Here is a 52,545-nt window from a genome sequence, read left to right as displayed (position 1 = left end):
CGCGGCCTCTCCACCGAGGGGTGCCGCCCGGGCGAGGCGCGGGTGGCGCGCGAGAAGGCCGCGGTGATCGCCGCGGCGGCGTTCGGGCCCGAGGCCCTGGCGCAGGACCGGTAGGCATGCGGGCGTCGCGGCGCCTGCCGCGCCGCGCACCCATCCAGCGGACCGGTCTCTAGCCGTCGAGCGCGCCGCGCACGCGCGAGAGAAGCTCCGCGCGGCGATAGGGCTTGCCGAGAATCTCGAACTCGCCCGCCAGCGCGCCGTCACGCTCGATCACCTCGGCGGCGAAGCCCGTGGCGAGAAGCACGCGAAGCTTCGGGAAGCGCTTGCGGGCGGCGCGCGCAAGCATCACGCCGTTCATCGCGCCGGGCATGATCAGGTCGGAGAACAGCAGGTCGATCGTCGCCCCGCCCTCGAGCATGGCGAGCGCGGCGTCGCCATTGGGTGCCGCGATCACCCGGTAGCCGTGCTCGACGAGGATCGCGGTCGCGAGCGCGGCGATGTCTGGCTGATCCTCGACCACGAGAACCGTCTCCGAGCCCCGCAGGTCGCGGTCACGCGCCGGGGAAGCCGCGGGCGGGAGCACCTGGTCCTGCCCCGCGGCAGGAAAATGGAGCGCCACGGTCGTCCCGACCCCCTCCTGCGAGGCGATGTCGAGCCCGCCGTTGCACTGGCGCATGAACCCATATGCCATCGACAATCCGAGGCCCGTTCCGCGCCCCGCCTCCTTGGTTGTGAAGAACGGATCGAGCGCGCGTCGCAACACGGATTGCGACATGCCCAGTCCGGTATCGGCGATGCTGAGCACCGCATAGTCCCCCGCGAGGAGGTCAGGCGGGGCGGAAGCCAGGCCGGGCACAAGGGTCCGGTTCTCGGTTCCGATCGTGAGCGTGCCGCCATCGGGCATCGCGTCGCGCGCGTTCACGAGCAGGTTCAGGATTGCCATCTCCGCCTGCACGGGGTGGACCCGCACCTCCCAGAGGCCTGGCGCGAGGCGCGTCTCGACCGTGACGGCGGGGCCGAGCACCTTCGCCGCCATCGGCAGAAGCGTCTCCACCAGCGCGTTGAGGCTGACAGCGCGGCCCTCGAGGCGCTGCTTGCGCGCGAACCCCAGAAGCTGGCGGGTGAGCGTGGTTCCGCGCCCCGTCGCTGCCGCGATCGTCTCGAGCGCGCCGATGATCTCGCGGTCGCCATGCACCTCGAGCCGCTCCTTCAGCGTGTCGAGATAGCCGTCGATGACCTGCAGGAGGTTGTTGAAGTCATGGGCGATGGCGCCGGTGAAATGGCCGAGCGCCTCCATCTTCTGCGCGTGGCGCAGCGCCTCCTCCGCGTCGTGCCGGCGGGAGACGTCGAGCTGGCTCGAGAAGAAGTAGCGGAGCCTGCCGGTGCGGTCGACGAGCGGCGAGATGAAGAGCGCATTCCAGAAGGCCGTGCCGTCCTTGCGGTAGTTCAGGATCTCGGCAGAGACGACGCGGCGCTCGGACACGGCGGCGCGCAGGCGCGCGATGGCCTCGGGCGCCGTCTCAACGCCCTGGAGGAAGCGGCAGTTGCGGCCGAGAACCTCCGGCCGGGAATAGCCGGTGAGGTCGAGGAAGGCCTGATTCGCGAAGATGATCGGGTTGTCCTCGGCCCAGGGATCGGTCAAGCCATGGGCATGCGGGTCACGGAGACGGCCTCGAAGAACAGTTCCTCGTCGAACTCCACGAGGCCGATGCGGTCGGGGGCATCAGGGGAGGGAAGGTGATTCTCAGGGTCGGCCAAGGACACGGCAAAATCCCATAGCGAGAGGTTTCGACGCCGGGACCCCCGGAACCCTGCCGTCTGATCGTAGGTAGAAAGTCCTACGTATAGGTAACCAACGCAGGTCGCTGCGTCAAGCGCGATGCGCGCCATGGTTGTACTAAGGACGGGGTTCCGGACTCAGTCCCGCAGGGCGCCGTGCTGGCGGAGAAAGCCCAGAAGGGGCAGCAAAGGCAGGCCCAGTATGGCCGCATGCTCGCCTTCGATCGAGGAAAACAGTCTTACCCCCAGCCCTTCCGCCTGATAGGCGCCGACGGAACCGAGCACGGCCTCGCCGGCGGCCTCGAGGTAGGCGGCGATGGTCGCCTCGGCGAGCGGCCGCATGCCGAGACGCGGGGAGGCGACATGGCGCCACAGCACAACGCCCCCGCGCATGCAGAGCACGGCGGTGACGAGGCGGTGGGTCCGTCCTGCGAGCGCGGCGAGCTGGGCCGCCGCCGCCGCCCTGCTCTCGGGCTTGTCGAACCACTGCCCCTCGCAGACGAGGATCTGGTCCGCCCCGATCACAACGGCAGACGGCAGGCGGTCGCTGATGCGGCGCGCCTTGAGCTCGGCGAGAAGCAGCGCGGCGTCCTCGGGCGACAGCCCATCCACCTTCGCCGCCTCCTTTATGCTCGTCTCGTCGACGCCGGGTGCGGCCGTCTCGAACGCGACCCCGGCGGAGCGGAGCAAGCCCGCCCGCGTCGCGCTCGTGGAGGCGAGAACCAGGGGAATGTCGGGGTTCTGGAGAAGGCCCGTCACGGCGCGGGGAGTCCTGCTCCGCTCACAGCGCGGGGACTCTTGGTCCGCTCACGGCGCGGGGCCGGCCGGCTTCGCGGTACGTTGCCGCACGTGCCAGGCCTCCATGAGCTGGATCACCGTCGTCGCCGTCTCCTCGATCGAGCGGCGCGTGACATCCACCACCGGCCAGCCGCGCGCCGCGCAGAGACGGCGCGCGGCGAGCAGCTCGGCCTTCACGAGCTCGGGGTCGATATAGGCGGTCTCCGACGTCGCCACGCCTTCGCCGCCGATCACCTTCAGCCGATGGCGGCGGATCTCGATCAGCGCGTTGACCTCGATGGTCAGCCCCACCACGGGTACGGGCGGCGCGTCGAGGAGCCGCGGCGGCTCGATGCCCGGAACGAGCGGGATGTTGGCCGCCTTCACGCCGCGATTGGCGAGGTAGAAGCAGGTCGGCGTCTTCGAGCTCCGCGACACGCCGACGAGGATCACGTCCGCCTCCGTGATGCCTGCCTCGCCCTGCCCGTCGTCATGGGCGAGAACGAAATGCATCGCATCGATGCGGCGGAAATAGTCGGCATCCATCACGTATTGGCGGCCAGGTTTTCCTGCCACGCGCGCCCCGACATACTCGGTGAGCATGTCGAGCGCGGGGTCGAGCACGGACACCTGCGGCACGCCGAGGCGCGAGCAGAACGCCTCGAGCTCCCCGCGCAGCGAGCGGTCCGTCAACGTGAACAGGACCGGGCCGGGCTCCTGCTCGATGCCGGCGAGAACGCGGTCGAGCTGGAAGCGGCTGCGGATCAGCGGCCAGCGATGCTGCACGGCGAGCAGCCCCTCGAACTGCGAGAGGCACGCGCGGGCGAGCGAGTTCAGCGTCTCGCCGGTCGCATCGGAGACGAGGTGGAGATCGAGCCTGTCGCGCATCGCCGCCAAGGAAGCCCAACGGCGCGGCAGCGGCAAGGGGCTGTGGAAGGCTGTGGATATCGGGGGAAAACCCAGGCGCTGAGGCCGCTGTGCCGAAACCGGCCCCGGGCGGCGGCGTTACGGCCACCCTCGCCGGACCGGCGGATGATTTCCCCGCGTCCCACACCCGCTTGTGGACAATGCCGGCGGAGGCCATGGCGCCAGATGCTTGCCGCCCGTCCTTCGCGTGGAGAAGCCGGGGCAAAGCGCGGGGTGAACCGTGATCCCCTCGATCCACACCCCCTACAACCGCCTTCACCTTTTCTTTTGAATCTCTTCAAGGGAAAGTGGCGCGTGGACAAAGGCGGGGCAGGATGGACGGCACGACACGGATGACGGGTACACGAACGAAGCCGTTCCTCGATGCGCTGAACGGCGTGGCGGTCCGCCCCGCGCCGCTCTGGCTGATGCGCCAGGCCGGGCGGTACCTTCCAGAGTATCGCGCGCTGCGGGCGACGGCGCCGGATTTCCTCGGCTTCTGCCTGAACCCCGAGCTCGCCGCCGAGGCGACGCTGCAGCCCATACGCCGCTACCGCCCCGATGCGGCGATCCTTTTCGCCGACATCCTCGTGCTTCCCTACGCGCTCGGCCATGGCGTGCGCTTCGAGGCGGGCGAAGGCCCCGTGCTCGAGAAGCTCACCACCGCGGCGCAGGTCGCCAGCCTCGATCTCTCCCGCGCGGCCGAGGTGGCCGCGCCGGTGAACGAGACGGTCCGCCGCGTGCGCGCGGGCCTGCCCGAGGATGTCGCGCTGATCGGCTTCGCAGGCAGCCCCTTCACGGTCGCCGCCTACATGGTGGAGGGCCGCGGCTCGCGCGACTTCGCCGCAGCGAAGCGGCTCATGTACGGCGAGCCTGCCGTGTTCGATGCGCTGATGGATCGTCTCGTCGAGGCGACGATCGCCTATCTCTCCGCGCAGGCCGAGGCAGGCGCGGAGGCGCTCATGCTGTTCGACAGCTGGGCGGGCGTGCTCTCGCCGATGATGTTCGACCGGCACGTCATCGTGCCGACGGCGCGGATCGCCGCGGCCCTGAAGGCGAAGCACCCGGAGGTTCGGCTGATCGGCTTCCCACGCCAGGCAGGGGGTAGCCTGATCGCCTACGCGGAGGGGGCCGGCGTGCATGGCGTCGGGCTCGACACCGCCGTGCCTCCCGCCTGGGCGGCGATGGCGTTGCCGCATTCGGTGACGCTGCAGGGCAATCTCGACCCGCTTGCCGTCGTCGCGGGCGGCGAGGCGCTGCGCGAGGAGACCGAGGCGGTGCTCGAGGCGATGGGCAACCGGCCGTGGATCTTCAATCTCGGCCACGGCGTCGTGCCCGAGACGCCGCCGGAGCATGTCGCAGAGCTGGTCGCGCTCGTGCGCGGGCGGCGATGACGCCCGTCGAACCGCGCGTCCTTTCCGGAACCTCGAAGCTCGCCGGCATCATCGGCTGGCCGGTGAAGCAGTCGCGCTCGCCGCGGCTGCACGGGTTCTGGCTCGCCCGGCATGGCATCGACGGCGCCTATGTTCCGCTTCCCGTCGCGCCCGAGAATCTCGCCACCGCCGTCCGCGCGTTGCGCGATCTCGGCTTCCGCGGCGGCAACGTCACGATCCCGCACAAGGAGAGCGTGGTGTCGGTGTGCGACAGGCTCGAGCCGCCCGCCCGCCGGGCAGGCGCGGTCAACACGCTGGTCTTCGAGGACGACGGGACGATCGTCGGCACGAACACCGACGGTCTCGGCTTCGTCTCCGGCCTGGCACAGGCGGTTCCGGACTATGCGCCCGCGGACGGCCCCGCCGTGCTTCTCGGCGCGGGCGGCGGGGCGCGCGCCGTGGCCGCGGCGCTCCTCGATGCCGGCTGCCCGGAAGTGATCCTCTACAACCGCACGAAGGCGCGCGCCGAGGCGCTTGCCGCCGCCCTCGGCAAGGGGGCCACGGTCGGCGAGTGCGGCAGCAACGAGGGGCTTGCCCGCGCGGCGCTGGTCGTGAATACGACGAGCCTCGGCATGAGCGGCCAGCCGCCACTCGAGCTGCCGCTCGAGGCGTTGCCGCCGAGCGCCGTCGTCGCCGACATCGTCTATGTGCCGCGAACCACCCGCCTGCTCGCTGCGGCCGCCGCGCGCGGGCACCGCACCATGGGCGGCCTCGCGATGCTCCTGCACCAAGCCAAGCTCGGCTTCAGGAGCTGGTTCGGCGTCGAGCCGGTGGTGGACGAGGCGCTCGAACGCTTCGTCGCGGGTGACATTCCCGAACGCTGAGCGAGATGCGCGTGATCGGGCTGACGGGTGGCATCGGCATGGGGAAATCGACCGCCGCGAAGGTGTTCCGCCGCGCCGGAATCCCGGTGCATGACGCCGATGCCGCCGTCCACCGCCTGTATGCGCGCGGCGGCGAGGCCGTTCCCGCCATCGCGGCGCTCGTGCCCGAGGCGGTGAAGCACGGCGCGGTGGACCGCGCGGTTCTCGGGGCCGCCGTTCTCGGCAAGCCCGACCTTCTCGCACGGCTCGAGCGCGCGGTGCATCCTCTGGTGCGACGCGCGGAGCAGCGTTTCCTCGCCCGCTGCCGCCGTGCCGGGGCGCGCGCGGCCGTGCTCGACATCCCGCTTCTCTTCGAAACAGGGGGCGAGAGCCGCGTCGATGCCGTGGTCGTCGTTTCCGCGCCGGCTTCGGTGCAGCGTGCGCGGGTGCTTCGCAGGCAGGGCATGACGGAAGCGCGGCTTGCCGCGATCCTTGCCCGCCAGATGCCGGATGCGGAGAAGCGCCGCCGCGCCGACCTCGTGGTGCCGACCGGCCTCTCCCGACACCACGCGCAGGCCGTGCTTCGCCGCGCGCTGCCGTCGCTGATCGGGGAGCGGTGATGCGCGAGATCCTTCTCGACACCGAGACGACGGGGCTCGAGACCGCACTCGGCCACCGCATCATCGAGGTGTGCTGCATCGAGCTGCGCAACCACATGCCGACGGGGCGGCACTTCCACGCGTTCGTCGATCCCGGCCGCGACATCGACCCCGATGCGGAACGGGTGCACGGCATCAGCCGCGCGAGCCTGATCGGCAAGCCCGTCTTCGCCGACATCGCCGATGCGCTTCTCGCCTTCCTCGGCGACGACCCGATCGTCGCGCACAACGCCCCGTTCGATTTCGGCTTCCTCGATGCCGAGTTCGCGCGCCTCTCGCTTCCCCCGCTCAGCCGCGCGCGGATGGTGGACACGGTGGCGATCGCGCGGAAGAAGTATCCGGGCCTCCCCGCGAGCCTCGATGCGCTCTGCCGCCGCTTCGACATCGACCTGAGCCAGCGCACCACCCACAACGCGCTGCTCGATTGCCGTCTTCTCGCCCAGGTCTATGTCGAGCTTCTGGGCGGGCGGCAGCCCGGGCTCGGCCTGGTGGCGAGCCGCTCCTCCCGCGCCGCCGGCCTTGCCGCGCCTGTCGCGCGCACCCAGCGCCTCGTCGTGGTCACCGAGGCGGAGCTGGAGGCGCATGCCGCCTTCCTTGCCCGTTACGTGAAGGACCCGTTCTGGTCTAGCATCGACCATTCGAACGGGGAGCCGGCGGCGAACGCCGGGTAGATCATGCCATCCACACCGGTCCGTGTTGTCCGCCGCTGGGTTCTCGCCCTCGCCCTGCTTCTGCTCGCCTCGCCCGCCCTGGCCCAGACCGGCGCGGTCGAGGACAGCGACGAGCTTCCGCCCGCGACGGGCGAGGAGCTTCTTGCCATCGTCAACGAGCCCTGGACGGGCGACCTCGCCGGCATCCGCGAGCGCGGGCTTCTGCGCGTCATCACCACCTACAACCGGACCAACTTCTTCATCGAGAACGGCCAGGGGCGCGGCCTCGAGTACGAGGCGATGACCCGCTTCGGCGCCTGGTTCGCCGACCGGCGAACCCCTGATGCGGCTCGGGGCGGGCCGGCCCTTGCCATCAAGATCGTCTACGTTCCGGTGCCGAGGGAGGAGCTGATCCCCGCGCTTCTTGCCGGGCGGGGCGACGTGATCGCGGCAGGCATGACCGTCACGGAGGAACGTGCGCGCCGGGTCCTGTTCACCGAACCCTATATCCGCCGGGTGGACGAGGTGCTCGTGCGCCACAGGAATGCCCCGGCGCTCGAGACCATCGACGATCTCTCGGGCAAGACGCTGCTGCTGACACGCGGCACGAGCTATGTCCCGAATGCCCGCGCGCTGTCGGAGCGTCTGGTCGCTGCAGGCCGCGCGCCGATCCGCATCGTCGAGGCCCCGCCCTATCTCGAGACGGAGGATGTGCTCGAGCTCGTCAACGCCGACGCGGCCCACTACACGGTGGCGGACGACCACCTCGCCGAGGTGTGGGACGAGCTGCTGCCCGACCTCGTGGTGCAGCACGGCGTGCATCTCGTCTCGGGCGGGACGATCGCCTGGGCGGTGCACCCGGAAGCCAAGGCGCTGAAGGCCGCCCTCGATGCCTTCGGGCGCATCCTTCTCGCCGACCGGGCGACGGCGATGACGATCTATCGCCGCTATTTCGAGAACGTGAAGTTCATCCAGAACCCGTGGGACGAGACGGCGCGCGGCCGGGTGCGGCAGCTCGCACCGCATTTCCGCACTGCTTCCGAGCGGGTCGGCTTCGAGTGGCTGCTGATGGTGGCGCAGGGGTTCCAGGAGAGCCGCCTTGACCCGGCCGCGCGGAGCGCTGTCGGAGCCCGCGGGGTGATGCAGTTGATGCCGGCGACCGCGCGCGAGGTGGGCGTCCGCAACATCGACGACGCCGGGGACAACATCCATGGCGGCGTGCGCTACATGGAGCGGATTCGCAGCACCTATTTCGACGACGCCGCCATCCCCCCCGAGGTGCAGATCCAGTTCGCGCTCGCCGCCTACAATGCCGGACCGAACCGGATCAACCGGCTTCGGCAGGAGGCGGCGAAGGAGGGGCTCGACCCGAACCAGTGGTTCGGCCATGTCGAGCGCGTCGTGCAGCGGCGCGTCGGGTCCGAGCCTGTGCGCTACGTCGCAAACATCTTCGCCATCTACGCGACCTACGCGATGGCGGCCGACCTTCTGGCGGACAGGGCGGAAGAGTTGCGCGCCTTCCGCGAGGCGCTCGACGCGCAGTAGATCCGACCACGCCTTCCGGCGTGGTCGGATCGATGCTGCAGCCGGTCAGTGGCGGTGGTGGGTATCGCCGCCCGGGCGGGGGCGTGCGCCCGGCACACTCCGCCAGAGGCCGGTATTGCCGAGCAGCATGAAGGCGATGCCGCCGACCATGGTGAAGCCGAACAAGAGGGCAAGCATCTCTACGGTGGACATGGGGTTGCTCTCCTTTCCGTTGGGGGCTCTGCAGCTCTAGCGTCGGGCGCCGAGATAGGCGCCGCCCGTCGCCGCGGCGAGGCCGAGCAGCATCGTCGCGAAGGCCCAGAAGGCGAGGATGGCGGCCGAGGATGCCGCGGCATCGGCGGTGCGGCGCGCAGTTTCCTCCGCCTCGCGTGCGGCGGCCGTGAGCCGCTGCTCGGCCTGCTCGAGCCGCTGGCGTGCTTCGTCGGGCGTGATGCCAGCGGTCGCTGCGATCAGCTGTTCCATCCTGGCGCGGTCCTCGGCGTTCCACTCGCCATCGGTCACGCGGCGCGCTGCGAGATCGGCCATCTCCGCGGTGAGCTCTTCCCGCGACGCGGTGGCAGGATCGGCAGGTGCCGCGAGGCGGCGCTGGAGCGCATCGGCAATCCCCTGGCCGCCGCCCTGGGAAGCCACGGTCGCACCGCCGACAACCGCGGTCGTCGCCGCGCCGGCAGCCACGGTGGTCGCCGCGCCGGTCACGCCACGGATGGCTGCGACCGTGCCGCCGGAGAGGGCGGATCCGACGAGGAAGATCGCGATGAGGAAGCTCAGGGCCCAGACGCCGAGGCCGTGCAGAAGCGCGTCCTTCCGGCTCCAGGTGCCTGCGAGGCGCGCGGCGACGATGCCGCCGACGAGCAGGACGAACGCACCCGAGAGGGCCATCCATACTGCGGCGCCTACGGTGAAGGTCGCTGCATCCGGCGTGTCGCGCGAGACGGTATCGACGGTCGAGGCGCCGATGGCGGCGCCGAGGGTGTTGAGCATGGTACCGAGCACGATGGCCACGATCGCGCCGGCGAAGATGGCACCCCAGCTTACGGTCGGGGCGGCAGCAACCGCGACGACGCGTGTGTCTGGTCCATCGATCGCGGGAGCATATGGGTCATCGATGCGCGCGGAGGGAGAGGCGTTCATGGCACGGGTCCTTTGCACGCAGCCTCCGTGAGGAGGCGGATAGCAGAAGAACCGGTGGCAGGGGTGGAAGTTGCACGCGTGGCCCTAAGCGCCAGCGGCAGTTGATATCACCACAGGCGCGCGAGGCCGAAGTCCGCGCGGGTGCTGGTCAGGGTTCCGGAGGCGGGGGGAGCTTCGCGAGATAGAGCTCGACCCGCGCGAGCATCTGGTCGGCGAGGTCCCTGCCGGTTTCGTCGAGCCGGGCTTCGAGGCTCGAGCGCCGCTCCCGCATGTCCCTGACGATGTGCCTGAGCCTGGCTCCGCAGATCTGGTTCCTCTCGCACATCACCGGCAGGATCGCCTCGATGACGATCTCCATGGCGGCAAGTCGGGAGTTCAGGTCATGCGTGTCCAGCTCACGTGTTTGGCGGAGTTGTGCTTGGTCCATCACGGTCCTCCCGAACACATGCGCGAGAACCGTAGCATCCTCTCCCGGATGAGATGCACGCTGCGAAAAATCATCAACTCGTGAGCAGCGAGCGGCCGCGGCGGGAGGGTTCACCCGCCGCGGCCAAACCAAATCGACTTCAGAATCAACGGCGCATTGCGCTCCGCTGATCCTTGCCCTCGGCCAGCGCCGACGGCATCACTTCTGCTTGCGTGACCTCGGTAAGCTTGCCGTCGGCCGCCTTCTCCTCGGCGAGCGTGGTCTCGAGGAGCTTCGCCGCCTTCGAGGAGCCGAGCGCCTTGGCGAGCGCCGCCGAGGTGCCGTAGGCGGCGATCTCGTAGTGCTCGATCCTCTGCATGCCAGCGACGATCACGAGGTCGAGCACGGGGCCCTTCTTGTGATCGCCCATCTCCTCGACCGCTTCCTCGACGAGCCCGCGCATGGCGAGGCACACCTTGCGCCCTGGCTTCGCCTCGAGCGTGCCGAGCGCCTCCTCGACGCGCTCGATCTGGCCCATGGTTTCCTCGATATGCGCCTCGATCGCGTCCTTGAGCTTCGGCGAGGTCGCCTTGGTCACCGTCCGCTGCATGCAGCGGAGCGCCTGCTTCTCCGCGCTGTAGGCGTCCTTCAACTGCTCGACGAGCAGTTCCTGCAGTTCTGCCTGCATGATGGCCTTCCTCTTTTTCTGGGTTGCACTACCGACGTCAACGCGGCGCATCGGCAAAGTTGCGTCGGCCCTGCGAAGCGTGACGTGCGGCACGCGCATCCGCCGGCGGGCGCCGCTAGGCTCTCCCCGCCCGGCTCCGCGGAGCAGGCCTCGCATCTCTCCGCGGCGGCTGGGCTGCGAGAACGGGAGGGAAGCATGGCGACCAATCCCTGGACGAAGTTCAGCGCGAGCCCCTGGGCCCTGATGGTCGGCTCGGGCTCGCTCGGCGACGACATGGAGGTGTATCGCGGCCGTGCGGGCACCTCGAAGGAGGGCCGCACGGTGCGCGACTTCAATCGCCCGCACGCGGTGTGCCGGCTGAAGATCCTGATGGACCATCTCGTCCGCACGAGCCCGCGCCTCCTTCAACGCAACAGGCTCGGCCTCGAGCTGATCGACAACGGGCCCGACCACGAGATCTTCCTCAGGAGCTCGGGCGACAACATCGACATCACGCGCGACTTCTATTTCGGGTCGGCAACCGCCAACAAGGTCGGCACGTTCCAGCACACCAATGGCCTGGCGGTCGACGGGATCGTCGGCCGCGGCACGATGGAGAGGCTGTGGGAGCTCGGCCGCTCGAACAGGCGCATCCGCTACGGCGAATGGCAGATCCGGACGCTGATGTTCGAGGCGCTGTGGGACAAGTCGAAGTACGACCGGGCTGACCTCGCCATGTCGGGCGGGTAACGGGGCGCTCTGGCGGCCCTCGCGCGGGCTTTCGTCCTCGGCCGGGAAGGGGTTTGTGGATTGCCCCTCGCGCGGGTTTTGGTCCGTTGCCGGGAAGCAGGGTGGGTCGCGCCTCGCGCGGGCTTTCGCCCGCTGCCGGGGCGTGGTAGCGCCTCGCGCAACGCTTCAGGATCACGGCGAAGGACAGATCAGATGACCGATACGCGCGCCAACGGCTCCGGCCTGACAGACGGCCAGGGCGGCAGCGACGCCGCCGCTCCGCCCCCCGGCATGGCGATCAACATCCAGTACGTGAAGGACCTCTCCTTCGAGGTTCCCGGCGCGCCAGACATCTACGTGCAGGTGCGCCAGGCCCCCCAGGTCCAGGTGAACCTCGACGTGAACGCACGCCGGGTCGCAGACGGCGCCTTCGAGGTGGTGCTGTCGATCCGCGCCGAGGCGAAGGTCGAGGACAAGACCTGCTTCATCGTCGAACTCGACTACGCAGGCGTGTTCACGCTGACCTCGATCCCGCAGGACATGCTCGAGCCGGTGCTTCTGGTCGAGGCGCCGCGGCTCCTGTTCCCCTTCGCGCGCTCGATCGTCTCCGACGTGACGCGCGAGAGCGGCTTCCCCGCCGTGCTTCTTCAGCCGATCGACTTCCTCGCGCTGTGGCAGAGCCGCCGCGGCCAGGCCAACGCCGCCGACATCACCCCCCCGCCGGCCGCGAACGCATAAGGGCGCCCACGCCCGCTGCAATCTCGAACCTGCCCGGGCGCTCTCCACGGCGGGTCGCAACCGTCGGGCGGCTGCTCAGGCGCCCAGGCGCGCCAGCACCGTTGCGATATGCGCCCGCATCGCCTCCTCGGCAGCGGCGCCGTCGCGCGCGGTGATGGCGGCGACGAGCGCGCGGTGCTCGGCGAAGGAGTGGTGGTCGCGCGGCGGGGCCTCGGTGCCGGCGCGCGGGCGCGCCCAGGTCACTGCCCGGCGCACGGCGGCGGCCTGGTCGAACAGGTGCAGCAGAAGCGGGTTGCCCGCTGCCTCGGCAATGCCCCGGTGCAGCGCGGCGTCCTGGCTCTCGTAGTGCCGCCAGGTGGGTGCGGCCTCGCAGGCGGTGGCGATCGCGGCCAGCGCGTCGAGCTGCGACCTCCCGGCATTCAGCGCCGCGAGCCGGGCCAGCGGCGGCTCGAGCACTAGCCGCGCCTGCATCACCGCCACGGGGCCGACCCGGGCTGCCACCGCCGCCACATCGCCGATCGCGCCGATCGGCCGGGCGCCGAGGAACGTCCCCTTCCCCACATGCCGCCAGAGCTGACCCTCCGCCTCCAGGGCCGCGAGCGCCTTGCGCAGCCCCGCCCGGGAGGTGCCGAGCTTGTCGGCCAGCACGCGCTCGGGCGGCAGGCGGCCGTCGGGCGGCAGGGGCGCGGTGGCGAGATAGGCCTGGAGCAGGGTGAGGATGGTCGCGTTCCCGCCCGACGCCGTACCATTGGCCTGATTGGTCAACCAATCCGTCATTTCGAACATATAGCCCGTACCCGCAGATATCGGAAGTCCACTTGACCTCTCTCAGCTTGGCGCACTAGAACCAATCGGAAGATTGGTCGCGAAGAGCCGATCGCAGACAGGGAGCGTCGCGTTCGGGAACGGTCCCGCAACCGCGCTCGAGGAGAGGTCCATGGTGTCACGCCGTTCGCTCGTCCTTGGCGCGCTTGCCGCACCCCTTGCCGCGCGCGCGGAGGCGCAGGAGCAGTGGCCCGCCCGCCCCGTGGGCGTGATCCTGCCGCTCCAGGCCGGCTCGGCCTCCGATGCCGCGGCGCGCATCGTCCTCGAGGCGATGGAGGGCGAGCTCGGCCAGCGTTTCGTGGTCGAGAACGTGCTCGGCGCGGCCGGGCAGATCGGCGCCGAGCGTGCGGCCCGGGCGCGGCCGGACGGCTACACCCTCGCTGCGCTGAACAACTCCATCCTCACCATACTTCCGGTGATCCGCCAGGGCCGCGTCGGCTTCGACACCTTCGCCGACTTCATCCCCATCGCCGGCTTCGCGACCATCCCGACCTATCTCGGCGTGCACCCTTCCGTCCCGGCGACGAACGTGCAGGAGCTCATCGCCTGGGCGCGCAGCAGGGGCGGCGAGGTCAACTACGCCTCCGGCGGCGCGGGCTCGCCGCAGCACCTTGCCACCGAGATGTTCATGGCGATGGCCGGCGTGCGCATGACGCATGTTCCCTATCGCGGCGCCACCCAGGCGGCGGCCGACCTTGCCGCCGGCCACGTGCAGGTGATGTTCATCGCCCACACCCTCGCGCTCCCGTTCCTCGACGGCAACAAGGTGCGGCTCATCGCCTTCGCGGGCCCCCGCCGGTCGAAGGCCATGCCGGACATCCCGACGGTCGCCGAGCAGGGCGTTGCGGGGTATGACTACTCGTCCTGGATCGCGCTGTTCGCGCCGAAGGGTACGCCCGAGGCGGTGGTGTCGCGCGCTCGCGCCGCCGCGACCAAGGCGCTGGCGACCCCGGGCATCGAGGAGCGGCTCGCGAAGGCGGGCAACGAGATCTGGCCGCTCGACGCGGATGCGCTCGCGGCCACGATGCGGGCAGACCATGCCCGCTGGGTCGAGGTGGTCAGGACCGCCGACATCAAGGCGGACTGAGACGCGTTCGTAGATGAAAAGGAACGATACGATGCCGAACTACGTCATCCCCCCCGCGCCGCAAGCCGCGATCCCGGTCGCGCCGGCAGCGGGCGAGAGCCCGCGCGAGGCGCAACTCTTTCCCGTCCGCCGCATCTGGTGCGTCGGCCGCAACTACGCCGACCATGCGCGCGAGATGGGGCATGACCCGAACCGCGAGCCGCCCTTCTTCTTCGCCAAGCCCGCCGACACGCTGGTGCCGTCGGGCTCGACCATCGCCTATCCGCCGATGACGAAGGACCTGCACCACGAGATCGAGCTCGTCGTCGCGATCGGCAAGGGCGGGGCGAACATCGCCGAGGACAAGGCGCTCGAGCATGTGTGGGGATACGCCGTCGGCCTCGACATGACGCGGCGCGACCTGCAGGGCGAGGCGAAGAAGCTCCAGCGCCCCTGGGAGATGGGCAAGGGCTTCGACCAGTCCTGCCCGATGGGCGCACTCGTTCCGGCCGCGCGCATCGGCCATCCCGCGAAGGGCACGATCGGGCTGAAGGTGAACGGCCAGGTGCGCCAGCAGGGCGACCTCGCGCAGCAGATCTGGAACGTGCAGGAAACGATCGCCTACCTCTCGCGGCTCGTGGCACTCGCGCCGGGCGACATCATCATGACCGGCACGCCCGCGGGCGTCGCCGCCGTCGGCCCGGGCGACGTGCTCGAGGGCTGGGTGGACGGGATCGGCGAGGTGAAGGTCACCTACGCTCCCGCAGTCAGCGTGGCGAAGGCGGCAGAGTGATGCCAGCGGCGGGAGACGTTCCGGAGGCGATGCAGTCGTCTCCCGCCGCGCCCATCACGGGCCGCCAGTTTCACAACCAGCCAGAGGACAGCCACATCCACGGCTTCCTCGTGCGGCTGTGGGACGGCGTGCGCCGCGACACCGACGGCATGCTCGCCGTCACCGTCCATGCCCGCTGCGGCGACATCCCGGGGTCGGACACCGAGGCGCTGCGGATGGTCCAGGACGGGCGGCTCGAGTTCCACACGCTGATGGGCGGCATCCTCGGCAACGCCGTGAAGGCGACCGAGATGCAGGGCCTTCCCTTCGCTTTCCGCGACCACGCGCATGTCTTCGAGGCGATGGACGGTCCGTTCGGCCGCTACCTCGCCGAGGAATGCGCGCGCGCCGGCATCCTGATGCTTCCCGAGGCGACGTTCGAGAACGGGTTCCGCCATTTCGGCGCCTCGCTCGCGCCGATCCGCACCGCGGCAGACCTGCGCGGGCTGACCGTGCGCGTGCCGGATGGCGAGCTGTTCCGCGACTTCGTCCGCGCCCTCGGCGGCGAGCCGGTGACGGTGAACATCCGCGAGCTCCATTCCGCGCTCGCGTCCGGCCGCGCGAGCGTGCAGGAGAACGCGCTCGTCGTCATGCTGGTGAACCGCCTCTACGAGGTGAGCCGCTTCCTCTCGCTCACCGGGCACATGTGGTCGGGGTTCAACCTGATCGGGCACCTGCCGTTCTGGCAGAGCCTGCCGCCGACGATCCAGGCAGTGGTGCGCAGGCACGCGCGTGCCGCGGCGGAGGCCCAGCGTGCGCATACCGAGGCGATGGCCGAGCGCATGGTGTCGGAGCTGTCGGCGCGCGGGATGATCGTCAACACGGCGGACGCGGACACGTTCCGCGAGGCACTGGCGCGCGACGGGTTCTACGCCCGCTGGCGTGCGCGGTTCGGCGAGGAAGCGTGGGGCGCGCTGGAAGCAGCCGTCGGCCCGCTCGGGTAGGTTTGCCCCTCAGGTTCCGGGCGCCGGCTCCGCAGGCTTGGGGTGATTCTTGCCCTCAGGCGCCGGGCGCCTGCTCCGCAGGCTTGGGGTGATTCTTGCCCTCAGGCGCCGGGCGCCTGCTCCGCAGGCTTGGCTGGCCGCACGAGCCTCACATCTTCAGCCAGGGCACCGCCTCGGGGCCTGGCGCGGTCGGGTCGCAGCGGCGCCATTCGCAGTTCTGCACGCGCTCGCCGGTCATGCAGAGGATGAACCCCCAGTGCGTGACGACCAGCGTGTCCGACCAGTCGGGCAGCGCCGCCATCTCTGCGCGGAACGCTGCGGCGCGCGCCTCCGTCTCTGCCTCGCTCTCCTCGAGCGTCGGCCACCACTGCTCGTCGATGTGCGAGAAATCGAGGTCGGGCCACGCGCGGGCGAGGGCGGAGGTCGGCGTGCCGATGTCGCAATGGAAGGCGCAGCGCTCGCGCACGATCGGGTTGACGACGACCGGAAGCGAAAGCCGTCCGGCGACGATCGCCGCCGTCTGCAACGCGCGGGTGAAGGGCGAGCAGATGATCCGCGCGATGCGTTCGCCAGCGAGCGCCTCCGCAGCAGCCTCCGCCTGCTCGCGCCCGAGCGGGGTTAGCTTCGGATCGGCGATGCCGGGATCGACGCGGGTGACGGAGAAGGCGGCGTTGAATTCGGACTGGCCGTGGCGGAGGAGGATCATGCAGCCCGAGGTAGCGAAGCCCTGGAAACCCGGCAAGGGGGCGCGTGGCAGGGTCACGCCGGCGAAAGCCGCCTCCGGTTCCGCTTGTGCGGGTCCCGCCCCTCCCCTATCTCTTGCATATGGCAGGCGGCTTCCCCGTTGATCTGATCCTGTTCGCGATGGTCGCGGCATTCCTGGTGCTGCGCCTGCGCGGCATCCTCGGCCGTCGCACGGGCTATGAGCGCCCGCCCGCGCCGCTCGACCAGGGCACGGGCGAGGCCCAGCGAACGATCGACACCACGGCGGAGGACGCGGCCGACCAGCGCGCCCTGCCCGGCCCCGCCCGCGCGCTTCCCGCGCCGGCGAGCCCGGCCGGCCAGGCGCTCGCCCGCATCCGGCAGGTCGACCCCTCCTTCGACGCCGCCGCCTTCCTCGATGGCGCGGAGGGTGCCTTCCGCATGATCGTCACCTCCTTCGCGGCGGGTGACCGGGATACGCTGAAGGGCCTGCTGAGCCCCGAGGTCTACGCCGATTTCGAGGCCGCCATCACCGCCCGCGAGCAGGCGGGCGAGAGCCAGCGCACCGAGGTTGCGTCGTTCCGAGAAAGCACGATCGTCGAAGCGGACCTGCGCGGCACCTTCGCGACGATCGGCGTCCGCTTCGTGACCGACCAGATCAACATCACCACCGGCCAGGGCGGCATCCTCGTCGCCGGCTCCGAGGCGGTGGTGGAGACGATCGACATCTGGTCCTTCGCACGCGACCTCAACGCGGCCGATCCGACCTGGCTGCTCGTCGGAACGCGCTCGGAATAGGAATGCCGGGCTTCGAGGACCAGAGGGCGTGACGGGCGCAAGCCCGGTCCTCGCGGGGGCGACATCACGAGAACATTCAGGGGGGCAACCGATGCGGCCAGAACGGCGGCGCACCATCGCGCGCGGGGCAATGGGCCCTGCCGCACGTCTCGGAGCGCTGCTTGGCGCGATCCTGGTTGCAGGCTGCGTCGCCGTTCCCGTGCCGCAGCCGGCCGCCCCGCCTGATCGCCTGTCGATTGCCCCGTCGTCCTTCCAGGTGCTGCCCGGTTGGGGCGAGGAGCGGCACGCAGAGATCATCCCCGCCTTCGCCGAGACGTGCCGCCGTCTTGCCGCCATGCCGCCTGACCGGCCGCTCGGCGGCGCCGATGTCGCCGCTCCGCGCGCCGGGCGGGTGTCCGACTGGATGCCGCTCTGCAACGAGGCAGCCGGGCTTCCGCCTGGCGACAATGCCGCGGCACGCCGCTTCTTCGAGACGCGCTTCCGCCCCTGGCTCGCGACCAATGTCGGCCCCGCCCAGTCCGAGCCCTTCGGCCTCTTCACCGGCTACTACGAGCCGGAGGTGTCGGGCAGCCGCAGGCGCCGCGCCGGCGCTGTGCCGCTGCATGCGCGCCCGAACGACCTGATCCAGGTCGAGCTCGGCGAGTTCCTCGAGGAGCTGCGCGGCCGGCGGACCGCGGGCCGCGTCGAGCAGGGGCGCCTCGTTCCCTACGCCTCGCGGGCGGAGATCGTGCGCGGCGCGCTCGATGGCCGCAGGCTCGAGATGATGTGGGTCGACGACCCCGTGGATGCCTTCTTCCTGCAGGTGCAGGGCAGCGGCCGCGTGCGCCTCGCCGAGGGGGGCGTCGCGCGCGTCGGCTATGCCGCGCAGAACGGCCACGCCTACGTGCCGATCGGCCGCATCCTGGTCGAGCGTGGGGTGATGACGCAGGAGCAGGTGTCGATGCAGTCGATCCGCGCCTGGCTTGCGGCGAACCCCGCCGAGGCCCAGGCGCTGATGGACCAGAACCCCTCCTACGTGTTCTTCCGCGAGATCCGCGGCCTGAACCCGGACGAAGGCCCGCCCGGCGCATTCGGCGTGCCGCTGACGCCGGAGCGGTCGATCGCGGTTGATCGCAGCTTCATTCCGCTCGGCATCCCCGTGTTCGTCGACATCACCCACCCGCTGACGAACGCGCCCTATCGACGCGTGCTGATGGCGCAGGACATCGGCGGCGCCATCCGCGGCCCGGTGCGGGGCGACGTGTTCTGGGGCTGGGGCGACCAGGCGGGCGAGCCGGCGGGGCGGATGCGCTCGCGCGGCGCGTGGTGGCTGCTCCTGCCGGCGTCGCTGTCGAACTAGCTTTTCGCGCGCACCCGCACCCGCCGCCGCGGCGTGGCAGCGTTCAGCGCCTCGAGCATCGTGCGCACCGTCTCGTCCGGCAGGCGGGCGATGTCGCGCGCGAGGCGGTTGGCGAGTTCCGTCCGCGCCGCGTCGAGCCCCGCGGTGTCGACGACGATGCGGGGGTGCGAGATCCGCGCGAGCCGCGAAAGCTCCTCGGCATCGTCCCAGATGAGGCCGAACAGGTCGCAGATCTGGTGGATCAGCCCGGCCGTCGGCCTGCCACGGCGGCCGTGCTCGAGCGCGGAGAGATAGGCGGCGGAGACCTGCAGCGCGTCTGCCATCGCGGCCTGGGTCATGCCGCGCGAGGCGCGGAGCGCGCGGAGGCGCTGGCCGAAGGGGGTCATGGACGGGTGGGGGACCACAGCGCGGCCCCCCACACCCCCCGGCATGAGGGTCGCCCTCCTGCTGGTCGGGCGACGGCCCGCGGGCGTTCCCGGCCTCTACTTCTTGCGCCTGAGCAGCACATGCACCGCCCCCGTGTTCGCGCTGTGCGGATGCGCGAGCGCGAGGATCATGCCACGCAGCCCTGGCGCGTTGAGCCAGTGCGGCAGCTCCCGCCGCAGGACCCCGCCCGTCTCGCCCGAGCCCTTGCCCGTGACGATCGCGACGCAGCGCCGCCCCTCGGCCCAGCTCGCGGCGATGAAGCCCGTCACTGCCCGGTGCGCCTCCTCCGCCCGCCGCCCGTGCAGGTCGAGCGTGCGCTCCGGCACCAGCCGGCCGCGACGCAGCTGATCCCATCGCTTTCGGTCGAGCCCGCCAGGCGCGATGCCGACAGCGAGCTCCGCCATCGGCGCGGCACGCGGTGGCGAAGCGGCCGGTGCCGGAACGCTCGCCGGAGACGCGGCAGGCTCGGGCTCCGGCATGCGCGGCTCGGGCAACGCTTCGGGGCGCAGCGGCACGATGCCGCTCGCGGCGACGAAGCCCCGCCAGAGCGAGGCCTCGTCCTCCGTCAGCGTGCGTCGGCGCCTCGCGGGAGGAACGCGCCCGCGCGGCGGGCGCGCGGCCTTCACGCCGCCTCGTCCTTCAGAAGGATCACATGAACCCTGCGCGGGCCGTGCCGCGGAGCGGCAAGAGGCATGATGACGGCCTGCGCGGGGTTCATGGCTGTTCATCCTTGAGCAGGATGACATGAACCCTGCGCGGGCCGTGCGCGCCGAGCTCGATCGTCTGCTCGATGTCCGCCGTGCGGCTCGGGCCGGTCACCAGCATGACGTTGCGCGGCATGAAGCGCGTGCCGGTCGGCCCGTCCCACACGCTCCCCTGCTCGCGGCGCAGCAGGTCCCACACCTCCTCGTACGCGCCGACGATCCGGCTCTGGCGCAGGACGACGATCTGCGTCTCCGGCATGATGTTGAGCGTCGTCGGATGATGCGGCCCGGAGGGGAAGAACATCGTTCCCGTCTCGGCGACGGCGGCGAAGCAGGGCGTGACGGAGACCGTGTCCTGCGCCTCGGCCCGGCCGACGGCGACGGAGAGAAGCGGGCGCTCCCCCCAGGGCAGCGCGGCGATGGACGGGTCGGGCGCGATACGAACCACGGGCGGAATGTTCTGCGAAGCGAGATAGTCTGCCACGAGGCCGGGGATCTCCGCCTCCGAGGCGGCCTCGGCGACCGTCCCGTGCTCCTTGACGATGTTCGCCTTCCAGAGTGCCAGCTGCTCTGCGCGGGGAATGCGCGAGCGGGCGGGAATGAGGTTTCGCGGGTGCGATTTCAGCCGCTCCGTCAGCCCCGAGGCGACGCTCTCCGGCAGAGGCCCGCGCTTCAGGCCCCGCCGGATGCGGCCGAGCATGCGGCTCCGCGCATCGGTCTCGGCGCCTGCCATCAGACGAGCCCCTGCTTCTTCAGCCGCGCGTATCGGGCCTGGAAGGTTTCGCCTTCGGGGGTGGGCATGTCGCGCCCGTCCGTCCAGCCTCCCGCAAGCGGCAGGGCGCCGAGCCGCCCGCGCTTGCGCCCCGCAATCCCGAGCACGCCTGCGCCGAGCCGCGCTGCGAGCCTGTAGGCCCAGGGGCGCTTGGCGAACCAGGCCCACGCGCCGAGGCCGAAGCGCGCCGCGGATGGAGAGAGGTGCCGCTCGAACTCCCGCTCGCGCCAGTGGCGCATCATCTTCGGAAGCGGGATCTTCATCGGGCACACGCTCTCGCAGCGCCCGCAGAAGGTGGATGCGTTCGGCAGGTGACCGGCCTTGTCCACCCCGATCAGAGACGGCGTGAGAACCGAGCCCATCGGCCCTGGATACACCCAGCCATAGGCGTGCCCGCCCACCGCGCCGTACACGGGGCAGTGGTTCATGCACGCAGCGCAGCGGATGCAGCGGAGCATCTCCTGGAATTCTGTTCCGATCATGCTCGTACGCCCGTTGTCGAGCAGGATCACGTGGTACTCGCCCGGCCCGTCGAGGTCGCCGGCGCGGCGCGGGCCGGTGGAGAAGGTCGTGTAGGTCGAGAAGTCCTGGCCGGTGGCGGAGCGGGCGAGCAGCCGCAGGATCGTGCAGGCATCCTCGAGCGTCGGCACCACCTTCTCGACCGAGGCGAGCACGATGTGCACCTTCGGCAGCGTCTGCGTCAGGTCTCCGTTGCCCTCGTTCGTGACGATGACGGAACTGCCCGTCTCGGCGATCAGCATGTTCGCGCCGGTGATGCCGACATCCGCCGCGAGGAAGCGCGAGCGGAGCACCGACCGCGCCTCGTCGATCAGCGTCTTGCGCTCGGCGAAGGCGCGGTCTGCCGGCAGCGCGGTGTGCTTCTCGCGGAACGCCTCGATCCAGTCCTCGCGGTTGAGGTGGATGGCCGGTGCGATGATGTGGCTCGGCGGCTCCTTGCGGAGCTGGATGATGTACTCGCCGAGATCGGTCTCGATCGGCGCGATCCCCGCTGTCTCGAGATGCTCGTTGATGCCGAGCTCCTCGCCGATCATCGACTTGCCCTTGGTGACCGTGCGCGCGCCCACGGCGCGGCAGATCTCGACGACGGCGCGTCGCGCATCGTCGGCCGTCTCGCACCAGTGCACCGTGCCGCCATTCGCCTCGACCGCCTTCGCGTAGGTGTCGAGGTAGAAGTCGAGATGCGCGAGGACGTGGTTCTTGAGGTCGCGCCCCTCTTCGCGCAGTGCCTCGAACTCCGGCAGCGCGGCGACGGCGCGGGCGCGCTTCTCGACGAATCCCGTGCGCGCATTCGACAGCGCGCGCTGCAGGTTCGCGTCTGCCAGCGCATGCCGGGCATTCTGCTTGAAGGCCGGCGAGGTGATGTGCATCGGGCTCAGCCCCCTTTCCCGGCGCCGATCGGCGGAACCTGGTCGGTCACGCCCGCGAGCACTTCCGCCACGTGCCGCACCCGCACCTCATGGCCGAGGCGGGAGAGCCGGCCGGACATGTTCAGGAGGCAGCCGAGGTCGCCGGCGAGAAGCGTATCGGCGCCGCTCCTGCGGATGTTCTCCACCTTGTCCGACACCATGCGCACGGAAATGTCGGGGTACTTCACGCAGAAGGTGCCGCCGAAGCCGCAGCACACCTCCGCATCCTCCATCTCGGCGAGCGTGAGCCCCGCGACCGTCGCGAGCAGGGCGCGTGGCTGCGCCTTCACGCCGAGCTCGCGCAGGCCCGAGCAGCTGTCGTGATAGGTCACGGTGCCCTGGTAGCTCGCTTCCACGCCGGCCATGCCCATCACGTCCACGAGGAAGCTGACGAGCTCGAAGGTCTTCGCACCCACCCGCTCGGCCCGGGCCTTCCACTCGGGGTCGGAGGCGAGCAGCACGGCATACTGGTCGTGGATCATTCCCCCGCAGGAGCCTGAGGGAACAGCGACGTAGTCGTACGGCTCGAGAAGCGCGATGACCGAGCGCGCGATGTCGGCCGCGTCCGCCTTGTCGCCGCTGTTGTAGGCGGGCTGGCCGCAGCAGGTCTGGTTCGGCGGAACCTCGACCGTGCAGCCGGCCTGCTTCAGCAGCTTGATCGCGGCGAACCCCACCGTCGGCCGGTAGAGATCGACGAGGCAGGTCACGAACAGCGCAACGCGCGGCTTTGTCTCGGGCATGGCGGGCAATGTAGCGGCGGCCCCATCTTTTTGAACCAGGGCTTTTTGGAGCCCGGCGCGACGCCCGCCGCGCCGCCCACCGCCGGGTCACGGAGCCGCGAGCCCTCCAGGCGGGACCTTGCGGACAAATGTCTTAGAATGCTAGGAATATTCTCACACACGGACGGTTCCGCCTGGCCGTGCGCCTGGCGCGGACCTCGAACAGGGACCCGGAACAGCCTCCATGCCCGCCTGGCCGCTCCCGTCGCTCCCGTCGTTCCGCTTGCCCGCCCTGGCGCGCTGGCTGCCCGCGGCGCTGCGCCCGGCCGGCATGCTCGCCGCCCTTGCCATCGCCGGCACGCTCGCCCTCGCCGCGCTCGCGCTGCGCGGGCATGTGGTCGACGCCGCGAGGCGCGACCTCGAGGCCCAGGTCGCGCTCGCCGCCGAGGCGGTGTCCTACCGGCTCTCGGCACAGTTCCAGACCGACCTCGCCGAGCGCGACTACGCCTCCGCCCTGCCGCGGGTCGAATTCGGGCCTGGCGGGGCGCTTGCTCTGCTGGCAGAGGACGGCACGCCGCATCGCCTGCCACCCTCAGCTTGGGCTTGCCGGCGTCGAAAGCTTCGGCGTCACGCTCGAGAACGGAAACGGGGGCGTGGTCGTGCTCGGGCCGGGGCGCGTGCTGCCGCCCCGCCTGCTCGCCTGGCGGCACCTGCCGGAGCACCGGGTGATCGTGATCGCCTCGCGCGACGAGGCGGTGGTGCTCCAGCCCTGGCGGCGGGGGGTGAACGCGGTTGCCGCGGCGCTGGTCGCCGTGCTCGGCATTGCCGCCGCCTACAGCATGGCGGCGGCCTCGGCCCGGGCGCGGGCGCGGGCGGCCGATGCCGCGCTCACGCTCTCCGAGGCCCGTGCCGCGCTGGTGGCCGATGCGCTCGACGTCGCGATCTGGTTCCGCAACACGCCGACCGGCATCACCCGCTTCTTCGGCGACAGCGTCACCCGCATCACCGGCCATGACAGGCAGTTCCTCGAAAGCCGCCGCGGCACCTGGACCGACGTGGTGCAGCACCCGGCCGACAGGCCAGCGCTGCGCGCCGCCCGGGCCGCGGCCGACGCGGCCGATGCGCGCGGCGAGCCGGCGTCTGACCGCTCGGCCACCTTCCGCATCGTCCGCCCCGACGGCACGGTGCGCTGGCTGCATTCGCGCACCCGGCGCCTCGGCGACGGCTCCTCCGTCGGCGTCCTGCATGACGTGACCGAGCTGACCCACGCGCAGTCCGCGCTCGCCCGCCGCGAGGCGGAGCTCGGCGAGGTGCTGCGCCTCGCCGGCATCGGCACGCTTCGCCTCCCGCCCGGCCGGCACGTGGTCGAACCCTCGGCAGAGCTCGCCGCCGGCTGGGGTCTCGCGGAGGGTGGCGCCTTGCTCTCCCTCGAGGAGTTCGCGGCGATGATCACGCCAGAGACGCGGGCCGCGGCGATGGAGGCCTTCGCCGCCGTCCGCCGCACCGGGGGCAGCGCCGATGTCGAGTTCGCGGTGCGCCTTCCCAACGGTTCCGTACGGCTGATCTGGTCGCGCGCACGCTGCGAGACCGACCCCGATGGCGAGCGCGGCGCCGTCGTCGTCGTCTGCCAGGATATCACTGAGCGCCGCGCGGCGCAGACGGCGCTCGCCCAGGCGCAGAGGATGAGCGCGCTCGGCCATCTCACGGGCGGGGTCGCGCACGATCTCAACAACCTGCTCACCGTGGTGCTGCTGAACCTCGAAGGCGTCATGGAGGAGCTTCCGCCCGGATCGCTCGCCCTTGCCGCCACCGCCCAGGCGGTGCGCGCGGCCGAGACCGCTGCGCGGCTGACTGCCCAGCTCCTCGCCTTCGCGGGCCGCCAGCCGCTCCGGCCAGAGAGCCTAGACCCCTCCGCCGTGCTCGCCGAGCTCGTGCCGATGTTCGGCCGCGCGCTCGGCCCGCGCATCGCGGTCGCCGTGAACGTCGCCCTTGGCACACCCAGCGTCTACGCCGACCCGACGCAGCTTCGCACCGCGCTGCTCAATCTCGCCGCCAACGCACGCGACGCGATGGACGGCACGGGGCGGCTCGTCATCACCGTCGGGCCGGACAGCGAGGGCAACGTCGCGTTCGCTGTGACGGACGAGGGAAGCGGCATGAGCGAGGACGTGGCCGCACGCGCCTTCGAGCCGTTCTTCACGACCAAGCCCGCCGGCCAGGGAAGCGGGCTCGGCCTGAGCCAGGCCTACGGCTTCGTCGCCCAGTCGCGCGGCACGATCGGGATCGAGAGCACGCCTGGCTTCGGCACGACCGTCCGCTTCGTGCTGCCCTCCGCCCCTGGCGATGGTCGGCCGCGCCGCGACGTGGAAGAAGCGGCCCACGCCGCGCTGGTGGCATGAGTGGGCGCCCGCAGGGCGGGACGGCTGCGGCCAAGGAGCCGGACACGGCTTTTTGCGTGCAAATCTACGACCCATTTCTCGGCGCGCGCGCAAACCGTGTGCTCAATCGCGCTTTTCGTGTAGGGTTCTCGAAACCCCCAGGCATGGCGGAGGGCAAGCCTCTGCCGGCCGGGCACGAAGCCGGTGAACCATGTTGGCCCGTACGGTGCTGGTGATGGACGACAATGCCGAGGCGGCCTCGGCCCTCGCCCGCGTCGCCTCTGCGGCCGGGTGCGAAGCCACCGTGCTCACCGACAGCCGCGATTTCGCGAAGGTTTTCGGTGCCCTGCGCCCGGGCGCGGTGATCCTCGACGTGATGATGCCCGACCAGGACGGCATCGAGCTTGTGCGCGAGATCGCCACGATCGACCCTGTCACGCCCGTGCTCCTCGTCACCGGCCATGGCGAGGTCTGGGCCCGCATGGCCCGTGACATCGGCGCCCTCGCCGGGCTCCGGAATGTCGAGATGGCGACGAAGCCGGTCACCCGCGCGGCGATCACGGCCTTCCTCGAAGCGGCGTTCGATGGCGCAGAACACTGCCGCGAATAGACCCGACCCGCCGTACCGGACGCCCAGGCTGCCGCTGAGGCGGCGCTGGCGGTGGCAGTCCGTCGCCCTCGTCTCCGCCCTCGTCGCCGTCACCCTCGCCCTGCCGCTCTGGGCGGGCGACAAGCTTCGCACCCGCATCCTCACCGAAGCGGAACGCGAGATCGCCACCCAGGCCGACATCGTGGCCGCGGCGACGGAGCGTCGGCTTCAGGCGCTCCGCTTCGCCCTCTACGGGCTGCCGAGCTGGATCGACGGCCCCCTCCTCGCCTCTGCCGCGGTCGATGACGACGTGCACGAGGCGCTCAAGCGGCTCAACCTCGCGGGCGGCGAAGGCGTCGGCTTCATCGCGATCGCCCCAGATGGCCGGCTTGCCGCGAACGCGCGCAGCCTCACCCCCCCGGCGGGCGCGGCGCTCAATCACGCCGGGCGGATCAACGTCAGCAGCCTCGGACTCGTCTCCCCCTCGGGCCTCGCCTTCGCCGCGCCGCATGCCGGCCAGGCCGACTATGTCCGCGGCCGGCCTGTCATCGCCGTGTCGCGGGCACTGCCCGGCGGAGGATGGGTGCAGGCGATCGTGCAGCTCGATGTCGGCGCGGGCCTGCTCCCGCCGCACGATCTCGGCAATGGCAGTTCCGTGTGGCTGACGCGCGACGACGGCCAGGCGATCGCCCAGTGGCCCCCGCCCGTGCGGCTCCCCATGCCGCGCGTCGACCTCGCCTCGCCCCAGCTCGCTGCAGACATCGCCGCCCTAGAGCACGGCCTCGACCCGACGGGCGAAGGCGGAATGATCGAGACGATCTCGGCGCGGCGGGAGCTGCGCGAATTCGGCCTCGTCCTCCTCGTTCAGCGCGACCGCAGCGCGGTTCTGGCCCCCTGGCGCACGGGCATGGCGACGATGCTCGCCGGACTTAGCATCGCGCTGATCGCCGCAGCGCTCGCGGCCTGGCGCGCCGCACGGATCTCGACCGAGCTCTCCCTCTCGGAGGATCGGGGCCAGCTCATCGCCGACGCGCTCGGCCTCCTGATGTGGAGCCGGCCGGAGCGCGCCGCGGCCTCGACCTATCACGGCAACATGGCCGAGCCGCTGACCGGCTACCCCACGAAGGAGCTGACTTCCGCGCCTGGGCAGTGGCGCGAGAAGGTCGTCCACCCCGACGACCGGCCGCGCGTCGCGCGCGAACTGGCGGAAGCCGACCTTTCCGTCCCACTTCATCAGAACTACCGCATCGTCCGTGCGGACGGAGAGGTGCGCTGGGTCGAGCAGCTCGTGCGGGCAGCGCCGGGCGGCGGCGTGGTGGGCGTGACCTACGACATCACCGAGCGGAAGCAGACGCAGGAGCGCCTCGCGCAGAGCGAGGCCGAGCTTGCCGAAGCGATGCGCATCGCCGGGCTCGGCCGCTGGCGCATCGATCTCGCGACCAACGACGTCACGTACTCGGCCGACGTGCTCGAGCAGATGGGCTTGCCGGGCGGGGCCGATTGCGGGCCGATCTCGATGGAAAATGCCTTCGAGATGATCGATCCCGAGGACAAGGCGGCCGTTGTGGCCATGCTCGCGCGGGTTCGCTACACCGGCGAGACGGTCGAGTTCGAATACAGGCTCCGCCGCCCGGATGGCGCGGTGCGCTATCGCTGGGCGCGCGCAGCACCCGAGCTCTCGGGCAATGACAAGGTCACCGCCATCGTCGGCGTCTGCCAGGACATCACCGAGCGACGCGAGGCGGCGATGCAGCTCGCCAGCGCCACCCGCCTCGCCGCGCTGGGCCAGCTCACCGGCGGTATCGCGCATGACGTGAACAACATGCTCACCGTCGTTTCCCTCAACCTGGACCTCCTGGCCGACGAGGTGGTTCCCGGCACGCCCGCCTCCGAGGCGCTCGAGGCGGCGCGGCGCGCAGCCGCCGGCGGCTCGGAGCTGACGACGCAGCTGCTCGCCTTCGCGAGGCGCCAGCCGCTGCGGCCGACGGCGGTCGACGTTGCGGCCCTGTTCGACGAGCTCCGCCCGATGATGACGCGCACGCTTGGCCGCGGCGTGAAGGCAGAGCTCACCGCCGTGCCTGGCACGCCGCCCGTGCTCGCCGACGGCGGGCAGCTCCGCTCCGCCCTGCTCAACCTCGCGATCAACGCCCGCGACGCGATGCCCGAGGGCGGCGCGATCCGCATCACCGCAGGGCTGGACGAGGACGAGGGGTACGTGGCCTTCGCCGTGGCCGACGAAGGCTCGGGCATGACGCCGGAGGTGATCGCCCGCGCCTTCGAGCCGTTCTTCACCACCAAGCCGGCGGGCAAGGGAACCGGGCTCGGCCTCGCGCAGGTCTACGGGTTCGTGACGCAATCGCAAGGCAGGGTGTCGATCGACAGCGAGGCCGGCGAGGGAACGGTCGTGCGCTTCTCGCTTCCCGTCGCCGAACGGAGGGAGCGCGCGAAGGGAGCAGTGAAGGCCGCGCAGCCGCTTGCCGGTGCGCGCGTGCTCGTCGTCGAGGACGAGGCGCAGCTCCGCACGGCGGTGGTGTCGATGTGCCGCTCTGCCGGGCTGACCGTCGCCGAGGCGGACAGCGCTGCGACCGCGCTTGCCGTGCTCGATGGCGGGTTCCAGCCCGACCTGCTGTTCACCGACATCAATCTCGGCCCCGGCCCGGATGGCGTGATGCTGGCGACGCTGGTGCGCCGGCGCATCGCCGGTGTGAAGGTGCTGTTCGCCACCGGCTACACGGCAGAGGCCGAGGTGCCGGAAGGCGCGCCGCTCATCCGCAAGCCCTACGCGCGGGAGGCCCTGCTCGAGAACCTCGCGCGCGTGCTCGCCGCCGCCGAGACGGTCGGGGCCTGAGCGCTACTCGGCGGGTGCCGGGCGCGGCGCGGCGGAGGTGGTGAGCTTCGGAAACGCGGTCGCGAAGGCCGCCGTCAGCGCTCCCGTCGCGGCAAGCACCCACAGCACGGCCTGCATGTCGCCCGTCTCGGCATGCAGGATGCCGACGAGCGGCGCCGCTGCGGCCGCGCCGATGAAGCCGACGAAGAAGCGCACCGCATAGGCCTTGGAGCGCAGCGCCGGCGGCACGGTGCGGGCAAGCATCGCGTCGTTCACCGTCACCTGTCCGAACACCGAGGCGATCAGGAGCCCGGCGAACGGCACGGTCATCCACGCCTTGGCGCCGATCACGGCGAGGATCAGCGGAAGCTGTAGCGCGGCGAGCCCGAGGAACAGCGCGCGCAGGCTGACGCGATCGGCCAGCCGGCCGACGGAGAACTGCGTGACCGCGCCGCAGATAGAGACGCCGAAGGCGACGAGCCCGATCAGCCCGAGCGCTCCCGCCTCGCCCGCGAGGCGCTCGTCGAGAAGCTTGGGCAGCAGGATGGTGACGGCGTTGAACATCAGCCCGTTCGTCACCGCGATCAGCGTGAGCACGATGAAGGCACAGATCGCGACCGAGCGCGGGATGTCGGGGAACACGGCCTGGGGCCGCTTCGTCGCGCTTGCGTCGCCCTTCGGGCCGAACACGTAGAACAGCCCGATCGCTGCACAGACGAGGCCGGGTGCGATGAACGCGATGCGCCAGCCGAACCAGGCGGTGAGGAAGGCGGTGAGAAGCGGGGCGAGCGAGACGCCGAGATTGCCGAACACCCCGTTCAGCCCGATCGCGCGGCCGACCCTCTCGCCCGCCGCCTCGACAAGCATGGCCGTGCCGACGGGGTGGTAGATCGCGAAGAAGGCGCCGGCGAGGGCGAGCGCCACGGCGAAGGTGATTGGGGTGACGGCAAGCCCGCAGGCGACCAGCGCAAGCCCGCCGCCGATGTAGTTCGCCGCAAGCATCTGCGCCTGGCCGTACCGGTCCGCCAGCCAGCCGACGGGAAGCGAGCCGAAGCCGTAGATCGCGAACATCGCCGTGCCGAGCGCGACGATCATGCCGTAGTCGAGCCCGCCGAGATCGCCCGCCATGCCGAGCACGGCGGTGGGCAGGATGAGCAGCGCGTAGTGGGTGAGCGTGTGCAGCGCGTTGACGAAGGCGATGGTGCGCGTGGCCGGATGCATGGGCGTTTCCTCGTGAGCCGGCGCATCCTATCCTGTCCGAATGGCGACGTCCGGACGAAGAATGTTCCATTTCGGACACGCGGGTTCGCCGCGTCGCGCCTCGCGCGCCGAAGGCGGCGCTGCCGGCGCGCTGAAGCGGGTACCCGAGAGGGTGGGGCGTCCTGCTCGGCAGGAGGTGCTCGAGCACGAGACGGCGTCGCGGCCGCTCACGGGCTACGCGTTCGACTACCCCGACGGGCTTGCCACCGGGCGGCACAACCACCCGCGCGCACAGCTTCTCTACGCGACGCGCGGAACGATGAGGGTGGCGACCGACGCGACGCTCTATGTCGTGCCGCCTGGCCGCGCGCTCTGGATCCCCGCGCACCTGCCGCATGCGGTGACGATGGATGGCGCGGTGGCGATGCGCGCGCTGTTCCTGCGCGAGGACGCCGCCGCCGCCGGCCCACCCGCGCCAGCGGTGATCGCCGTGTCCGAGCTCCTCCGCGCGCTCATCCTCGCCGCTTGCGAGGAAGGAACCGAGTGGGACGAGCGCGGTCGCGGCCGGCACATTGCCGCGCTCGCGACCGACGAGATTGCCCGCGCCCGCGCCCTGCCGCTCGGCCTCGCCGCACCGCGCGACCCGCGCGCGCTGAAGCTCGCCAACGCCCTGCTCGCAGACCCGGCCGACGCGCGCGACGGCGCGGCACTTGCTGCCTTCGCCGGCGCCTCCGAACGCACGCTGCACCGCCACTTCACGGCAGAGACAGGCATGGGGCTCGCACGCTGGCGGCGCGAGGCACGCCTGACGCGCGCGGCTGCCCTGCTCGCGGAAGGGATGTCGCCCGGAGCGGTGGCGGCGAAGGTTGGCTACGCCTCGGCGCCTGCCTTCGGCGCGGCCTTCCGTGCCGCTTTCGGCATCACGCCAGGCGAGGCGACGCGCCAGCGCGGGGAGGATGCGGCATGAGGCAGGGCGAAGCGGTCGTCGCGATCTGGAACGATGTGGTGCCGGAAGGACTTGCCGCGTTCCATGCCTGGCACATCGCCGAGCACATGCCCGAGCGCGTGGCCATCCCCGGCTTCCGCCGTGGCCGCCGCGCGGTCTCGCCCGATTCCGCGCAGCGCTTCTTCACCATCTACGAGGTCGCCTCGCTCGACGTGCTGACGGGGCATGACTACACCGCGCGGCTGAACGCGCCGACGGAAGCGACGCAGGCGAACATCCCGAACTTCCGCAACACCGTGCGCGCGCTCGCCCATGTCGCCGCAGGGACCGGTCACGGCACGGGAGGGTGGATCGAGACGCTTCGGCTCGACGCGCGGCCGGCGGATGCGCTCCTGCATCGCCTGCTGCAGGCCCCGCGCATCGTCGCCGCGCATCTCTGCCGCACCGACATGCCGGCCTCGGGGGTCGTCACGCGCGAGAAGGCGGGCCGCACGACGCTCGACCGCCCGCCCGATTGGTTCCTCATCGTCGAGGCAACCGATGCGCCCGCGCTCGACGCGGCGCTGTCCGGCGCGGAAGGGCGGCGCGACCGGTTCATCCTCGAACAGATCCTTTCCGAAATCGATCTCGGCGCGTGAGGGTCGGCGGCATGGCGCGGGCGGTCACGCTTCTCGTCGTCGCCGTCGTTCTCGCCCTCTCGCTCTGGTTCTCGGCCGCAGCGGTGATGCCGGGCCTCGCCGCAGAGCACGGCACGACGCTTGCCGCGCTCGCTGGGCTGACGACGGCGACACAGCTCGGCTTCGTCGCCGGCGCGCTTTCGCTTGCCGCCACAGGATTGCCCGACCGACGCGATCCGCGCGTCGTGTTCGCCGCATCCGCCGTCGTCGCCGCCGGCGCGAATGCTGGGCTGCTCGTTCTTCACCCGGAAGGGTGGGCCGCGCTCGCCTCGCGCTTTATCGTCGGCGCGGGGCTCGCCGGCGTCTATCCCGTCGGGCTCAAGATCGCCGTGGGGTGGAGCGAAGCGCGGCGCGGGCTGATCACCGGCTTCCTCGTGGGCGCCGTCACGCTCGGCTCGGGCCTGCCGCATCTCGTCGTGCTGACAGGCGGGCCCGACTGGCGCGCGACCATCGTCGCGACCTCGGCCTTGGCGCTTCTCGCCGCCGCGCTCGTGTTCGGCGTTGGCCTCGGCCCGTTCCACCGCCGCGCGGCGAGGCTCCGCCTCGGCGTGCTTGGGCTCGCGTGGAGCGACCGTCGCATCCGCCTCGCCTTCGCCGGCTATTTCGGCCACATGTGGGAGCTCTATGCGTTCTGGGCCTGGGTGGCCGCCATCGCCGCGGCGTCCTCGGGTGCGGTGGTGGCGAACCCGCGTGCGTTCGGCGCAGCCGTCGCCTTCGCCGCCATCACGCTCGGCGGGCTGGCCTGCGTGCCGGCGGGATGGTTCGCCGACCGGATCGGCCGCGCCCGCATCGCCGGTGGCGCGATGGTGATCTCCGCCGCAGCGGGCCTCGCCTCGGCCATCGGCTTCGGCGGCGCGCCTGTCATCGTCGCGGCGCTGCTCGTCGTCTGGGGAAGCTCCATCGTTGCCGACTCGGCGCAGTTCTCCAGCCTCGTCGCCGACAACGCGCCGGCGGAGAGCGCGGGCAGCCTGATGGCGCTGCAGACCGCGCTCGGCTTCGCCCTCTCCGCGCTCACCGTGCAGCTGCTTCCCTGGTTCGCCGGCCTCGCCGGCTGGCCGTTCGCGCTCGCCGCGCTCGCCATCGGCCCCATCCTCGGCGCGGCGGCGATGGGGCGGCTCGACGCGATGGGCGTCAGACGCCCCGCAGGCTGAGCCGCGCGGCGAGCCCGCCGAGGGGCGAGCGCCCGAGCGACAGCGCCCCGCCATGCAGCGCGGCGAGGTCGGCGACGATGGCGAGCCCAAGGCCCGTTCCAGGCTCCGCCTCGTCGAGCCGCACGCCGCGCGCGATCGCAGCCTCTGCCTCCACCGGCGTGAGGCCCGGGCCGTCATCCTCGACCGTGACGACGACCTCGCCAGGCGCGCCGCGCGCGAGCGTGACGGAGACGCGCCCGCGCGCCCATTTGCACGCGTTCTCGACGAGATTGCCGAGAAGCTCGGCAAGATCCTGCCGGTCGATCCGCGCGCGCACCCCCTCTCCGCCCGATACGCTGACAGATCGATCGGGAAACAGCCGGCGCAGGGCGGAGGCGACCTCGTCCGCTGCCTCGCGGAGCGGCACGGCCGCGCGGGCGGTCTCCGCCCCCGCTGCCGCTGCCCGGGCGCGGGCGAGATGGTGCTGAACGAGCCGCTCGAGCCGTGCCGCTTCCGCCCGCGCCGTCGCGACATCAGGGCTCGCCGCGTCGAGGGCGTTGCGCAGCACGGCAATGGGCGTCTTCAGCGCATGCGCGAGATTGCCGAGATGGGCGCGCGCGCGTTCGACCGTCGCGCGGTTTGCGGCGATCAGCGCGTCGATCTCGCTCACCAGCGGGGCGATCTCGCTCGGCGCATCGAGGCCGAGGCGTTCGGCCTTCCCCTCGCGCACGCGCGCAAGCGCCCGGCGCGCGCGCCGCAACGGCGCGAGACCCGCGAGAAGCTGCGCGATCAGCGCAGCGGCAAGGCCGAGGCCGAGCACGACGAAGAGCGAGGCGACGATGCGGGCGAGCCGCCGCGTCTCGGCATCGAGCGGCGCGCGGTCGAGCGCCACGGAGACGGTGAGCGGCATGTCGCTCCCTGCAGGAACGACGACGCGCTCGGCGAGCCTGAGGGCCGTGTCGCGGGGCCCCGGCACGTCGCGCACCCTTACGCCCTCTGGCGGCAGCGGGGCCGTGGCGAGGCGCTCGTCCCACAGGGAGCGGGAGGTGGCGGTGCGGCCACCCGCCCCGGTGATCTGCCAGTAGGCGCCGGAGAAGGGCTGCTCGAGCGCGGCGAGCTCCGGCGGGCGTGCCATCGCCGGCGCACCGCCCTCGCCGACCGCCGTTCCCGCGACCGCGGCATCGAGCAGCCCGACGAGCCGCGCATCGAACGTCGCCTCCACGCTTCCTGCCATCGTCCGCGTCACGAACCAGGCCGCCGCGCCGAGGCCGAGGGTGAGCCAGAGGGAAGAGAGGAGCGCGAGGCGGAGGGTGAGCGAGCGCATCGCGGCGGTCAGTCCCCCGCGATGCGGTAGCCCCGGCCGCGCACCGTCTCGATCGTGCCCTCGCCGAGCTTGCGCCTCAGCCGCCCGACGATGACCTCGAGCGTGTTGCTGTCGCGGTCGAAATCCTGCCCGTAGAGATGCTCCGTCAATTCCGTCTTCGAGACCACGGCGCCGGCGTGGTGGGCGAGGAAGGAGAGGAGCCGGAACTCGAGCGCGGTGAGCCGCACGGGCTGGTCATCGAGCGTGACCCGCGCGGAGGCCGTGTCGATGCGCAGGCGCCCGAGCACGATCTCGGGTCGCGCGAGCCCATGCGCGCGGCGGATCAGGGCGTGCAGCCGCGCGATCAGCTCGCCCATCGCGAAGGGCTTCGCCAGATAGTCGTCCGCCCCCGCGTTCAGCCCTGCGACCTTCTCGGTCCACCCATCCCGGGCGGTGAGCACGAGCACAGGCATCGTGCGCCCCGCTTCGCGCCAGCGCTTCAGGACCGACAGCCCGTCGAGCAGCGGCAGGCCGAGATCGAGCACCACGGCGTCATAGGGCTCGGTATCGCCGAGATGGTGGCCCTCCTCGCCGTCGCCGGCGCGGTCGGTCGTGAAATGCGCCTCTGTGAGCGCGGCCTCGAGCTGCCCGGCGAGCGCGTCGTTGTCCTCGACGACGAGGATGCGCATCAGCGCGCCCGCAGCCGCACGGGGCCCTTCGTCTCGATCACCGCACCGGTCGCGGCATCGACCTCGAGCTCGAAGATGCGGCCGGAGGGAGGCAGCAGCTTGAACTCGTAGATCCAGCGCCCGTCATCGCGTTCGAGCTCGGTCTCGATCACCCGGCCGTCGTAGCGCGCCTCGATCTCGGCGAGAAGCGCAGACAGCGGGCGGATCTCACCGTTCTCGAGCGCTGCCCGCGCCCGCTCGTGGTCACGCTCGCGCCGCGGCTGCGCGGCGGCGGGAGACGCTGCGGCGAACAGGGCCCCGAAGGCGAGGAGGCGGCGCGGAAGAGGCATCGCGCGAGCCTGCCACGGCCTCGCTGAACGGTGGCTGAACGGCCGGCTCAGCGCCGGTTCAGGTGTGCCGGTGCAGTCTCCGCCCCGTCGATGCGGCGCGCCGTGGTGGCGTGCCGCGAACGAGGAGAACCAACCGATGACCCCTACCAAGGCCCTTGGTGCTGCCGGCCTCTCCGCCCTGCTTCTCGCCGCGCCCGTGATGGCGCAGACCCAGGTGCCGACCGGTGACGGCCCGCGCGCAGAGCGGAGCGCGACTGATCGCGATGGCCGCAGCGAGCGGCTCGACCGCGAGCGTGCCGATCGGAACCAGGCCGTGCTCGATGCGCGCGTCGGCGCGGCGGATGCGATCCGCATCGCCGAGCAGGCAGGTTTCCGCGGCGTGCACGAGGTGGAGTGGGAGCGCGGCCTGTGGGAGATCGACGCGCTGGATGCCTCCGGCGGCCGGGTGAAGCTTCTGGTCGATGCGCAGTCGGGCGCGCTGGTCCAGCAGCAGCGGCGCTGATCGGGGAGGCTCCTATGGCCATCGGCGATACGACGGAACGCTACGGCGGCGTCAGCCAGGCGCTGCACTGGGGCACGGCGGTCGTGATCGCCGGGGCCTGGATCCTTGGCGCAACCATGGAGGACCTGCCGCGCGGCGCTTCCCGCGCGGCGGGCCTCGACCTGCACGCGACGCTCGGCCTCGCCGTGGTCGCGGCGGTGCTCGCACGGCTCCTCTGGCGCGCGGCCAATCCACGCCCCGACGTGGGACCGGGGCTGATGGGGCTCGCCGCGCGGGGCATGCATCTCGCCGTCTATGCGATCATGCTCGTCGTGCCGCTCTCCGGCCTCGCTGATCGGTGGGCGCGGGGACCCGGTGTGAGCGTGCTCTTCGGCTCGGCGACGCTCGAGCCGCCCTTCGCCATTCCGGGCGGGCGCCTCTGGGGAGAGGTGCACGAGACAGCGGCGAACCTTCTCCTCGCACTGATCGCCGTGCATGTCGCGGCGGCGCTCTGGCACCACTTCGTGCTGCGCGACGGGCTTCTGTGGCGGATGTTGCCGCGGCGATCTCAGGCCGAGGCGCGGTCGCTTCCCTCGGCTGGGTAGGCCGCGGTGATCATCGCCTCCGTCAGCCCGGCGAAGGACTTCCTCCACACCGCGGCGAGCTCGGGCGTGTAGCGCTCTCCAAGCGAACGGGCGAGCATCCATTCGAGCGGCCCGGCAAGCAGTGCGTAGTGCTCGGGCCGGACGCCGTAGCCGACATGGCGTTTCGCCAGCGCCGCGAGAACGGGCTGCATTCCGGCCATGTCGTGCAGCTGCGACACGACGATGCCGAGCGTCGAGATCAGCTTCGCGCCCTGCGCCTCCATGTCGGGCGGAAACATCGGGCGCGCCTCGGGGGCGATCGCGAACAGGCGATCATAGAACAGCGTCGCAGCCACGGCGGGGGCCGTGGCGACCTGGCGGAAGCTCGCCCGCATCAGATCGATCTCATCCTGGCTCAGGCGCATCGCTCCGGCTCCTCGCTGCGCTGGTGTCAGGCTACACGATGCGCTCGGCCGGTTTCAGCCTTATTGCGCGGCGGTCACGAATCCGGGCGGCAGGAAGGTCGCGGCGAAGCTCTCGTGCAGGCAGGTGAGAACCGCCTGCACCCGCGCGGTGCCGAGCGTGTCGGGGTGCGCATGCACGTGCAGCATGCGCACGAGATCGGGCGGGCCCTCCGTCACGCGCGCGAGCTCGGCATCGCCCTCGGCGAGGCACATGGGAAGCAGCCCCTTGCCGATGCCGGCCTTGATGCCCGCGCGCAGCACGGAACTGTCGGTCGCGGTCAGTCGAAGCCCCTCGCCTGCCTTGCGCGTCTTCTCGATCCAGCGGGAGGGCGCGCGGCGCGGCGCCATGTCGTCCCAGAACGACACCCAGCCGAGCGTGTCTGGGTCGAGGCCCGGCTTGGCGTAGATCGCATAGGGCACTTCGCCGAGCCGGATGGCGAAGGCGGTGTCGTTGGCCGGGATCTCGAACCAGAGCGCGAGCGCGGCCTCGCCTTGCGCGATGCTGCGCGGCACCGACCCGCCGATCGTTCGGATGTCGAGGCGCGGGTGGCGGGCGAGCAGGCCTGGCAGCGCGCGCTCGGCGAGCCGGGTCATGGTCCAGGCATTGCCGATGATGCGCACGAGGCCGGCGACCTCCTGGTTCGCGTTCGCAACCTCCTCGTAGAGCTGCAACGCGCGCCCTTCGATCTCGACGGCGCGGGCGATCGCCGCCTCGCCCGCGCCCGTCGGCGAGAGCCCCTGCCGCCCCCGCACGAACAGGATGGCGCCGAGCGCGGCCTCGAGCGCGGCAAGGCGGCGCGAGACGGTTGCCTGGTCCATCCCGAGCGTCTGCGATGCCGCGTTCAGCGAGCCCGAGCGCGCGACGGCGAGGAGGACCTTCAGGTCATCCCAGTCGAGATCGGACGGCTCGGGCGCGCGTGACATGCCGCACACACTACAGCGGCAAACGCGCAATGGGAGCATGCAGGCGTGCGGGTTCCTTTCCGAGGTCGTTTTGAACGAAACAACGCATGTCTTCACCAAGCATAGAACGCTCCTGGTGAAGTGAAGCGGCATGCAACAGATGAAACAATCCTGTTTCTTTTGTATCAGGCCAGTGAAACAACTGAAACATACGGAAGGAAATTCCCATGTCTGTCTTCCCCAAGCCGAACAGCAACGGCACCGGCGCCCTCACCGTCGTCAACGGCACCTCGGGCAACAACGTCCTCGACGACACGCTGGGCTGGACGCATGTGATCGCGGGCGCTGGCAACGACACCATCGTCGCCAACGGCACGATGTTCCTCGAGGACCCGAACGCCGACATCTTCGACGGCGGGGCCGGCGAGGACACCGTTTCCTACGCCAACGGGGCGTGGGAATGGCAGAGCGGCATCTTCGCCCTCGGCGTCGACGTCGATCTCGCGGTCGGCAGCGCGCACCGGAAATGGGCCGGCGGCTCGCTCGTCACGCCCGACATCCTGATCAGCATCGAGAACGTCATCGGCTCACCCGGCCACGACACGCTGCGTGGCGACGACGGCTCCAACAAGCTCTGGGGCGGCGACGGCGATGACATGATCTTCGGCCGCGGCGGCAACGACTATCTCTTCGGCGGTGACGGCACCGACCAGATCTGGGGTGGCACCGGCAACGACTACGTCTTCGGCGACCAGGGCAACGACACGCTCTGGGGCAATGACGGCAACGACACGGTCGACGGTGGGTCGGGCAACGACACCATGTATGGCAATGACGGCAACGACATGCTGCATGCCTCGGCCGGCAACGACACGCTCGACGGCGGGTCGGGCACCGACACGGCCGTGTTCGCGACCAATGGCGACGTGCAGGTCAACCTGGGCCTGGGCATCGCCGGCGGCGCGCTCGGCAATGACATCCTCGCCTCGATTGAGAACGTCACCACAGGCGGCGGGGCGGACACGGTGTTCGGCAACAACGTCGCCAACCGCATCGAGACGGGCGCGGCCAACGACTATGTCGATGCCGGGTCCGGCAACGACTATGTGGATGGCGGGTCTGGCAATGACATGCTGCTCGGCAACTCCGGCAACGACACGGTCAAGGGCGGCACCGGCAACGACACGATCGATGGCGGCTCAGGTGCCGACCATCTCGAGGGCAACGACGGCAACGACACCATCCACGGCGGGTCGGGCAACGACGTGATCCATGCCGGCGCGGGCAATGACAAGGTGCGCGGCGGCGCGGGCGACGACGTCATCTATGTCGGGACCGGCGCCGACATCGTGGAGTGGAAGGACGGCGACAACGGGCTGGACACGATCTACGGGTTCAGCCTGGCGGACGACAAGATCTCGTTCGGCTCCGGCTTCCTCGCCTCGGGCACCGCCGAGGACAACCTCCTCGTCTTCCTCGACGGCGACAACGCCTATCTCGCGGCCAACACCGCCGACGCGGGATGGGAGTTCATCGCGCGGTTCATGGACGTGAACGGCATCGCGCTCGGCAACGCGATCGACGACGGATCGCTGTTCCCGACGCAGGTCGGCGAGCTCGGCGGCGGCGCCGCCGGTGACTACAATTTCGGCGGCGGCATCGACCCGTTCGCCTGAACCGACGAGCTGGCACGACAGGGTGTGGTGGGGGGCTCGCGCCTCCTGCCACACCCCTTTTGCATGTCCGCCGAACCATGGTGGACGGCAACGAGCGCGCCGATGCACGCCGCACACGGCGGTCCCGCATCCGTGATCTAGGTCATCGCTGAGTCCGCAATACCCGCCGCGCATCGTCGCTGCGCCGGTTCGCGCGAACGCGGCATCTGCCCCGACCTCGGGCCGCGCGAGACCGCGAGCAGGATCCTCAGGTCGTCCCAATCAGGCATCGAGGGCGAGCGTGACGTGGCGCACAGCCGATGTGGGGAAAGCCGCAAAGGGGGAATGCGGCCGTGCGGGTTCCGTTCCGGGGGCGTGGTGACTTAACGATCGCAAGTCATCGCAAAGCAAAAATCGCTCGGCGAAGGCTATTGGTCTGTAACGGACGACACAAAGATGTCGTTGTTGTTACAGTCATCAGAAACAAATGAAACATGAGTGAGGAGAGACTATAATGGATAAGACGTTCAACGGCCTCAAGGGCAACTCCGGCGTCGCGCGCGCGAAGCCCGACTCCAGCGGCCTCGGCCAGCAGGAGATCAACCCTGTGAACGGCACCGCTGCGGGCGAGACGCTCAACGACACGATCCTCTGGGACCATGTCCTGGCAGGCGGCGGCGACGACACGATCGTCGCGGCAAAGGACTACGTGCTGAACCTCGGCATCAGCACCACGCACGCCGACATCTTCAACGGCGGTGCCGGTAGCGACACGGTCGACTACAGCCAGGTGGGGCGAACGACCCTCGGCGAGCTTGCTCCGGGATACCCCTATGGACTCAGCCTGGGCGTGAAGGTTGATCTCCAGGCCGGGACTGCGCACCGCATCCTGACGCCCGGCGTGTTTGTCCAGCCCGACGGGCTGATCAGCATCGAGAACGCGATCGGGTCAAAGTACGACGATCAGATCTATGGCGATGCGGGCGCGAACCTGCTGCAGGGCCTTGGCGGCAACGACTACATCAGGGGCCGCGAGGGCAACGATCATCTCCTCGGGGGCGACGGCAACGACACGCTCTACGGCGATGACGGCAGCGACGAGGTCAGCGGCGGCAACGGCAACGACACGCTCTACGGCAACAACGGTGACGACGTGCTCAAGGGTGGCGACGGCAACGACACACTCTGGGGCGGCACCGGCAATGACGAGCTGCACGCCGATGCCGGGAACGACACGATGAACGGTGGCTCAGGCATCGACACGGGAGTGTTCTATTCGGCAGCCGGCGTGCAGATCAATCTCGGGCTGAAGATCTCTGCCGGGGGCCTGGGCAACGACATCCTCGACAGCATCGAGAACATCCGCACCGGCACGGGCGCGGACACCGTGTTTGGCGACAGCATCAACAACCGCATCGAGACCGGCTCCGGCAACGACTATGCCGATGGCGGCGCGGGGAACGACGTGATGTTCGCCGGCTCGGGCAACGACACGCTGAAGGGCAATTCCGGCAACGACACGATGAAGGGCGAGGCCGGGAACGACGCGATGGAGGGCGGTTCCGGCAACGACTACATGGAGGGCAATGACGGCAACGACGTGATGAATGGCGGGTCGGGCAATGACAGCGTGCTCGGCGGCGCCGGCGACGACACGCTGCGCGGCGGGGCGGGCGACGACATCGTGAATGTCGGGTCCGGCGCCGATGTCGTGCAGTGGAAGGACGGCGATCTCGGCCTCGACACCGTCTACGGGTTCAGCCTGGCCGACGACAAGCTCTCCTTCGGCTCCGGCTTCCTCGCCCCGGGCGCCGCCGAGGACAACCTCCTGGTGTTCCTCGATGGAGGCAGCGCCTGGCTCGCGGCGAACACGGCCGACGCGGGATGGGACTTCATCGCGAAGTTCGTCGGCGTGAACGGCATCGCGCTCGGGAATGCGATCGACGACGGCTCGATCTTCGACGTCGAGGTCGGCGTGCTCGGCGGCGGTGCGGCCGGAGACTACAATTTCGGTGGCGGCATCGACCCGTTCGCCTGACGGAAGGGGCGGGAGGCGCGTGCTTCCCGCCCCACCCCTGACGACGTTCCGCACAAGGCAGAAAGGGAAGGAATGCTCCGATGTACGATGCCCATGAGATGCCCGCGCCGGCCGCACCTCTCTTCGACGACCGGCCGGACGGTGCCGGAACGCCGATCTGGATCGGCTGCAACGACAGGGGCGGCCGCATCCTCTGCTGGCCGGCAGGGTATCTCGGCTTCGAGACGATCTACGGGTTCACGCCGGGCCGTGACACGCTGTCGTTCGGGCCGGGCTTCTTCGCCCGCGTTCCGGCCAGCGCGACCGGCGCCGCGCTGCTCCGCGTCTGCAGTGGGGGCGGCGGCAGGGCGCTGCTTGCGGCCAACACGGCGGCGATGGGCTGGCAGTTCATCGCCGAGTTCGCGGGGCTCTGCCGCACGTCACTCGAAGCCGCGATCGCGACCGGTGTGATCCTGGGCGGCTCTCCTCAGCCCCAGCCCTGGAACACGCTGTAGAGCACGCGAAACCTGTCGTTGCCGCGTTTCCACTCGGCCAGGCTGCGGCTGATCAGCGGGTTGCGCAGCGACAGCGTGCCGTGCCAGTCGAACACGTAGGTCTTGCCGTCCTGCACCTTCACCGCGGTCGCGCTGTGATGGGCGTAGACGTTGTTCTCGGGCGTCGGGCTGCGGCTGGCGTGCCAGGCGTTGGTCACTCAGGGTGGTATCGCCCCTGGGTGATGCCGGCTTTGATCGCCCGCTCGGTCACGTCGGCGATGTTGGTGCAGGCCTGGTCGTAGCCCTGCTTCTCCCAGTACTCCTTGCTCTTCTCGAGGTTCTCCTTGGCGCCTCGCAGGCCGATGTTCATCGCGATCTGCGAGGCGACGTAGTTGATCCCCTCGGCCGTCATGTTGGTGAGGTTGCGGAGCGAGCCGGCGGCGTTCTGCCCGATCGCGTAGGGCGAGACCTCGGGGATGAAGCGCCGGCATTCGGCGTCGTCGCTCACCACCTTGACGATCGCCGATGCGAGCGATCGCGGCATTGACTGGTTGTAGCTCACCCCGATCCCCTTCCCCCGCCGCTGGCATTCCAGGCAGGCGGGCGGCAAAGATCAAGTGAGCCGTGTCACCGCGAGCACGTTCGGATCGGTCGGAATCGCTCGGTCGCGCCCATGCTGCCCTACAGGATAAACCGCGAGAGGTCGGCGTTGGCGGCGAGCGGGGCGACGCGGGTCTTCACGTACTCCGCATCCACGGTCATCGTCTCGCCGGGCCGGTCGGCCGCGGAGTAGCTGATCTCCTCGAGGAGCTTCTCGAGCACCGTGTGCAGCCGCCGCGCGCCGATGTTCTCCACCCGCTCGTTGATGTCGGCGGCGAGGTCGGCCAGCGCGTCGATCGCGTCCTCGGTGAAGATGAGCTCCACCCCCTCGGTGCCGATCAGCGCGCGGTACTGCTTGAGCAGCGAGGCCTCCGGCTCGACGAGGATGCGCTTGAGGTCGTCGCGCGACAGCGGCTTCAGCTCGACGCGGATCGGCAGCCGCCCCTGGAGCTCGGGCAGGAGGTCGGACGGCTTGGCGAGATGGAACGCGCCGGAGGCGATGAAGAGCACATGGTCGGTCTTCACCGGGCCGTGCTTGGTGGCGACCGTCGTGCCCTCGATCAGCGGCAGGAGGTCGCGCTGCACGCCCTCGCGCGACACGTCCGCACCCTTGAAGCCGCCTTCGGAGCGCGCGCACACCTTGTCGATCTCGTCGATGAAGACGATGCCCTGGTTCTCGACGGATGCGATGGCGTCGTTCTTCACCCGCTCGGCATCGAGCAGACGGTCGCTCTCGTCCTGCTGCAGGACGCCGCGGGCCTCGGCAACCGTCATCCGCCGCGGGCGTGTGCGGCCGCCGAACATCTTCGACATCATCTCGCCGATGTTGCCCATCTGGTTCGGCGGCATGCCGGGGATGTCCATCTGCCCGATGGGCAGGCCGGGCGGCGGCTCGGTCACCTGCACCTCCACCTCCTTGTCCTCGATGCGCTCCTCGCGCAGCAGGCGGCGGAACTTCATGCGCGTCTCTGCCGAGGCGCCCTCGCCGACGAGCGCGGTGACGAGGCGTTCCTCCGCTGCGAGCTCGGCCTTGGCGGCGACATCCTTGCGGAGCCGCTCGCGCGTCATCGTCATCGCGACTTCGACGAGGTCGCGGATCATGCTTTCGACGTCGCGGCCCACGTAGCCGACCTCGGTGTACTTCGTCGCCTCGACCTTCAGGAACGGCGCCTGTGCGAGCCGTGCGAGGCGTCGGGCGATCTCGGTCTTGCCGCAGCCTGTGGGGCCGATCATGAGGATGTTCTTGGGCAGCACCTCGGCGCGCAGGTCCTCGGGCAGCTGCTGGCGGCGCCAGCGGTTGCGGAGCGCGATGGCGACGGCGCGCTTGGCGTCGTTCTGGCCGACGATGAACCGGTCGAGCTCGCTGACCGTTTCGCGTGGGGAAAGGTTTGTCATTCAGCAGTCTCCAGGAGAGAGGTGGGGGAGGGCAGCGCCCTCCCCCACGCCCCCAGGCATGAGGGTCGCCCTCCCGCTGGTCGGGCGACAGGCCCCGACCAACGGGAGGGGCATCCTTGCGCCGGCTTCACTCGATGATTTCCAGCGTCAGCCTGTCGTTCGTGTACACGCAGATCTCGCCCGCGATCGCCATCGCCCGGCGCGCGACCTGCTCGGCGGTCATGTCCGGGCGGTCGATCAGCGCGCGGGCCGCGGCAAGCGCGTAGTTGCCGCCCGAGCCGATGCCGATCACACCGTCCTCTGGCTCCAGCACGTCGCCGTTGCCGGTGAGGATGAAGCTGCGGCCCTTGTCGGACACCGCCATCATCGCCTCGAGCCGCCTGAGATACCGGTCGGTCCGCCAGTCCTTGGCGAGCTCGACGCAGGCACGCTCGAGCTGTCCGGGGAACCGCTCGAGCTTCGCCTCGAGCCGCTCGAGCAGCGTGAAGGCATCGGCCGTCGCGCCGGCGAAGCCCGCGAGCACGGCGCCGTTGCCGATTCGCCGCACCTTCCGCGCATTGCCCTTCACGACGGTCTGGCCCAGGCTCACCTGGCCATCGCCCGCCATCGCCACCGAACCATGCTTGCGTACGCAGAGGATGGTGGTGCCATGCCAGCCGGGGTCGCCCGGCCTTCTCTGTTCGTCCATGGCCCCCTAGATGGCGCGGGCGGCGCCGGGCGGCAAGGAAGGGGGTGGCCGGCGCGGGGGCGGAGGGCGTAGAAGGCGCGCATGACCGCCATGCCTGCCCCCACGGCTTCCCGCCGCGCCGAGATCGCCCGCACGACGAGCGAGACCAGCATCACGGCCGCCATCGACCTCGACGGCTCGGGCCGCGCCGAGATCGCCACCGGCATCGGCTTCCTCGACCACATGCTGACGGCGCTGGCCCGCCACGGGCTGATCGACATCACGCTGAAGGCAGAGGGCGACCTGCACATCGATGCCCATCACACGGCGGAGGACGTCGGCATCGTTCTCGGCCAGGCCGTCGCCCGCGCGCTCGGCGACAAGCGGGGCATCACCCGCTACGGCGCCGCGCTGGTGCCGATGGACGAGGCGCTGGCGGAAGCCGCGATCGACATCTCCGGCCGGCCCTTCCTCGCCTGGTCCGTCGCCTTCCCCACCCAGAAGGTCGGCGAGATGGACACCGAGCTCTTAGCCGAGTGGTTCCGCGCCTTCGCCATGAACGCCGGCATCACCCTGCACGTGACGCTGAAGGCAGGCGAGAACAGCCACCACATCGCCGAGGCCTGCTTCAAGGCGCTCGCCCGTGCGCTGCGCCAGGCCGCCTCGCCCGACCCGCGCACCGGCGGCGCGGTCCCCTCCACCAAGGGGGTCCTCTGAGCGCATGAAGGTCTGGACGGTGCATGCCAAGGGGATCTCGCCGCCGCTCCTGGTGCGCGAGGGGTTCTCCTTCCTCGCCTTCCTGTTCTCCGCGCCCTGGTTCGCGGTGAATCGGATGTGGCTCGTGCTCGTGCTCTACGTCGCGTTCTGGTCGATCTTCGGCTCGCTGACCGCCGGCCTGCCGCAACAGATCACGCTTCCCGTCGCGATCGTCGGCCAGCTGCTGATCGGCTTTCACGCGCGCGACCTGCGGCGGTGGACGCTCAAGCGACGCGGGTGGAAAACCATCGGCGTCGTGGCCACGCAGGGTGGGGAGGATGCCGCCCTCGCGCGGCTCTACACTGCGCGGCCTGAGCTGCTCGCCTGGGTGAAGGCAGCCTGAACGCATGCCCGCAACAGTGGCGGTCATCGACTATGGCAGCGGCAACCTGCGCTCTGCTGCGAAGGCCATCGCCCGAGCAGCGGGGGCGGATGCCGAGGTCATCGTCACCTCCGACGCCGCGGCCGTCGCGCGGGCCTCGCGCATCGTTCTTCCCGGCCAGGGCGCGTTCGCCGACTGCATGGGCGGCCTGTCGGACGTGCCCGGCATGCTCGAGGTGCTGGCCGACGCGGTGCGGCGGCGCGGCGTGCCGTTCCTCGGAATCTGCGTCGGCATGCAACTTCTGGCCGATCGCGGGCTTGAGCATGGCGTGCACCAGGGCTTCGGCTGGATCGGCGGAGACGTCATGCGGCTCGATCAGCTCTGGGGCAGAGACCCGGGGCGCCTCGCCATCCCCCACATGGGCTGGAACACCCTCTCCTGGCCCGGCGGGGCGCCCCACCCCCTCCTGGAAGGGCTTCGTCAAGGAGACCATGTCTATTTTGCCCATTCCTACGCGCTGCGCGCCGCCGCGATCGAGGATGTGATTGCGACGACCGACTACGGCGGACCCATCACGGCGGCCGTGGCGCGGGGCAACGTTGCAGGGGTGCAGTTCCACCCCGAGAAGAGCCAGGCCGTCGGCTTGCGGATCCTGGCCAATTTCCTTCGCTGGTCACCATGAGGCGGAAGCCCGTGGCGGACGGCGGGGGACGAGGAGGAGGAAGCATGGACGCGACCGTTCGCGCACCGGTCATGGCTCGGGATCACGCGCCGAGCCTGTCGGTCGAGCGGGTGACCGATGTGACGGACGAGGCGCTGGCCGAGCTCTGCGAGGCCGCCTCCGCCGCGATCATGGACGGCGGTGGGTTCGGCTGGGTGAAGCCGCAGCCGCGTGACGTGCTCGCCCGGTACTGGAAGGGCGTGCTGCTCGTGCCGGAGCGGGAACTCTTCGTCGCCAAGCTCGACGGTGCGATCGTCGGGTCCGCGCAGCTCGTCCGCCCGCCGCGGAACAACGAGGCGCAGGCCTTTGCCGCGACCATGATGCACTTCTTCATCGCCCCCTATGCGCGCGGCTTCGGCCTCGCGCGGCTGCTGATCAGCCGCGTGGAGGAGGGCGCGCGTGCGCTCGGCTACAAGGTGCTGAACCTCGACGTGCGCGAGACGCAGACGGGCGCCATCGCGCTGTTCGAATCGCTCGGCTTCGTCCGCTGGGGCACGCATCCGGCCTATGCGCAGGTGAACGGCCGGGTGATCGCGGGGCATTTCTACCACAAGCTTCTCGAGGCGAAGCCCGCCCGCAAGCCGCGCGCCTGATGCCCGGGAAATGAAGGGCGTCGAGCTTTTCCCCGCCATCGACCTCAAGGGCGGCCAGTGCGTGCGTCTGAAGCGCGGGGAGATGGACCAGGCAACGGTATATGCCGATGACCCCGCCGCGCAGGCGAAGGCGTGGGAGGCAGCGGGCTTCCGCTGGCTGCACGTTGTCGATCTCGACGGCGCCTTCGCGGGCGAGAGCCGCAACGGCGAGGCGGTGCGCGCGATCCTCGGCGCGGTGCGCCTCCCCGTGCAGCTCGGCGGGGGCATCCGCGACCTCGCGGGCATCGAGGCCTGGCTCGCCGCTGGCGTGACGCGCGTGATCCTCGGCTCGGCAGCGGCCAAGAACCCGGCGCTGACGCGCGAGGCCTGCCGCGTCTTCCCCGGCCGGATCGTCCTCGGCATCGACGCGCGCGAGGGCATGGTGGCGACCGAAGGCTGGGCCGAGACCGGCGCGCTTTCCGCGCTCGACCTCGCCGCGCGCTACCGCGACGCCGGCGCGGCGGCGATCGTCTTCACCGATATTGGCCGCGACGGCATGCTCGCCGGCCTGAACCTGGCTGCGACGGAAGCGATGGCCCGCGCCGTTCCCATCCCCGTGATCGCTTCCGGCGGCCTTGCCTCGGTCGAGGACGTGCGCGCGGTACGCGCCTCCGATGCCGGCATCGCCGGCGTGATCCTCGGCCGCGCACTCTACGATGGCCGCATCACACCGGACGAGGCGATCGCCGCGGCGGCATAGGCGGTCCTGATGCGGATCAATTCCGGACTTGTCGTGCCGACCGGATGACCGGCCGCGCGGGCAGGCCATCGTTACGGTTTTTTCGTTTGCGGCCAGCACACTGAGGGCGCATAGCAGCCGGCCCAACGCCGTTCTCGGAGGCGCGAGCGACTCGACGATGCTGACCGTCCGGATCATTCCCTGCCTCGACGTCAAGGACGGGCGCGTCGTCAAGGGCGTCAACTTCGTCGACCTCCGTGACGCGGGCGACCCCGTCGAGCAGGCGCGCGTGTACGACGCCGCGGGGGCAGACGAGCTCTGCTTCCTCGACATCACCGCGAGCCACGAGAATCGCGGCACGATCCTCGACGTCGTCTCCCGCACGGCCGAGCAGGTGTTCATGCCGCTCACCGTCGGCGGGGGCGTGCGCGAGGTTGCCGATTTCCGGCGCCTGCTGCTCGCCGGCGCGGACAAGGTGAGCGTGAACTCCGCCGCCGTCGCCCGCCCGCTCCTGATCGCCGAGGCGGCGGACAAGTGCGGCAGCCAGTGCGTCGTCGTTGCGATCGATGCGCGGCGGCGAGAGGACGGAAGCGGCTTCGAGGTCTACACCCATGGCGGCCGCAAGCCGACCGGGATCGACGCGGTTGAGTGGGCCGCGCGCGTGGCCGATCTCGGCGCGGGCGAGATCCTGCTCACCTCGATGGACCGGGACGGCACGGGCGCGGGCTTCGACCTGCCGCTCACGCGCGCGGTGGCCGAGGCCGTCTCCATCCCCGTCATCGCCTCGGGCGGCGTCGGCACGGCGGAGCATTTCGCCGAAGGCGCCGCGGCCGGCGCGACCGGGCTTCTCGCCGCCTCGGTGTTCCATTTCGGCGCGCTCACCATCGCCGATGCCAAGCGCGCCGTCGGCCGCGCCGGGCTGCCCGTGCGACAGATGCGCGAGGCGGCCTGAGCCATGGCGAAACCTCCCAAGAAGGTGCCCAAGAAGGCACCGAAGGCCGGGAAGCAGCCCAAGCCGGCGAAGAAGCCGCCCAAGAAGGGCGCGAAGAAGGCCGCCCCGCTTCCCTCCGGCCAGGCGCCCGTGCCGCCGCCGATGCCAGGCCCCGACGGGGCGATCCTCGATCGGCTGTGGGCGACGGTGATGTCGCGGCGCGGCGCCGACCCGGAGGTGTCGCACTCCGCGCGGCTGCTTTCGCGCGGCACCGCCAAGGTTGCGCAGAAGCTCGGCGAGGAGGCGGTCGAGGCGGTGATCGAGGCCACGCTCGGCAACCGCGCCGCGCTGATCGGCGAGAGCGCCGATGTGCTCTACCACCTCATGGTCGTGTGGGTGGATGCCGGCATCCGCCCCGATGAGGTGTGGGCCGAGCTCGAGCGGCGCGAGGCGATCAGCGGCATCGCGGAGAAGGCGGCGCGGGCCCGGGCGCTCAAGCTCCGCGCCATCGCCCGCCGCGGCCCGGCGCCGACGACCAGGAAGCTCTGGTAGCGCCTCTGGATGCCGGGCGGCGCGGCGGTGCAGACTGCGCCTCCTGCCCCACGCCAGAGGTTCCACGATGCCCGTTTCCGGCCTTCCTCCCTACGACAGGAGCAACATCTTCGCCCGCATCCTGCGCGGCGAGATCCCGGCGAAAAAAGTCTACGAGGACGAGCACGCGTTCGCCTTCCATGACATTTCGCCGCAGGCGCCCGTGCATGTGCTGGTGGTCCCGAAGGGCGACTACGTCTCGCTCGCCGATTTCGCCGCCTCCGCGCCGGCGGAGACGATCGCGGGGTTCTGGCGCGCCGTCGCCAAGGTGGCGAAGGACCTGACGCTCGAGGTGTCGGGCTACCGGGTGCTGACCAACATGGGCGTGCACGGCCACCAGGAAGTGCCGCATTTCCATGTGCACATCTTCGGCGGCCGCCCACTCGGGCGGATGATGCCACGCGCGGACGATTGAGCGCGGGCCCTGTGGCGTCCCGGCAACGATGCTGTGCCCTCGTGTCAAGGTCCGCGCACAATCGCTTGAATTCGCGTGCGCGAGCCGCACACTGGGCAGATGCGCCGAGCCCTCGTCCCGCTGCTCTGCCTGGCCCTCGCCCCCGGATGCGCGCCGCTGATCACGCCGCTCGGCGTCGCGCTGACGGCCGGGGCGACAGGCGGCACGATGGCGATGCAGGACCGCGGGCTCGGCGGCGGCATCTCGGACAATGCCATCGCGCTCGGCATCAACGAGGCATGGATCAGCAATGATCCCGCGATCTTCCGCAAGGTCTCGACCTCGATCAATGACGGCATCGTCGTGCTCACCGGCCACGTGACCTATCGCGAGACCGCCAAGCGGGCCGAGACGCTCGCACGCGGCGTCGAGGGCGTGCGCGACGTCAAGAACCTGGTCCGCGTCGACGAGGAGCCAAGCCTCGGCACCATGGCGTCCGACCGCTGGATCACGATGCGGCTGCGGGCCGACCTCACCTTCGCTGCCGACGTCCACGCCGTGAACTACGCGATCGATACGGTCGCCGGCACGGTGTTCCTCTCCGGCGTGGCGCGCGACCAGGCCGAGCTCGACCGCGCGGTCGCGCACGCCAAGGCGACCTCCGGCGTCCGCGATGTGGTGACCGCCGTGCGGCTCCGCTCCGAGCCGCTGCCGCCAGCGAACCGCGCCGTCGCCTCCGCAACCCGGCCAGCGCCCACGCATGCGCCCGCGGTGCCGGCATCGTCGGTTCCCTCCTCCGCCGCCGCGCCAGTGACGGTCGAGGCGTTGCCGCCGCCATGAGCGCAGAGGCGGTTCGCGCCGAGGCGCGCGCCGCGCTTGAGCGGTTCGGCGGCCTGGCGGACGGCGAGATCGACATCGCCGAGGCCGCGCTCGCCTTCGCGCGGATCGACCTGCCTGAGGCAGACGTCGCGCCGGCGGCATCGCACCTCGCGGACCTCGCGCGCGCGGGCGCGACCCTCTCTGCCGCAACGGGGGCGGAGGAGCGCGCACTTGCCCTTCGCGGGCTTCTCGTCAGCGGCCACGGCTACACCGGCGACACCGCGACCTATGACGACCCGGCGAATGCCAACCTCCTCCGCGTCGTCGAGCGGCGTCGTGGCCTGCCCGTGGCGCTCGGGGTGGTCTGGCTGCACACGGCCGCCGCGGCCGGGTTCGATGCCTGGGGCATCGACTTTCCCGCGCATTTCCTGCTCGGCATCGGCGGCGAGGGAGAGGCCGTCGCCGTCGATGTGTTCGACGCGGGATTGATCCGCGAGGAGGACGAGCTTGTCGCGATGTTCGCGCGCATTGCCGGCCCCGCAGCGGTGCTCGGCCCGGCGCAACTCAGGCCGATGACGCGGCGCGAGGTTCTGCTTCGCCAGCAGAACAACCTCCGCATCCGCCGCGCCGCAGCTGGCGACCTCGCGGGCGCGATCGCCGCGGCAGAGGACATGCTCCGCCTCGCCCCCGACGCAGCCCCGCTCTGGCAGGAATTGGCGGTGCTCGCCGAGCGCGCGGGCCACACGCGCACCGCCATCGCCGCCTGGGAAAGGTTGCGCGACCTCGGCAGCGCGGAAGCGCTCGAGGCGCTCGCGAGGCTCCGGCGCCGGCTCAACTAGCCTACCCCTCGCAGCCCGTCATTCCGGGCATGAGACAAGCAACCCCCGCGTGATGGCCCGCGCCCTTGCGGAAGCGTAATGTCATCCTGCGCGGCCGATGCCCGGCAAGCGCAACGACGTCCCACAAGAACGACAAGGGGAGGATTCGATGCCGCACTACATGTATCGCTGGCAACTGAAGTCGGACGCGGTGAAGGGCCTCGTCAACGCGCCGGTCGATCGCGAGGGGCCGGCGCGCACCCTCGTACAGGCCTTCGGCGGCAAGCTGCTCTCCTACTACTACACGGCGGGCGAGTATGACGGCCTCGCCATCGTCGAGATGCCCGACCATGTCGCGGCGGCAGCCCTGTCGCTTCGCGCTGCCTCGACCGGCGGCTTCGCTCGGTTCGAGACATCCCTTCTCCTGACGACGCAGGAAGCGAAGACGGCGCTTGAGCGCGCCAAGGCGACAGCGGGCGACTACCGGCCCCCCGGCCACTGAGCGACCGAGGACGCCGCGAGCGCGGCGCGGCCCGCCTCGGTCAGCGCCACGCGCGCCTCGCTCTGGGTTGCGCCCTCGGCGTACTCGATGCGCACGAGGCCGGCTTCGGTCGCCTCCTCCCAGACCTGCAGCCGTGGGCAGGACGTGCGCCACGCCGACATCGTCTCGGCGTAGCCGCGCTCGCGGGCCGCTACCCAGCCGAGGAACTGGACGATCAGGAACGCGGCCGGGTCCGCCGGCGCGGGAACGGGGGCTTTGAGCATCGCCGACCCTCCTCTCGAATGGCGGCAGTAGGCGCCAAACTCTTCATGCAATCGAGCGCTTTTTGATACGATCTTCATACCCAGGGGGTATGGGATGATTGATCTCCGTCGCCTGCATGCCTTCGTCATCACCGTCGAGGAAGGTCACGTAACCCGGGCGGCCGAGCGGCTCGGCATGCGCCAGCCGCCTCTGTCGCGGCTACTGCAGGGGCTGGAGGCGGAGCTCGGCTTCCGGCTGCTGCGGCGCCTGCCGCGCGGCGTGGCGCCGACAGAGGCCGGGCGCGTGCTGCTCGAGGAGGCCCGCGCCGTGCTCGGCCGGGCGAAGGCCGCAGAGGACGCGGTGCGCCGCGCGGGCCGAGGCGAGGCCGGTCGGCTCGCGGTGGGGTTCACCAGCTCGGCCTCCATGCACCCCTTCGTGCCCGCGGCCCTCCGCCGCTTCCGCGAGGCCTTCCCCGCGGTGGAGGTGACGCTCGACGAAGCCGGGACGGTCGAGCTCGTCGAGGCGGTGCGCGCCGGCGGCATCGATGCCGCCTTCGTGCGCTCGCCCGTCGCCCCGGTGCCCGGCCTTCGCGCCGAAGCGCTGCTCGAGGAGCCGATGGTGGCCGCGCTGCCCGAAGGGCACCGCCTCGCCGCGCCGGATGAAGCCGAAAGCGCGGTGCGCGCCCTGCCGCTCGCGGCTCTGGCCGCGGAACCCTTCCTGGTCTACCGCCGCCGCACTGCCCCCGGCCTGCACGACGCGATCCTCGCCGCCTGCCGCGAGGCCGGGTTCTCGCCCGCGATCGTCCAGGAGGCGCCGCGGCTCACCGCGACGCTGAGCCTCGTGGCCGCCGGGATCGGCGTGTCGATCGTGCCCGCCTCGATGCGCCGCCTCGGCATCGACGGCGTCGCCTGGCGCATCCTGGCCGAGCCGCCTCGGCTGCGCGCGCCGCTGACCCTCGTGCTGCGAAGCCTCGGCGCCTCGGCGACGGCCGCGCGCTTCGCCGCCTCGGTCCGCGAGAGCGTCGCGCAGGCC

Annotated in this window: 61 protein-coding genes; 35 read left to right on the top strand and 26 right to left on the bottom strand. The window is 70.9% G+C overall.

The annotated features are described in order from the left end of the window. Positions 1-169: 169 nt before the first annotated feature. From FIF60_RS16090 to FIF60_RS16080, 3 genes are all read right to left on the bottom strand, one after another. Positions 170-1,642, bottom strand: a complete 1,473-nt coding sequence (locus FIF60_RS16090; RefSeq protein WP_239451666.1) for a histidine kinase famiy protein — start codon at positions 1,640-1,642, stop codon at positions 170-172. Between the two features lie 275 nt (positions 1,643-1,917). Continuing rightward, positions 1,918-2,538 (bottom strand): Maf family protein, encoded by a 621-nt coding sequence (locus FIF60_RS16085; protein WP_239451665.1) that lies wholly within the window; start codon positions 2,536-2,538, stop codon positions 1,918-1,920. 48 nt (positions 2,539-2,586) lie between these two features. Continuing rightward, the gene (locus FIF60_RS16080; RefSeq protein ID WP_144187112.1) at positions 2,587-3,444 is read right to left on the bottom strand and encodes a pyruvate, water dikinase regulatory protein; all 858 of its coding nucleotides are present in this window, start codon (positions 3,442-3,444) and stop codon (positions 2,587-2,589) included. Positions 3,445-3,797: 353 nt separating this feature from the next. Here FIF60_RS16080 and hemE point away from each other — a divergent pair, with 353 nt between their 5' ends. The 5 genes from hemE to FIF60_RS16055 are packed head-to-tail and all read left to right on the top strand — an operon-like array spanning position 3,798 to position 8,552. Further along, positions 3,798-4,856 (top strand): uroporphyrinogen decarboxylase, encoded by a 1,059-nt coding sequence (gene hemE, locus FIF60_RS16075; protein ID WP_239451664.1) that lies wholly within the window; start codon positions 3,798-3,800, stop codon positions 4,854-4,856. Beyond that, positions 4,853-5,719, top strand: coding sequence for a shikimate dehydrogenase (locus FIF60_RS16070; protein ID WP_144187111.1), 867 nt, complete (start codon positions 4,853-4,855; stop codon positions 5,717-5,719). Before hemE ends, FIF60_RS16070 begins: the two co-directional genes overlap by 4 nt. 5 nt (positions 5,720-5,724) lie before the next feature. Further along, complete coding sequence (gene coaE / locus FIF60_RS16065; RefSeq protein WP_144187110.1) at positions 5,725-6,318, top strand: dephospho-CoA kinase; 594 nt, start codon at positions 5,725-5,727, stop codon at positions 6,316-6,318. Further along, on the top strand, positions 6,315-7,028 hold the full coding sequence (gene dnaQ, locus FIF60_RS16060; protein WP_144187109.1) for a DNA polymerase III subunit epsilon: 714 nt from the start codon (positions 6,315-6,317) through the stop codon (positions 7,026-7,028). The genes coaE and dnaQ overlap by 4 nt, the downstream gene beginning before the upstream one ends. Positions 7,029-7,031: 3 nt before the next feature. Further along, the gene (locus FIF60_RS16055) at positions 7,032-8,552 is read left to right on the top strand and encodes an MltF family protein (RefSeq protein WP_144187108.1); all 1,521 of its coding nucleotides are present in this window, start codon (positions 7,032-7,034) and stop codon (positions 8,550-8,552) included. Between the two features lie 45 nt (positions 8,553-8,597). Here FIF60_RS16055 and FIF60_RS21685 read toward each other — a convergent pair whose 3' ends face one another. From FIF60_RS21685 to FIF60_RS16040, 4 genes are all read right to left on the bottom strand, one after another. Next, a complete protein-coding gene (locus tag FIF60_RS21685; protein ID WP_158639257.1) occupies positions 8,598-8,744 on the bottom strand; it encodes a hypothetical protein in 147 nt (48 codons plus the stop codon). Between the two features lie 36 nt (positions 8,745-8,780). Next, positions 8,781-9,683, bottom strand: coding sequence for a hypothetical protein (locus FIF60_RS16050; RefSeq protein WP_144187107.1), 903 nt, complete (start codon positions 9,681-9,683; stop codon positions 8,781-8,783). A gap of 148 nt (positions 9,684-9,831) precedes the next feature. Next, entirely contained in the window at positions 9,832-10,110 is a 279-nt protein-coding gene (locus tag FIF60_RS16045) for a hypothetical protein (RefSeq protein ID WP_144187106.1), read from the bottom strand. A 145-nt stretch (positions 10,111-10,255) separates the two neighbouring features. Continuing rightward, positions 10,256-10,777 carry a YciE/YciF ferroxidase family protein gene (locus FIF60_RS16040; protein ID WP_144187105.1) on the bottom strand — a complete coding sequence of 174 codons (522 nt, stop codon included), beginning with the start codon at positions 10,775-10,777 and terminating at the stop codon, positions 10,256-10,258. A gap of 195 nt (positions 10,778-10,972) precedes the next feature. Between FIF60_RS16040 and FIF60_RS16035 the strand changes: the two genes are divergently transcribed. Beyond that, complete coding sequence (locus FIF60_RS16035; RefSeq protein WP_204251217.1) at positions 10,973-11,506, top strand: peptidoglycan-binding domain-containing protein; 534 nt, start codon at positions 10,973-10,975, stop codon at positions 11,504-11,506. Between the two features lie 192 nt (positions 11,507-11,698). Further along, positions 11,699-12,223 carry a protein-export chaperone SecB gene (secB, locus tag FIF60_RS16030; RefSeq protein ID WP_144187104.1) on the top strand — a complete coding sequence of 175 codons (525 nt, stop codon included), beginning with the start codon at positions 11,699-11,701 and terminating at the stop codon, positions 12,221-12,223. Positions 12,224-12,298: 75 nt separating this feature from the next. Here secB and FIF60_RS16025 read toward each other — a convergent pair whose 3' ends face one another. After that, entirely contained in the window at positions 12,299-12,988 is a 690-nt protein-coding gene (locus FIF60_RS16025) for a FadR/GntR family transcriptional regulator (RefSeq protein WP_239451663.1), read from the bottom strand. A gap of 172 nt (positions 12,989-13,160) precedes the next feature. On the opposite strand from FIF60_RS16025, the gene FIF60_RS16020 reads away from it, so the two are divergent. Genes FIF60_RS16020 through FIF60_RS16010 form a run of 3 tightly spaced genes read left to right on the top strand, consistent with a single transcriptional unit; the run spans position 13,161 to position 15,890 of the window. After that, a complete protein-coding gene (locus FIF60_RS16020; protein ID WP_144187103.1) occupies positions 13,161-14,135 on the top strand; it encodes a Bug family tripartite tricarboxylate transporter substrate binding protein in 975 nt (324 codons plus the stop codon). Between the two features lie 31 nt (positions 14,136-14,166). Further along, positions 14,167-14,907, top strand: coding sequence for a fumarylacetoacetate hydrolase family protein (locus FIF60_RS16015; RefSeq protein WP_144187102.1), 741 nt, complete (start codon positions 14,167-14,169; stop codon positions 14,905-14,907). Then, complete coding sequence (locus FIF60_RS16010; RefSeq protein WP_144187101.1) at positions 14,907-15,890, top strand: TRAP transporter substrate-binding protein; 984 nt, start codon at positions 14,907-14,909, stop codon at positions 15,888-15,890. Before FIF60_RS16015 ends, FIF60_RS16010 begins: the two co-directional genes overlap by 1 nt. Before the next feature lie 148 nt (positions 15,891-16,038). On the opposite strand, the gene FIF60_RS16005 is transcribed toward FIF60_RS16010, so the two are convergent. Then, positions 16,039-16,596: a histidine phosphatase family protein gene (locus FIF60_RS16005; RefSeq protein ID WP_144187114.1), complete on the bottom strand. Its 558-nt coding sequence runs from the start codon at positions 16,594-16,596 to the stop codon at positions 16,039-16,041. Positions 16,597-16,715: 119 nt separating this feature from the next. Here FIF60_RS16005 and FIF60_RS16000 point away from each other — a divergent pair, with 119 nt between their 5' ends. Both FIF60_RS16000 and mltA read left to right on the top strand, forming a co-directional pair. Beyond that, positions 16,716-17,390 (top strand): Tim44/TimA family putative adaptor protein, encoded by a 675-nt coding sequence (locus FIF60_RS16000; RefSeq protein WP_144187100.1) that lies wholly within the window; start codon positions 16,716-16,718, stop codon positions 17,388-17,390. A gap of 91 nt (positions 17,391-17,481) precedes the next feature. Beyond that, positions 17,482-18,729, top strand: coding sequence for a murein transglycosylase A (gene mltA, locus FIF60_RS15995; RefSeq protein WP_144187099.1), 1,248 nt, complete (start codon positions 17,482-17,484; stop codon positions 18,727-18,729). Here the strand turns inward: mltA and FIF60_RS15990 are convergent. The 5 genes from FIF60_RS15990 to FIF60_RS15970 form a co-directional block, all read right to left on the bottom strand. After that, positions 18,726-19,115, bottom strand: a complete 390-nt coding sequence (locus FIF60_RS15990; RefSeq protein WP_144187098.1) for a helix-turn-helix transcriptional regulator — start codon at positions 19,113-19,115, stop codon at positions 18,726-18,728. The two genes, mltA and FIF60_RS15990, sit on opposite strands and share 4 nt — an antisense overlap. 96 nt (positions 19,116-19,211) lie before the next feature. Further along, positions 19,212-19,781: a Smr/MutS family protein gene (locus FIF60_RS15985; protein ID WP_239451662.1), complete on the bottom strand. Its 570-nt coding sequence runs from the start codon at positions 19,779-19,781 to the stop codon at positions 19,212-19,214. Positions 19,782-19,869: 88 nt separating this feature from the next. After that, on the bottom strand, positions 19,870-20,592 hold the full coding sequence (locus FIF60_RS15980; protein WP_144187096.1) for a LutC/YkgG family protein: 723 nt from the start codon (positions 20,590-20,592) through the stop codon (positions 19,870-19,872). Further along, positions 20,592-22,019, bottom strand: a complete 1,428-nt coding sequence (locus FIF60_RS15975) for a LutB/LldF family L-lactate oxidation iron-sulfur protein (protein WP_144187095.1) — start codon at positions 22,017-22,019, stop codon at positions 20,592-20,594. The genes FIF60_RS15980 and FIF60_RS15975 overlap by 1 nt, the downstream gene beginning before the upstream one ends. Before the next feature lie 5 nt (positions 22,020-22,024). Next, positions 22,025-22,798, bottom strand: coding sequence for a (Fe-S)-binding protein (locus tag FIF60_RS15970; RefSeq protein ID WP_144187094.1), 774 nt, complete (start codon positions 22,796-22,798; stop codon positions 22,025-22,027). 527 nt (positions 22,799-23,325) lie between these two features. Here FIF60_RS15970 and FIF60_RS15965 point away from each other — a divergent pair. The 3 genes from FIF60_RS15965 (at position 23,326) to FIF60_RS15955 (ending at position 28,592) form a co-directional block, all read left to right on the top strand. After that, positions 23,326-25,176 (top strand): PAS domain-containing sensor histidine kinase, encoded by a 1,851-nt coding sequence (locus FIF60_RS15965; protein WP_158639256.1) that lies wholly within the window; start codon positions 23,326-23,328, stop codon positions 25,174-25,176. 190 nt (positions 25,177-25,366) lie between these two features. Further along, a complete protein-coding gene (locus FIF60_RS15960) occupies positions 25,367-25,765 on the top strand; it encodes a response regulator (protein ID WP_144187092.1) in 399 nt (132 codons plus the stop codon). Next, the gene (locus tag FIF60_RS15955; protein WP_144187091.1) at positions 25,740-28,592 is read left to right on the top strand and encodes an ATP-binding protein; all 2,853 of its coding nucleotides are present in this window, start codon (positions 25,740-25,742) and stop codon (positions 28,590-28,592) included. Before FIF60_RS15960 ends, FIF60_RS15955 begins: the two co-directional genes overlap by 26 nt. 3 nt (positions 28,593-28,595) lie before the next feature. Here FIF60_RS15955 and FIF60_RS15950 read toward each other — a convergent pair whose 3' ends face one another. Then, complete coding sequence (locus FIF60_RS15950) at positions 28,596-29,792, bottom strand: MFS transporter (RefSeq protein ID WP_144187090.1); 1,197 nt, start codon at positions 29,790-29,792, stop codon at positions 28,596-28,598. A 61-nt stretch (positions 29,793-29,853) separates the two neighbouring features. Between FIF60_RS15950 and FIF60_RS15945 the strand changes: the two genes are divergently transcribed. From FIF60_RS15945 to FIF60_RS15935, 3 genes are read left to right on the top strand one after another with little or no spacing between them, the layout of a single operon-like run. Then, positions 29,854-30,738 carry a helix-turn-helix domain-containing protein gene (locus tag FIF60_RS15945; RefSeq protein WP_144187089.1) on the top strand — a complete coding sequence of 295 codons (885 nt, stop codon included), beginning with the start codon at positions 29,854-29,856 and terminating at the stop codon, positions 30,736-30,738. Continuing rightward, complete coding sequence (locus FIF60_RS15940; RefSeq protein ID WP_144187088.1) at positions 30,735-31,355, top strand: hypothetical protein; 621 nt, start codon at positions 30,735-30,737, stop codon at positions 31,353-31,355. The genes FIF60_RS15945 and FIF60_RS15940 overlap by 4 nt, the downstream gene beginning before the upstream one ends. 11 nt (positions 31,356-31,366) lie before the next feature. Next, positions 31,367-32,545 carry an MFS transporter gene (locus FIF60_RS15935; protein ID WP_144187087.1) on the top strand — a complete coding sequence of 393 codons (1,179 nt, stop codon included), beginning with the start codon at positions 31,367-31,369 and terminating at the stop codon, positions 32,543-32,545. On the opposite strand, the gene FIF60_RS15930 is transcribed toward FIF60_RS15935, so the two are convergent. Genes FIF60_RS15930 through FIF60_RS15920 form a run of 3 tightly spaced genes read right to left on the bottom strand, consistent with a single transcriptional unit; the run spans position 32,526 to position 34,845 of the window. Continuing rightward, positions 32,526-33,848 (bottom strand): sensor histidine kinase, encoded by a 1,323-nt coding sequence (locus FIF60_RS15930; protein WP_144187086.1) that lies wholly within the window; start codon positions 33,846-33,848, stop codon positions 32,526-32,528. The two genes, FIF60_RS15935 and FIF60_RS15930, sit on opposite strands and share 20 nt — an antisense overlap. Before the next feature lie 8 nt (positions 33,849-33,856). Further along, positions 33,857-34,516: a response regulator transcription factor gene (locus FIF60_RS15925; RefSeq protein WP_144187085.1), complete on the bottom strand. Its 660-nt coding sequence runs from the start codon at positions 34,514-34,516 to the stop codon at positions 33,857-33,859. Further along, complete coding sequence (locus tag FIF60_RS15920) at positions 34,516-34,845, bottom strand: PepSY domain-containing protein (RefSeq protein WP_144187084.1); 330 nt, start codon at positions 34,843-34,845, stop codon at positions 34,516-34,518. Before FIF60_RS15920 ends, FIF60_RS15925 begins: the two co-directional genes overlap by 1 nt. A gap of 136 nt (positions 34,846-34,981) precedes the next feature. Here FIF60_RS15920 and FIF60_RS15915 point away from each other — a divergent pair, with 136 nt between their 5' ends. Then, a complete protein-coding gene (locus FIF60_RS15915) occupies positions 34,982-35,347 on the top strand; it encodes a PepSY domain-containing protein (protein ID WP_144187083.1) in 366 nt (121 codons plus the stop codon). Between the two features lie 14 nt (positions 35,348-35,361). Then, positions 35,362-35,931, top strand: coding sequence for a cytochrome b (locus tag FIF60_RS15910; protein WP_144187082.1), 570 nt, complete (start codon positions 35,362-35,364; stop codon positions 35,929-35,931). On the opposite strand, the gene FIF60_RS15905 is transcribed toward FIF60_RS15910, so the two are convergent. Genes FIF60_RS15905 through FIF60_RS21680 form a run of 3 tightly spaced genes read right to left on the bottom strand, consistent with a single transcriptional unit; the run spans position 35,895 to position 37,506 of the window. Continuing rightward, a complete protein-coding gene (locus FIF60_RS15905; RefSeq protein ID WP_144187081.1) occupies positions 35,895-36,335 on the bottom strand; it encodes a globin domain-containing protein in 441 nt (146 codons plus the stop codon). The genes FIF60_RS15910 and FIF60_RS15905 overlap by 37 nt on opposite strands. A 60-nt stretch (positions 36,336-36,395) precedes the next feature. Then, a complete protein-coding gene (locus tag FIF60_RS15900; protein WP_158639255.1) occupies positions 36,396-37,298 on the bottom strand; it encodes a LysR family transcriptional regulator in 903 nt (300 codons plus the stop codon). 10 nt (positions 37,299-37,308) lie between these two features. Further along, positions 37,309-37,506, bottom strand: coding sequence for a hypothetical protein (locus FIF60_RS21680; RefSeq protein WP_158639254.1), 198 nt, complete (start codon positions 37,504-37,506; stop codon positions 37,309-37,311). Between FIF60_RS21680 and FIF60_RS15895 the strand changes: the two genes are divergently transcribed. The 3 genes from FIF60_RS15895 to FIF60_RS15885 all read left to right on the top strand — a co-directional run bounded on the left by FIF60_RS15895 (position 37,505) and on the right by FIF60_RS15885 (position 41,464). Beyond that, positions 37,505-38,953, top strand: a complete 1,449-nt coding sequence (locus tag FIF60_RS15895; protein ID WP_144187079.1) for a calcium-binding protein — start codon at positions 37,505-37,507, stop codon at positions 38,951-38,953. The genes FIF60_RS21680 and FIF60_RS15895 overlap by 2 nt on opposite strands. A gap of 493 nt (positions 38,954-39,446) precedes the next feature. After that, positions 39,447-40,970, top strand: coding sequence for a calcium-binding protein (locus FIF60_RS15890; RefSeq protein ID WP_144187078.1), 1,524 nt, complete (start codon positions 39,447-39,449; stop codon positions 40,968-40,970). An 80-nt stretch (positions 40,971-41,050) separates the two neighbouring features. After that, positions 41,051-41,464 (top strand): hypothetical protein, encoded by a 414-nt coding sequence (locus FIF60_RS15885; RefSeq protein WP_144187077.1) that lies wholly within the window; start codon positions 41,051-41,053, stop codon positions 41,462-41,464. Here the strand turns inward: FIF60_RS15885 and FIF60_RS15880 are convergent. The 4 genes from FIF60_RS15880 to hslV form a co-directional block, all read right to left on the bottom strand. Further along, positions 41,437-41,661 (bottom strand): hypothetical protein, encoded by a 225-nt coding sequence (locus FIF60_RS15880; protein WP_144187076.1) that lies wholly within the window; start codon positions 41,659-41,661, stop codon positions 41,437-41,439. The genes FIF60_RS15885 and FIF60_RS15880 overlap by 28 nt on opposite strands. Continuing rightward, on the bottom strand, positions 41,658-42,005 hold the full coding sequence (locus FIF60_RS15875) for a hypothetical protein (protein ID WP_144187075.1): 348 nt from the start codon (positions 42,003-42,005) through the stop codon (positions 41,658-41,660). The genes FIF60_RS15880 and FIF60_RS15875 overlap by 4 nt, the downstream gene beginning before the upstream one ends. Positions 42,006-42,124: 119 nt before the next feature. Beyond that, positions 42,125-43,438: an ATP-dependent protease ATPase subunit HslU gene (gene hslU, locus FIF60_RS15870; protein WP_144187074.1), complete on the bottom strand. Its 1,314-nt coding sequence runs from the start codon at positions 43,436-43,438 to the stop codon at positions 42,125-42,127. 127 nt (positions 43,439-43,565) lie between these two features. Then, positions 43,566-44,126, bottom strand: coding sequence for an ATP-dependent protease subunit HslV (hslV, locus tag FIF60_RS15865; protein WP_144187073.1), 561 nt, complete (start codon positions 44,124-44,126; stop codon positions 43,566-43,568). Between the two features lie 90 nt (positions 44,127-44,216). On the opposite strand from hslV, the gene hisB reads away from it, so the two are divergent. The 11 genes from hisB (at position 44,217) to FIF60_RS15810 (ending at position 51,270) form a co-directional block, all read left to right on the top strand. Then, complete coding sequence (gene hisB, locus FIF60_RS15860; protein ID WP_239451661.1) at positions 44,217-44,822, top strand: imidazoleglycerol-phosphate dehydratase HisB; 606 nt, start codon at positions 44,217-44,219, stop codon at positions 44,820-44,822. A 4-nt stretch (positions 44,823-44,826) separates the two neighbouring features. Then, entirely contained in the window at positions 44,827-45,204 is a 378-nt protein-coding gene (locus FIF60_RS15855; RefSeq protein ID WP_144187071.1) for a DUF2628 domain-containing protein, read from the top strand. A gap of 4 nt (positions 45,205-45,208) precedes the next feature. After that, positions 45,209-45,865 carry an imidazole glycerol phosphate synthase subunit HisH gene (hisH, locus tag FIF60_RS15850; RefSeq protein WP_144187070.1) on the top strand — a complete coding sequence of 219 codons (657 nt, stop codon included), beginning with the start codon at positions 45,209-45,211 and terminating at the stop codon, positions 45,863-45,865. Between the two features lie 44 nt (positions 45,866-45,909). Continuing rightward, complete coding sequence (locus FIF60_RS15845; protein WP_239451660.1) at positions 45,910-46,497, top strand: GNAT family N-acetyltransferase; 588 nt, start codon at positions 45,910-45,912, stop codon at positions 46,495-46,497. A gap of 10 nt (positions 46,498-46,507) precedes the next feature. Beyond that, positions 46,508-47,236: a 1-(5-phosphoribosyl)-5-[(5-phosphoribosylamino)methylideneamino]imidazole-4-carboxamide isomerase gene (hisA, locus tag FIF60_RS15840; protein ID WP_144187069.1), complete on the top strand. Its 729-nt coding sequence runs from the start codon at positions 46,508-46,510 to the stop codon at positions 47,234-47,236. A 157-nt stretch (positions 47,237-47,393) separates the two neighbouring features. Next, positions 47,394-48,167 carry an imidazole glycerol phosphate synthase subunit HisF gene (gene hisF, locus FIF60_RS15835; RefSeq protein ID WP_144187068.1) on the top strand — a complete coding sequence of 258 codons (774 nt, stop codon included), beginning with the start codon at positions 47,394-47,396 and terminating at the stop codon, positions 48,165-48,167. A gap of 3 nt (positions 48,168-48,170) precedes the next feature. Next, positions 48,171-48,698, top strand: coding sequence for a phosphoribosyl-ATP diphosphatase (locus FIF60_RS15830; RefSeq protein WP_144187067.1), 528 nt, complete (start codon positions 48,171-48,173; stop codon positions 48,696-48,698). Between the two features lie 67 nt (positions 48,699-48,765). Continuing rightward, a complete protein-coding gene (locus FIF60_RS15825) occupies positions 48,766-49,152 on the top strand; it encodes a histidine triad nucleotide-binding protein (protein WP_144187066.1) in 387 nt (128 codons plus the stop codon). 99 nt (positions 49,153-49,251) lie between these two features. Beyond that, positions 49,252-49,971 carry a BON domain-containing protein gene (locus tag FIF60_RS15820; RefSeq protein ID WP_158639253.1) on the top strand — a complete coding sequence of 240 codons (720 nt, stop codon included), beginning with the start codon at positions 49,252-49,254 and terminating at the stop codon, positions 49,969-49,971. Further along, complete coding sequence (locus tag FIF60_RS15815; RefSeq protein WP_144187064.1) at positions 49,968-50,789, top strand: SirB1 family protein; 822 nt, start codon at positions 49,968-49,970, stop codon at positions 50,787-50,789. Before FIF60_RS15820 ends, FIF60_RS15815 begins: the two co-directional genes overlap by 4 nt. Before the next feature lie 148 nt (positions 50,790-50,937). Next, a complete protein-coding gene (locus FIF60_RS15810; RefSeq protein ID WP_158639252.1) occupies positions 50,938-51,270 on the top strand; it encodes a GYD domain-containing protein in 333 nt (110 codons plus the stop codon). On the opposite strand, the gene FIF60_RS15805 is transcribed toward FIF60_RS15810, so the two are convergent. Then, the gene (locus FIF60_RS15805) at positions 51,249-51,533 is read right to left on the bottom strand and encodes a hypothetical protein (RefSeq protein ID WP_144187062.1); all 285 of its coding nucleotides are present in this window, start codon (positions 51,531-51,533) and stop codon (positions 51,249-51,251) included. The two genes, FIF60_RS15810 and FIF60_RS15805, sit on opposite strands and share 22 nt — an antisense overlap. Positions 51,534-51,627: 94 nt before the next feature. Between FIF60_RS15805 and FIF60_RS15800 the strand changes: the two genes are divergently transcribed. Beyond that, the coding region (locus FIF60_RS15800) for a LysR family transcriptional regulator (protein WP_144187061.1) at positions 51,628-52,545 on the top strand (918 nt) is incomplete at its 3' end.

The organism is Elioraea rosea (genome assembly GCF_007644105.1).
Taxonomy (GTDB): Bacteria; Pseudomonadota; Alphaproteobacteria; order Acetobacterales; family Acetobacteraceae; genus Elioraea_A; species Elioraea_A rosea.
The sequence above is the reverse complement of the archived record's forward strand: the minus strand, read 5'-3'. Positions and strand labels throughout refer to the sequence as shown.

Coding starts and splice junctions, on each gene's coding strand:
- FIF60_RS16000 (WP_144187100.1), top strand. CDS start 16,716: ATGGCAGGCGGCTTCCCCGTTGATCTGATCCTGTTCGCGATGGTCGCG.
- FIF60_RS15805 (WP_144187062.1), bottom strand. CDS start 51,533: ATGCTCAAAGCCCCCGTTCCCGCGCCGGCGGACCCGGCCGCGTTCCTG.
- FIF60_RS15820 (WP_158639253.1), top strand. CDS start 49,252: ATGCGCCGAGCCCTCGTCCCGCTGCTCTGCCTGGCCCTCGCCCCCGGA.
- FIF60_RS15920 (WP_144187084.1), bottom strand. CDS start 34,845: ATGCCTCTTCCGCGCCGCCTCCTCGCCTTCGGGGCCCTGTTCGCCGCA.
- FIF60_RS15955 (WP_144187091.1), top strand. CDS start 25,740: ATGGCGCAGAACACTGCCGCGAATAGACCCGACCCGCCGTACCGGACG.
- FIF60_RS15930 (WP_144187086.1), bottom strand. CDS start 33,848: ATGCGCTCGCTCACCCTCCGCCTCGCGCTCCTCTCTTCCCTCTGGCTC.
- FIF60_RS16035 (WP_204251217.1), top strand. CDS start 10,973: ATGGCGACCAATCCCTGGACGAAGTTCAGCGCGAGCCCCTGGGCCCTG.
- FIF60_RS15980 (WP_144187096.1), bottom strand. CDS start 20,592: ATGGCAGGCGCCGAGACCGATGCGCGGAGCCGCATGCTCGGCCGCATC.
- FIF60_RS16010 (WP_144187101.1), top strand. CDS start 14,907: ATGCCAGCGGCGGGAGACGTTCCGGAGGCGATGCAGTCGTCTCCCGCC.
- FIF60_RS16040 (WP_144187105.1), bottom strand. CDS start 10,777: ATGCAGGCAGAACTGCAGGAACTGCTCGTCGAGCAGTTGAAGGACGCC.
- FIF60_RS15945 (WP_144187089.1), top strand. CDS start 29,854: ATGTTCCATTTCGGACACGCGGGTTCGCCGCGTCGCGCCTCGCGCGCC.
- FIF60_RS16020 (WP_144187103.1), top strand. CDS start 13,161: ATGGTGTCACGCCGTTCGCTCGTCCTTGGCGCGCTTGCCGCACCCCTT.
- hslV (WP_144187073.1), bottom strand. CDS start 44,126: ATGGACGAACAGAGAAGGCCGGGCGACCCCGGCTGGCATGGCACCACC.
- hisF (WP_144187068.1), top strand. CDS start 47,394: ATGCTGACCGTCCGGATCATTCCCTGCCTCGACGTCAAGGACGGGCGC.
- FIF60_RS15960 (WP_144187092.1), top strand. CDS start 25,367: ATGTTGGCCCGTACGGTGCTGGTGATGGACGACAATGCCGAGGCGGCC.
- FIF60_RS21685 (WP_158639257.1), bottom strand. CDS start 8,744: ATGTCCACCGTAGAGATGCTTGCCCTCTTGTTCGGCTTCACCATGGTC.
- FIF60_RS15970 (WP_144187094.1), bottom strand. CDS start 22,798: ATGCCCGAGACAAAGCCGCGCGTTGCGCTGTTCGTGACCTGCCTCGTC.
- FIF60_RS15915 (WP_144187083.1), top strand. CDS start 34,982: ATGACCCCTACCAAGGCCCTTGGTGCTGCCGGCCTCTCCGCCCTGCTT.
- FIF60_RS15950 (WP_144187090.1), bottom strand. CDS start 29,792: ATGCATCCGGCCACGCGCACCATCGCCTTCGTCAACGCGCTGCACACG.
- hisH (WP_144187070.1), top strand. CDS start 45,209: ATGCCCGCAACAGTGGCGGTCATCGACTATGGCAGCGGCAACCTGCGC.
- FIF60_RS16055 (WP_144187108.1), top strand. CDS start 7,032: ATGCCATCCACACCGGTCCGTGTTGTCCGCCGCTGGGTTCTCGCCCTC.
- FIF60_RS16045 (WP_144187106.1), bottom strand. CDS start 10,110: ATGGACCAAGCACAACTCCGCCAAACACGTGAGCTGGACACGCATGAC.
- FIF60_RS15900 (WP_158639255.1), bottom strand. CDS start 37,298: ATGTCACGCGCGCCCGAGCCGTCCGATCTCGACTGGGATGACCTGAAG.
- FIF60_RS21680 (WP_158639254.1), bottom strand. CDS start 37,506: ATGGGAATTTCCTTCCGTATGTTTCAGTTGTTTCACTGGCCTGATACA.
- FIF60_RS15935 (WP_144187087.1), top strand. CDS start 31,367: ATGGCGCGGGCGGTCACGCTTCTCGTCGTCGCCGTCGTTCTCGCCCTC.
- mltA (WP_144187099.1), top strand. CDS start 17,482: ATGCGGCCAGAACGGCGGCGCACCATCGCGCGCGGGGCAATGGGCCCT.
- hisB (WP_239451661.1), top strand. CDS start 44,217: ATGCCTGCCCCCACGGCTTCCCGCCGCGCCGAGATCGCCCGCACGACG.
- FIF60_RS15810 (WP_158639252.1), top strand. CDS start 50,938: ATGCCGCACTACATGTATCGCTGGCAACTGAAGTCGGACGCGGTGAAG.
- hemE (WP_239451664.1), top strand. CDS start 3,798: ATGGACGGCACGACACGGATGACGGGTACACGAACGAAGCCGTTCCTC.
- FIF60_RS16015 (WP_144187102.1), top strand. CDS start 14,167: ATGCCGAACTACGTCATCCCCCCCGCGCCGCAAGCCGCGATCCCGGTC.
- FIF60_RS15895 (WP_144187079.1), top strand. CDS start 37,505: ATGTCTGTCTTCCCCAAGCCGAACAGCAACGGCACCGGCGCCCTCACC.
- FIF60_RS15885 (WP_144187077.1), top strand. CDS start 41,051: ATGTACGATGCCCATGAGATGCCCGCGCCGGCCGCACCTCTCTTCGAC.
- FIF60_RS16080 (WP_144187112.1), bottom strand. CDS start 3,444: ATGCGCGACAGGCTCGATCTCCACCTCGTCTCCGATGCGACCGGCGAG.
- FIF60_RS15890 (WP_144187078.1), top strand. CDS start 39,447: ATGGATAAGACGTTCAACGGCCTCAAGGGCAACTCCGGCGTCGCGCGC.
- FIF60_RS15830 (WP_144187067.1), top strand. CDS start 48,171: ATGGCGAAACCTCCCAAGAAGGTGCCCAAGAAGGCACCGAAGGCCGGG.
- FIF60_RS15975 (WP_144187095.1), bottom strand. CDS start 22,019: ATGCACATCACCTCGCCGGCCTTCAAGCAGAATGCCCGGCATGCGCTG.
- FIF60_RS15910 (WP_144187082.1), top strand. CDS start 35,362: ATGGCCATCGGCGATACGACGGAACGCTACGGCGGCGTCAGCCAGGCG.
- FIF60_RS15940 (WP_144187088.1), top strand. CDS start 30,735: ATGAGGCAGGGCGAAGCGGTCGTCGCGATCTGGAACGATGTGGTGCCG.
- FIF60_RS16005 (WP_144187114.1), bottom strand. CDS start 16,596: ATGATCCTCCTCCGCCACGGCCAGTCCGAATTCAACGCCGCCTTCTCC.
- FIF60_RS15815 (WP_144187064.1), top strand. CDS start 49,968: ATGAGCGCAGAGGCGGTTCGCGCCGAGGCGCGCGCCGCGCTTGAGCGG.
- FIF60_RS15905 (WP_144187081.1), bottom strand. CDS start 36,335: ATGCGCCTGAGCCAGGATGAGATCGATCTGATGCGGGCGAGCTTCCGC.
- hisA (WP_144187069.1), top strand. CDS start 46,508: ATGAAGGGCGTCGAGCTTTTCCCCGCCATCGACCTCAAGGGCGGCCAG.
- FIF60_RS15990 (WP_144187098.1), bottom strand. CDS start 19,115: ATGACCCCCTTCGGCCAGCGCCTCCGCGCGCTCCGCGCCTCGCGCGGC.
- hslU (WP_144187074.1), bottom strand. CDS start 43,438: ATGACAAACCTTTCCCCACGCGAAACGGTCAGCGAGCTCGACCGGTTC.
- FIF60_RS15845 (WP_239451660.1), top strand. CDS start 45,910: ATGGACGCGACCGTTCGCGCACCGGTCATGGCTCGGGATCACGCGCCG.
- FIF60_RS16050 (WP_144187107.1), bottom strand. CDS start 9,683: ATGAACGCCTCTCCCTCCGCGCGCATCGATGACCCATATGCTCCCGCG.
- FIF60_RS15925 (WP_144187085.1), bottom strand. CDS start 34,516: ATGCGCATCCTCGTCGTCGAGGACAACGACGCGCTCGCCGGGCAGCTC.
- FIF60_RS16070 (WP_144187111.1), top strand. CDS start 4,853: ATGACGCCCGTCGAACCGCGCGTCCTTTCCGGAACCTCGAAGCTCGCC.
- secB (WP_144187104.1), top strand. CDS start 11,699: ATGACCGATACGCGCGCCAACGGCTCCGGCCTGACAGACGGCCAGGGC.
- coaE (WP_144187110.1), top strand. CDS start 5,725: ATGCGCGTGATCGGGCTGACGGGTGGCATCGGCATGGGGAAATCGACC.
- FIF60_RS15855 (WP_144187071.1), top strand. CDS start 44,827: ATGAAGGTCTGGACGGTGCATGCCAAGGGGATCTCGCCGCCGCTCCTG.
- FIF60_RS15825 (WP_144187066.1), top strand. CDS start 48,766: ATGCCCGTTTCCGGCCTTCCTCCCTACGACAGGAGCAACATCTTCGCC.